This is a genomic window from Nocardioides sp. NPDC058538 (assembly GCF_042719275.1).
GTDB lineage: Bacteria > Actinomycetota > Actinomycetes > Propionibacteriales > Nocardioidaceae > Nocardioides.
Genome location: NZ_JBHXNY010000001.1, coordinates 322,037 through 378,243, shown reverse-complemented (window position 1 = coordinate 378,243; position 56,207 = coordinate 322,037). Strand labels below are relative to the sequence as shown.

Genomic DNA, 56,207 nt, shown 5'->3' with positions numbered 1-56,207 from the left:
CCGGTCCGGGATGTAGTTCATGTCCCGGTTGAACTCGTTGCCGGGCTGTACGTAGGTCGCCTGCTCCTGCATGGGCTCACTCTAACGTTGTGGTTGAATCCTGAAGCGAATCAGAGGTACGTCCAGGCGAGACCCGCCGCCTCCAGGATCACCCAGAACCGCAGCGCACGGGAGACGAGCACCGTGAGCGTGAAGATCGGCAGGTTGAACCGCAGGGCGCCGAAGAGCACCGCCATCACCGCGAGCGGCGGAAAGCCGGAGAAGCCTGACGCGGCCAGGAGTGCGGCGGCCAGAACCGGGCGGCCTGAGGTCCGGGCGTACCAGCGGTCATAGGAGCCCTGCCACCTGGGCGACTCGAGCTTCTTCCTGATCCAGGGGATCTGGGTTGATCCGCGACCGGCGTAGTACCAGACCACCTTGCCGCCGGTCTGGCCGAGCCCGGCGACGAGCCCGAGCAACGGTGGCCACCAACCGGAGTTCTGGGCGACGACGGAAAGGTACGCCTCGGCGTTCATCACCGGGATGAGCGCAGAGCCGAGACAGAAGAGCAGCGTGCCGATCAGAAGTCTCATCGAGGGACGGGCAAGCCGATCCTGAGGAGCCGTCCCAGCGAGACGCACTTCATGACCAGCAGGGCCGTGGCGATAGCCAGACCCACCCACATCCAGCCGGTGACCAGCAGCAGGATCGCGAAGAGCCCCGAGTTGAGCGCCTTGCCCGGGTGGGACCAGTTCCACCGCCACAGCGTCCGGTCGATGACGTAGAAGTAGTTCGGGCTCTTGATCGGCCAGGCCAGGTAGGCGATCGAGAGGAAGCAGTCGATCACCATGAACTCCGCCAGGTAGACGAAGATCGCCGGCGACAGGTCCGGCTGCAGGAACGCCAGCCCGACGTAGAACGCCGCCGCGCAGAGACGGTCGGAGAAGATGTCGAGCACCCCGCCGATCCGCGTCTCCTCATCGCGCCATCGGGCGACCGCCCCGTCGAGGCTGTCCCCGACCCAGTAGACGATCAGCGCGATGACCAGGAGCGTCAGGCTGCCCTGAGACGCGGCGCTCGCCGACAGCACCACCGACGCGATGGTGCGTACGAACGTGATCACCGTCGCCGACGTCCACAGCCGTTCCGACTCGGGGTGGGCACGCTCCTTGGCGTCGATGATGACAGCGGTGTCGGTCATGGTCCGGAGCATAGAGTGCCGATAGTCGTCGTCCGGGTCGAATCTCCCCGCCGCTCAGCCCGCGTCGCGCACCAGGACCGCGGGCGAGACAACGAAGGGGTAGAGGTCGACGCGATGCCCTCGATCCGAGCCAGCCTGTGCAACTGAGTCGTCACTTGTACTGTTCAGAGACCGCGCGAATACACTCCCGCAGTTCCTCAGGCGGTACGTCCGGCGCGGAGAATCCCCCGCGGGGGTCGAGCGTGGCGGTGAATCCTCGCTCACCGAGGCGCTCGACGACCTCGCCATCAAGCCTGTCGAAGAACTTTTGAACGCGCCGTTGCACCGCTTCGGAGATCAGCTCCTTGCATGCTGGGTCGAAATATGCCTCTTGACCTGAATTCAGGTCGCCCCGCAATTCGAAGGACCCACTTTCCCGCGAGATCCTCACACCATGTCGCGCAAAGCCGAGGTTCGCTCTGACTTCATCGGAGCGAAGGTCGCGATCATCATGCTCAGGCGACGTCTTGCTCGAGCGTTTCGATTCCATTGTGGCTCGATCCCTTCACCCGCCGACCTGTCCACAGCCGCTCATCCTCCACATTGGCGTACTCCTGGCATCCGTGATCGCGGCCGTGACGGACATGTTGGGAGTTTAGATTGCCGATGAGCACCGCCGGTACGGAATGAGTGGAGGGTCAGCCCGCGTCGCGCACCAGGGAGGAGACGAAGTCGAGCTTGTCCAGCACTGCCGGCGGGATGACGAAGGGGTACAGATCGTCGTGGCCCATGGACCGGCTGATGACGTTCAGCGCGGCCGAGAGGGGCACCCAGATGTCGGTGACGACCTGCCGGAACGGCATCTCGGCGGGCACCGGGTCGGCGAGCCCGTACGCCGCCGCGGAGCCGAGCGTGTCGCGGATGTGCAGGTAGTGGGCCCAGGTCTCGGCGAAGTCCTCGAAGGGGTGCATGGTCGCGTAGGTCGAGATGTAGTTCTCGGTCCAGCCCGCGGGCGGTCCTTCGGAGTAGTGGCGCTGGAGCGACTCCTCATAGGAGACCGACTCGTCGCCGAAGACCTCGGTGCAGCGCTTCATCAGCTCGGGCCCCCGGACCAGCTGCCACTCGTAGTAGTGGCCGACCTCGTGCCGGAAGTGGCCGAGCAGGGTGCGGTAGGGCTCGTCGAGCGTCGCCCGGACGTGCTCACGGTAGGCGTCGTCGGACTCGGCCAGGTCGATCGTGATCACGCCGCCGTCGTGACCGATGACCACGTCGGGGGTGGACGCGACGCCGTCGCTGGCCAGCAGGTCGAAGGTGAGCCCCTCGGCAGGGTCCTCGGCCTTGGTGCGGATCTCCAGACCGAGGTTGTCGAGCTCGACGACGAGGTGGCGTTTCGCCTGTTCGGCAAGGGAGTACTGCTGCTGGACGAACTCGGGCGCGGCGTCGTTGGGCCGGGTCCGGGTCAGCTCGCAGGCGAAGCAGATGCCGCCTTCGATGCGGGCCAGCCAGGTGCATCCGGTCTCGAGCGTGTTGGCGCAGACCCACCAGATGTAGCCGTCGCTGTCGACGTACCTGCCCTCGGGCGAGACCGGGACGATCGCGCGCTCCTCGCGGGCGTAGGCGAGCCGGGTGCCGCACGAGACGCACGCCGAGTTCTCGAAGTAGAGACGGTTGCCGCACTCCCGACAGGTGAACGCTTCCATGCCCTCATCATCGGCCCCTTCAGGCCGTCCCCCAGCTCTCGACGCGCCACTCGCCGTCCTCGCGGACGAGGACCACGACCATCGACTCGTCCGGTACGGGGCCGTCCTCGGCGGTGTAGGAGACCCTGACGGTGACCTGCGCGGTGTCGCCGTACATCTCGGGCTCGCCGAAGGCCATGTCCCGGTTCACCGCGCGCGGGTTGGGGTCGGCATAGGTCCGCCTCCCCTCGGCCGCGTCGATCATCGCGCGGGCGCCGCCACCGTCGAGGAGCTCGTCGCCCTCGTCGGAGGCCAGCTCGTAGAGGGTGGTGACCGAGGTGGTCTCCATGAACTCGCGGGTGACCTCGGCCGGGGTCGAGCCGCGCGCCAGCAGCCAGAGGGTGAGCGCGGTGAGAGCCGCGGCGAGCACCAGCACTCCGGAGATGCGAACTCCGCGACGCCAGCGGCTGCCGCGGGTCACGATGCTCGCCCGCTGCGGGTGGCCCCGTGGATCAGATACAGGCACGAGCAACACCGTAACTTCACTCCTGCTGGTCGGGGGCCACATCGACAGAGACGGTCAAGGTCGAGGTGGTGGCTTCGGTGTAGATGACCCCCTTCACAGGAGGCACATCGGCATAGTCACGTCCCCAGGCGACACTCACGTAGCGATCGTCGGCCCTGGTGTCGTTCGTCGGGTCGAGGGCGAGCCACTGGCCCGTCCCCGCGCCGCTGAGGTCTGCCCCGTAGTGGGGCACCCACACCTCCACCCAGGCATGAGAGGCATCGGCTCCGACGAGCCGCGGCTCCCCCGGCGGAGGGGTGGTGGCGAGGTAGCCGGAAACATAGCGGGCCGCGAGCCCGTGCGCTCGAAAACAGGCCAACATCAGGTGAGCGAAATCCTGGCAGACCCCACCCTCGGCCTCGAAGATCTCCGGGATCGTCGAGGTGACGGTCGTAGCCGTGTCGTCGTAGTCGAACCCGGAGTGGATCCGGTGCATCAGATCCTCCGCCGCCTCCGCGATCCCGCGGCCCTCCGTCAGCGAGACGGCACCGAAGTCGTACGCCTCCTGGGTGTGCTCCACGAGCGGCGAGGCCACCGCCAGGTCGGTCGCCCGCCAGGCGCCCGGAAGAGTCGGGTCCACCAGCGGCCGCGCCCGCTCCCACGGCTGGTCGAAGCTCGTCTCTTCATAGACCGGGGTGCTGACGTCGACCTCAGAGACCGCCGTGATCTCGAGCAGCCGATGCGGCTCGAGGACCTGGAAGTACGTCACCGTGTTGCCGTAGAAGTCGACGTCGCTCGACTGGTCCGCGGGCGCCGGCGTGATCCGCACCTCGGCCCTCTCGACGTGCTGGTGCGGCAGCTCGCGCGGAGTGACGTTGGCGATCCCGAACGAGTTCGTCACGTCCTCGTCGTAGGAGTAGGTCGTGGTGTGGGTGACCGTGTATCTCATCGCCCTTCGACCACCTTCCGCGCTCGCACGGCAGAACCCTAGCGTCCGACCGGCTCAGGCTGACTTATCGAAGGTGGCGTTGAAGATCGCGTCGGGGAGCACCGCTTGAAACCCTCGTTGTCGCTGAGCTGCCGGAAGAGTTCAGTCCAGCGCATAAGCTGTCTCGAAGCCGCTCGCCGTGCCCTCCCGCCAACCGTCCTCGACCATCTGCCGGACGATCAGCGTCTCCAAAGCCTCTTCGGTCAACTGCACAGCAAGACCGTAGCGCCGACGGCCGACAATGTCGGCGCTTCGGACGAGAGCACCCCTACTTCAGGGAATCGAGTTGCGAAAATCGCAACTCCGGGTACCGTTGCAGTCGTGCCGACCAACCAGGAGATCGCAGCGCGCGTCAAGGAGACGCTCGCAAAGCGTGGCGTGCGCCAGGGTGATCTCGCCGCGCAGATAGGCCTTAGTCCGGATCAGATTTCGCGAGCGCTCAGTGGTCAGCGCGGCTTCTCCTCGGTCGAGCTCGCGGCCGCCGCGAAGATCCTGGCAGTCGACGTCAACTGGCTGATCACCGGCGAAGAAGACCCTCTGCGCATTCGAGTCGCGGCGCGTCACGCCTTCGACGCCGTGACCGGGACGAGGAGCGTTCCGGGGCGCGCTGCCGACGAGGGCACTCTGGAGTCGATTGCCCTGGCCTACCGCCAGGCCTACCCTCTTGCGGAGCGTCCAAGTGCCGCATTTCCCCCGACCGCGGGCGCCACGCGGGATGTGCTTGGGGACGACTTCGTCCGTGCGTTCGCCGACCGAGTCGAAGGCTGCCTCGATGTCGACGTGGTCCGCGTCCAGGACCTGTCGACCGCATATTCGTTCACTGTTGGAGGACGCCACGTCGTGGTGCTTCCCAGCACGCCGAATTGGTTCTGGTCCAATTTTGCACTCGCGCACGAGCTCGCCCATTTGGCCCTGGGGCATCACGATGTCACCGGCGAGGATGAGACGAACGAAGCGCCCGCCAACGCATTTGCCGCTGATTTGCTGCTTCCCGCCAGCGTGGTCCGAAGCATCGCCTGGGCCGACGCAAGCGGGCCGAATCTGGCCCGATTTCTATGGCAGACCGGGGTGTCGACCACCACTTTGGCGAATCGTTTGAGCTCGCTACGAATCGGGGTCGCCGACGAGGTTCGATCGCTTCTCGGCCAGAACACCGTGCGGGTCCTTCGACGGCACGAGGCGGCGATCGACGAGCAGTCTGTCCAGCCGCGCAAGTTCGCGCGACCCGTGGACCCCATCTCAAGCCGGATGCAGGCATCCTCTGGCCGACGCTTCCCCGCCACACTGGTCGCGGCGCAGCGAGCGGCAGTCGAGGAAGGACGCATCGCGCCAGCCACGCTCGCTTGGATGTTGGAGAGCCCGGTCGAGGATCTCCTCGACGTTCGCCCACCCGAGATGTCCGGTTCGATCGACGACCTGTTGGCCGACTTCGCCGAGTGACGTCGCCTTGACCCAGTTCTTCTTCCCGGACAACACAGCGCTTATCAACTTCCACATCCTCCGCCGTTGGGACATTTTGAAGCACTTGGTCACAGGCAAGGCCGCATGGGTGGGATCGGTGGCGAGCGAGTGCTCGCAATCCCAGAACCACGGGCACATGGGAATGTACGACCAGGCGCACTCGATCTTCGGCGAGCCGATCCAGCCAGACGGCGCTGAATATGTCGACATCTGCATCCTTCGTGACCAGATGGCTGGGCCGGGAGACGGGCTGACTCAGCATCTCGGCGAGGCCGAGACGATCACCGTGGTCAGCAGCCGGTTCCACGGATCTCGATTCATCACTGATGACGCCGGCGCCCACCGCTTTGCGACGGCAGCGGGCATCACCTGCTACGGAACACGAGACCTCCTTACCGTCGCCGTACGCCGGAATTTGATCCCGGCTGCGCAGAAGGTTGCCTTCGAGAAGGTCCTCTCCGACAACAACCGCACGATCCGCAATTGGTTCGGTTGATCATTCCTCGTACGTCAGAGCGGCGACTGCCTCATCCACCTGCCTGTCGATGTCGATGTAGCCCAGCCTGCCCAAGCTGTCGGTGAGCAAGGCCGCCTGCTCGGCCAGCGTGGTGTCTCCGACAGCCTTCGCTCGCGCGATCACTGCCGGCGCATGTCGCACGAGGTCGTACCGCGCCCAAGACTCCTCTGTGCTTTCAATGAGCCGGCGGAGGACGTCAAGGGCGCGCCGAGGATCATGCCGTGCAGCATCAGCAAGCGTCTCCCCCAGAACCACACGTCCTTCGACATCGATCATGTCGAGGACCGAGCCAAGGCGCGGAAGCCACCATTCGACAGGAAAGGCACCAGACTCCACCCAGGCGGAGAAGGATGCCAGCTTGGACGAATCGCCGGATGCGACTGCCGAAGCGAGCTGCGCATCCCAGAGAGCTTGCGCCCTCTCGCGAATCGCCTCAGGCATGTTCTTCGTTTGGCGGAGCATGTAGCCGATCTCCTGAAGCACTTCACGCATCACCTTCGACCCGACCATGTCGACGAACTGATTGACCAGGAGGTCGCTTCGCTCACGGTCGCCTTCGATGACTCCCACGAGGAGTTCCACCCCCACGCGGACGAGTGGTGAGTCACGATCACTTCCACCGCCGACATCCTCGCCGCCTGCGGCGCGGTCGAACCACTCGGCCAACTTCGTGCTCATGACGTCGAGGAACCCCCGTGCGCGGCTGTGCCACCGCAGCGCGACTTCCACCACGGTGTCGCCATAAGCGTCCGCTGACAGCACCCGGTCTACACAAGCACATAGCCAATCGTTTGCCGCGTCGTACAATAGTCCGAAAGCCATGCCGAACGCTGCTGCAATTGCAGGGTCCTCGACTCGAACCGGATCGAAGAGAAGGTCGTACGCTGTGGTGACCTGCGGACGCACCTTGTCCAACCCGGCGTAAGTGCGATGGTGGGCAAAGTGCAGCAACCATGCACTCGTCGTAACTGCAGCAGGCACCACCGTGTTGAGCGCCGCCTGTATCGAAGTCTCGACGTCGATCTCGCTCTCGACGCTTTGCTCAACATGTGTGCTCGGCATCAGCCGTATCAGCGCGAGCGTGAAGGCCAGCGCCGTCTCGATGTCGGCCACCGCGAAGCCCGACGTCTCCCTGCGCAACCCTGCCTCGATCAGGTGCAGAGCCGAAACCGTGCCGTGCCTTGCGTCTTGCCCGTCGTCATGTGTTTCCGCGTCGATGGTCTGGGCATTCGCGCTCTCCTCAGCACTCGACGCGCGAATGTGCAGAGTCGCGACAACCACATCCCAGTCCAGCGATTCGCCCGCGTCGACACTCTGTCGCAGTCCGTCGATGATGCGGTTGAAGTACGTTGGGCGAAGGTTTGCCACCTGATCACTGAGCGCTAGGAACTCCGCGGGGCGGTTCGCCACAGCGGTAGCCAGATTTTGACCCATATCAAACGACTGAGGTTTCCACGGGTCGTGCTCGTCGTGCTGGTGATCGATCACATAGTCCAAGACGGCTGAGGCGTCGACGCCTGAAAAGTCAGGACCAGCGTCGCTATCGTCTCCGGCCGCCCGGACCACGAACGACGCAGAGCCCATCGCTCGAGGCTCACCCCATCGCTCCACCAGACGCTGGAGCAGTGCTTGCGACTCACCATGAAGCTGGGCGTGGCCAACGTTGCCGAGACGGTCAAGCTGCCAACGCTCGACATACGCGGTCCATGCCTCGTCTTCGCTCTCGCCCGGTTGGAGATGCTCCCGCAGTCGCGCTCGCACCTTCATGACATCGGGCGGCCCGGCAAGGACCATCCGCTCCCACCGGACATATTGAGACTCGCTCAGGAATGGCAGCAGCGCCTTGGCCAACTCGACCCACTCGGTGGCGCACCCCTGAGCGTCGACGGAGTCACGATCGATCAGTCGGTCGGTGGCTGCTGCCCGCACCCCCTCGACGTCAAGCGCGACGGTCGCGAGTGATTGCCAAGCGATGCGCCGGAGGAGGGGATGAGGCGACCGCTCACCGACTGCCAGCACCTCTTCTGCATCGCGTCCTGACCGGAGTGCCTCCACGGTCACATCTCGAACGACATCGATCAAATCGTCGATGATCCGATCACCGAGTAAGCCGTCTCCTGCCGTTCTGATGCTGGGTCGGTGGATCGAGCTCAGGTCGTGCCCTCCGTCAGTGGTGAGCCCCTCGATCGTCGCTGCGGTGTCGAGCCAGGCGACGAGAGTGTTGAGAAGTCTTGGGTCACTCCTGCACCCCCGTGCGAAACAGTCGAGTGCCTCGCGGTACCAGTGGGTCTCGATCCCAGCCACAACCGACGAGCGATAGTGACCCTTCTGCTCGCGCGGGGCCAACAACGGATTGACGAGTGCACGGGCCTTCTTGTTGAATCCAGCCTCCCCAAGCCGCTCAGCCAGCTTGGCCATGGCCGTGCCCACGTTCGGGTCATACGACGGGAGCTTCGCGGCTGATAAGGGCTTGGCCAACCTCGCAGCAACCTCATCGGGCATCTCCTCGATCGCTTTCAGGCAGATCGCGATAACCTCGCGGCGTGCGGGAGACGTAGACGTGAGGAGTTTGACAAGCACCGAACAGACCGCATCCGGCGCAACGGTGGCCACCCGGACAAGGTACGGGCCCGGCGCATAGGGAGGCCATATGTCCAGTTCGTCCGTCTGTGGAGGTAGCGCGAAGGCCCCAAGAGAATCGAGTGCCTCAATCCACTTCGGGTTCCTCAGTCCGTCGTAAAAGACCCGACGATGCTGGTGATCGCCGAGATATGCGAAAGCACGCTCGAAGAGCGCCTTGTCCGGGGCATCGAAGTCGCCAGTCTCGGCATCCCGCTGGTTCGCCTCCGCAAGGACCGCTTGTAGCCGATGTGCGATGTCGAAGAAGCTGCCAATCCTGCCCTCGATCGCCGACTCGATGATCTCAAGATCAGACCGCAACGCTTCGAAGTTCGACGGCCATCCAGACGTGTTACCACCCGGGTGGCGGAACCTCTCGAACGCATCGATCGCTTTCTTCAGGCGCTTGACGGTTGGGTTGTCACCCTCACCGTGATGCCCCACGGCGAGGATGCTACGGCGCCCCATGCTCCGCATGGTTCTCGCGTGTTCTGATCGCACCAGCTCACTACCAGCCTGCAAAGCTGTCTCGGCCGTGTCCGGGTCAACCTCAATCGAGCTGCTGGTCCCCGCCGCAGCCGCCGCAACCGCCGTAGAGAGAGCGACGCGGCCGACCGTCCAAGCGGAGACGAAGCCCTTAAGCGCATCGTTGTTCACATCAGTGGCCTGCTGCGGATCGGTGTCGATCAGTCTGGATATCCTGTTGACCAGCTCGCGTAGGCAATGGCCTCCGACCACCAGGGCACTCACCTCGAGCGGGTCTTCGGAGAATGTGTCGATCGCTCGTCTATAAAGGCTGGCGCAAGTCGGATCGAAACCTTCGAGCACCTGATGAAGGGCCCGCCGACCAGGACTCCACAGCGTCGAAGGCGGCACGATCGGTTCGCCTGCAGCGAGACTCAGCCCGTCCCCCACCATCAATCATCGACCTCAACGCTATCGACGGCCGCGACCTGAGCTGCTGCGTCAGCCATTTCGCCCTCCAGCAGCGACGCCGCGATGTCCTGTACGTCGACCTGCCCGGTCACCACGTCGGCGATGAAGCGCGTGCGGAACTCTCTCAACAGATGGACCTCGTGCTCGGTCCTTGCGATGGTCGTGTCGAGCCGCGCCGTGGACTCAGGTCCCGCAGGACGTCGTCTGCGATTGCCCAGATCAGAGCGACAATCTTGCTGTGGCTGACGCTGTTCAAGCTAGGTGACTCCTGGAGCCGTCTTGGGTGGGCCGCATGCCCTCCCGATGGACTCGCACCTTAGAGGATTGCACCGACATGTTTGCGGTGGACGAAGTCGATGGATCCGCCCAGCCGAAGAGGCCGTCTATTCCCGGACAAGCGTGAAGTCGTACTCACCTTCGTAGTGTTCACCGCTGTCGAGGTCGGCGGTCAACTGGACCCGGTAGTCCCCAGGCCCCAGCGGTCGGGTGAAACCCGGGTAGATCCAGCGACCGTTGCACCCCTCCTTGCGGTCTTGCTCCAGCACCGTGCTGTAGTCCGGCGCCGCCACCAAGTTCCACCTCAAGTTGCAGTCGAGACCAAAAGGGCCATCCGGACCGCTCACACTGACGTTCAGGCCGACGCATGACTTCGGTCTGTCACAGGCCAACGCGGTGTCCTTCTCCACGGTTGAGGAAGACGCCATGAACACCGTGAAGATCGGTGTCGAGGCCGACGGCGTCGACGATGGTCCTCCGGTCGAAGGTGTGGCCGACGGGCTCACCGCGGGAGAAGCCGACCCGCTTGTTGGAGGTGACACGGGATCATCCTCAGGAGTTCCCCCTGAACTTCTACTGATAAGGCCGAAGACACCAGTCACAGTTGCGACGGCGATCGCGCCGACAGCTGTGATGATGGCGACCACAATCGTTGCCTTGTGCTCTTGCGCCCAGCTCATCGAGTCCTCCCGACTCTTACTCGACGGCCAACATAGGGCGCACCGACGCAGCGCATGCAGCGACGCGGACGCGCGGCTGCTGCTTTGCCCGAATTGGGGTACGGCGAAGGGTTAAGCCGGACCGCCCATGATTGCGGCGGTGGGAAGCGCGTTGAGGGGCTGGGGGGCGGGGCCGGTGGCGAAGTGGACGTCGGTGATGGCGTCGGCGAGACGTACGAGCTGGGCGTGGACCTGGTCGAGGAAGGACTCCAGGTTGGGGCGGCCGACGCCGCCGATGGCGACGAGGCCGGCGACCCCGATGCCGTCGAGGCTCTGCTCGATCTGGGCGATGATGTCGTCGAGGAGCCGCTCGGGGCGCGACGAGCCGGTCGAGCCCGGGAGCTCGGTGAGGTGGAGGCGCAGCTCGTTCAGGCAGAAGGCCAGCGAGCGTGGGTTGTCGCGGTCCATGATGAGCAGGTCGAGCACTCCCCCGGTGCGTACGTAGCCTCGGTAGCGGCGGCGGTGGGTGACCGCGGACTCGGCGGAGGCGAGGACCGCGTTGAGCACGGCCCGGTCGACCTCGAGACCGCGCCGGACGGTCGTGGTGGCGCGCAGGAGCTGGCAGATCTGCATCGCGCGCTCCAGGAACCGGCCCAGCCGGATCGAGTGGTAGCCCTCGTCGCGGATCATGCTCGCCACGATCCCCTGCATCGCCAGGATCCCGTGCAGCATCTCGGCCCCCGACTCGGCGATCTGCAGGGAGTGCGGGTTGACCCGGAGCTCCTCGGCCGCGCGGTCGGTCGAGGAGAAGATCCGCCACATGTCGGGGCTGAGCTGGTCGCGTACGCCGCTGAAGGCCTGCCGCATGCCGGCCAGCGACTGCGCGGCCGACCCCGGCCGGTCGGCGTCCAGCAGCATGGACCGGAACTCGGCGTCGATATCGGCATCCGCGTGGCCGTGCCCGCCCAGCCGGTCGAGTGCACTCAGCATGACCTCGAGGCTGATGCCGCCGGACGTACGCGGCCTGGTCCTGAAGTCCTCGGCCAGCACGTGCGTCGCCAGGATGAGCCGGATGAGGTCCTCGGCGCGCTCCGCGTAGCGGCCCGACCAGTGCATGTCCTCGAGGGCTCGCGGGACGAGCACGGTGACCGAGCGGGTGTGGGTCATCGGGAGCACGTCGGCCAGACCCTGGTCGGCGTCCTGCGGCGACTCCTTGAGCACCCAGACGTCCTTGCTGCACGGCGGCAACCCGCTCTCGTCGGCCCGGATCGAGGCCAGGCCGCCGACCAGCGGGCGGTAGGCGGAGCCGTATCTCAGGGAGAAGGTGCGCAGCGTCAGCGGCCGGCCGACCGCGCCGCGCCCCTCGGCCCAGGTCGGGGCATGGGAGAGCGTGATCCTCTCCTGCCCGACGTGGCGGTGGGGATCGGCCGCGATCCGGGCGGCCAGCTCCTCGGGCGTTCCGTCGACGATCGTCCCTTCCAGCGTCCGCACGACCAGGTCGTCCGCGGCCAGGCGCCGCTCGACCTCCGCGCGCTGGGCCGGGTCACCGCACCACCAGGTGCCGAGCGACGCCAGCCGCAACGGCTCGCCGAGCAGGGCCTCGCAGGCGGCGGGGAGATAGGGAACGAGCCCCGGGTTCTCGAGTACGCCGGCCCCGAACCCGTTGACCACGCGCACATTGCCGCGGCGTGCGGCCTCGATCAGGCCGGCCACGCCGAGCTGGCTGTCGCCGCGGAGCTCGAGGGGGTCGGACCAGGTCGCGTCGACACGACGCAGGATCACGTCGACCCGCTCCAGCCGGTCGCCGTGGCCACGCATGAGGACCTCACCGTTGCGTACGGTCAGGTCGGCGCCCTGGACCAGCGGGAAACCGAGCGTCGAGGCGAGAAACGCCTGGTCGTAGGCGGTCTCGGAGTGGGTCCCCGGGGAGAGGACGACGACCCGGGGGTCGGCCTGGTCGCCGGGCGCCGACTCCAGCAGTGCGCTGCGGAGAGCCGCGAAGTAGGGCTCCATCCGGTGCAGCCCGGCGTCGCGGTGCAGCTCGGGCAGCACCCGGCTGATCACCCGGCGGTTCTCCATCGCGTAGCCGATCCCGCTCGGCGCCTGGGTCCGGTCGGCGAGCACGCGCCACTCACCGTCTGGGGTCCGGCCCAGGTCGGTGGCGGCCAGGACGAGCGGGCGCGGGTCGTGGTTGCTGGCGCGGGCGGCGACGCGATGGAATCCGTGATGGCCGAAGACCACTGCCGCCGGGACGATCCCGTCCTGGAGGAGACGCTGCGGGCCGTAGAGATCGACGAGGATCGCGTTGAGCAGCTCGGCGCGCTGGGCCAGTCCGACCTCGAGGATGCGCCACTGCGCCGGATCGATGACGAGCGGCACCGGGTCGAGCCGCCAGGGCTCGGGCTTGGCGCCGGGACGCAGGTAGGTGACCCCGTCGTCAGCGAGGAACCGCTCCACGTCGTGGCCGATCCGGCTCAGCGTCGCCGGCGTGATCGAGACGGCCGTCTCGGCCATCGGCTTCCACGCGGGACGCAGGGTGCCGTCGGGCCCGACGACCTCGTCGTAGGGCTGGTCGGTCGCGTCGAGGAGGCCGAGGGCGTCGGCGTACTCGCGAAGGACGGTCACCGCACCACCCGTCGGAGATCCAGGGTGTGCGGGTTGTCGGGGGTGGTGCCGCGGGCGGCGCGCTCGCGCATCTCCGCGACGTCCAGGCGGCCGGACGTGTGGCCGCGCGCCTCGAACCTGCTCGCGCGGCGCGCCTCGGCCTCGTTGGCGTTGACCGGCGGGTGGTCGTAGCTGCGGCCGCCCGGGTGCACGACGTGGTAGGTCGCACCACCGAGGCTGGTCTCGGAGGCGATGTCGACGACGTCGAAGCGCAGCGGCGCCTGGACGTCGATGCTCGGGTGGAGGCTCGACCACGGGCTCCAGGCCTTGAACCGGATGCCGGCATAGAACACATCAGCGGTCGAGGTGGGGGTCAGCGGCACCGGAACACCCTGACACGTCACCAGCTGCCGGTCGAGGTCGATCCCTCTCGCCGAGATCTGGACCCGCTCGACCGACGAGTCGACGTAGCGCGCCGTCCCCGACTCGGTGGCCTCCTCGCCGAGGACGTTCCACGGCTCGATCGCCTGCCGCAGCTCCAGCTCGATGTCACCAACCCGCGCGAGCCCGATCCGCGGAAAGCGGAACTCGGCGTACGCAGCCAGCCATTGCGACTCGAACGGGATCCCGTGGCGGCGCAGGTCGGCCACGACCTCCTCGATGTCGCGCAGGCACCCCTGCGGGAGCAGGAAGTCCTCGTGGAGGGCGCTTCCATGGCGGACCAGGGGCGCCTCGTACGGCTCCTCCCAGAACCACGCGACCAGGCTCCTGACCAGGAGCGACTGGAGAAGGGCCATCTGCGGGTGCGGGGGCATCTCGAAGCCACGGAGCTCGAGGAGGCCGAGGCGTCCTCGGGAGGAGTCCGGGGAGTAGAGCTTGTCGATGCAGAACTCGGCGCGGTGGGTGTTGCCGGTCAGGTCGGTGAGCAGGTGGCGCAGCGCGCGGTCGATCATCCACGGGCGGGGTTCGGGGTGTTCACGGGTGATCCGGGCGACCTCCTGGAGGGCGATCTCCATCTCGTAGACCGCCTCCGGACGGCCCTCGTCGAACCTCGGCGCCTGACTGGTCGGGCCGATGAAGCGGCCGGAGAAGAGGTAGGAGAGGGACGGGTGCCGCTGCCAGTAGCGGATCAGGCTGGCCAGCAGGTCGGGGCGCCGGAGCAGGGGGCTGCGCTCGGGGCTCCGTCCGCCGAGGGTGAGGTGGTTGCCGCCGCCGGTGCCGGTGTGGAGCCCGTCGAGATCGAACTTCTCGGTGGACAGGCGGGCCTGCCGCGCCTGCTCGTAGAGCGTCGTGATCAGCTCCCGCTGCTCGACCCAGGTGGCGGTCGGCTGCACGTTGACCTCGATCACGCCGGGGTCCGGGGTGACCGTCAGCCGCGCGAGGCGGGCGTCCGGCGGCGGACCGTAGCCCTCGAGCACGACCTGCGTACTCTTCTCATCGCCTCGGGCTCCGCTTCGGCCAGCCTCGGTGACAGCCTGCTCGATCACCCGAAGCAGCGCCACGTAGTCCTCCAGCCGGTCGGTCGGCGGCAGGAAGACATGGACCAGCCCGTCGCGCTCCTCGACCGCGAGCGCGGTGGTCGGCGCCTCATCGGGGTCGGTGACGGTGACCTGCGGGATCTCGGGGTCCAGTGGCTCGCCTGCGGTCAGGTACGACGGCTCGCCCGGGAACTCCGGGTCGTGCCACGAGATCGAGTCGAGCGGCAGCCGCAGCCCGACCGCCGAGGTGCCCGGCGCCAGCACCAGCCGCCCGCGCCGGAACCGCCACTGCGGGCTCGTCCACTCCCCGTCGTCGGTGTTGATCGGGATCACCCAGCCGACCGGCTCGGTGACCTCCTTGTCGAGCTCGGTGACGTTCAGATCGCCCCGGTTCGCGGCGTCGTCCGGCTCGGGGCCGTCGGGGCGGCGTACGTCCTGGGCGATCTTCGCCAGCGGGTCCTCGTACGCAGCGAACACCTGCTCCGCGGGGAGCCCAAGGATCTCGGCGATTCTCCGCGCGACAGCGACTGTGTTGGTCTCGGCACGCTCGCTGGCGCTCACGGCTCGACCAGCGTTGCCGGCCGCCCAGGGGTCGGCGAAGAGGGTCTGGTCGCTCCACAGCGGCCGGCCGTCGGTGCGCCACTGCAGGTCGATGTTCCAGCGCGGGAGCGTCTCACCGGGGTACCACTTGCCCTGGCCGCGGTGGACGATCCCGCCCTTGCCGTAGACCTTGCGCAGGCGTTCGGCCAGATCAGTGGCGAGCTCGCGCTTGTGCGGACCGTCTGCGTCCGTGTTCCACTGCGCCGAAGTCTGGTCGTCCAGCGACACGAAGGTCGGCTCGCCGCCCATGGTCAGCTCGACGCCGGCTGCCTGGAGACGCTGGTCGACCGCCTCACCCAGGGCGTCGATCCGGTCCCACTCCTGGCCGGTGTAGGGCAGCGTCACCCTGGGGTCCTCGTGGATCCGGGTGACCTCGTTGGCGAAGGAGAAGGTGACCTCGACCGGGTCGGTGGCGCCCTCGATCGGGGCGGCGGAGGATGGGTGCGGCGTCGCCGAGAGTGGGATGTGCCCCTCCCCCGCGAACAGTGCCGAGGTCGGGTCGAGCCCGATCCAGCCGGCTCCCGGGACGAACACCTCGCACCACGCATGCAGGTCGGTGAAGTCCTCGGTCGGCCCGGAGGGGCCGTCGAGGGACTCCTGATCGGCGGCCAGCTGCACCAGGTAGCCGGAGACGAACCGCGCCGCGAGGCCGTACTGGCGCAGCAGGGACACCAGCAGCCACGCCGAGTCGCGGCACGAGCCGATGCCCAGCCGCAGGGTCTCGTCGGGAGTCTGTACGCCTGGCTCCATCCGCACCGAGTAGGCGACGTCCGAGTTGACCGCCTGATTGACGCTCGCCAGGAAGTCGACGGTACGGAGGCCGTCCGCGGGCAGGGTCGGCAGCCGCTGCCGCCAGGCATCGGCGGCCGTCGCCGACTCCACGTCGCGGAGGTAGGGCGCCAGATCGGCTTTCAGCTGCGGCTCGTAGTCGAAGGGGAAGGTCTCGGCGTACTCCTCAATGAAGAAGTCGAACGGGTTGATCACCACCATGTCGGCGACCAGCCCCACGGTGACCTCGAGCTTGTCGGTCTTCTCCGGGAAGACCAGCCGGGCGAGCCAGTTCCCGAAGGGATCCTGCTGCCAGTTGATGAAGTGCGCCGACGGCGTCACCGACAGCGAGTAGGCCTCGATCGGGGTCCGGGTGTGCGGCGCCGGGCGCAGGCGTACGACGTGCGGGCCGACCCCCACCGGCTGCGCGAACTCGTAGGTGGTCCGATGTTCGAGCGCAACCTTGATCGACATGGGGTCAAGACTGACCGATCGAGGTTGCACCGGGGTAACGAACCGCCGCATTCACGCCGCGGTACCGGCCCGGCCCACCGAGAACCCTGGCCGATGGCCTCAGCGCGAGGCGCCTCGAATCGGGTCGCCGGCTAACACAGCATTCGTACGAAAGGCACCGAATACATCGACTGGTAAATGCATTCCATCTTGGGCATTTCCCACGGTTTCGACGGGGCCCGACCTGAATATCAACATTGTAATTCACATCACGACTGCTCCTCCCAGAGCTGCCCAATCCAAAGAGAGCACCGAGCCGATCACGCCCTCGAGATCGTCGCTCCGGACGAGCGTCTCGGTGTCACCGGGCGTCCACCCGAGGACCCAGGCCAACCGGGTCCGACCAGGGGAAACGAGCGCCGCCCGCGGCGAGCCATCTCGCGTTTCATCTCCGGTGAATTCGACATGTTCACCAGAAACGAACCCCGGACTTTAGTCCCAAGAGGAATGGGATTTCGCCGATGATTCTAGAACACGCAAGCATTCGCGTGCATAGAAACCAATAGATTCAAGAAAGTCCTTGACTTGATGATTCCGTACGTTTCAGGATGCATCTTGTAGGTCCCACCAGCAAACCAAGGAGATCTCGTGAATTCTCGGGCTCGAATCGCCGCTGCCTTCGCTGGGCTGGCGCTGGCCACGGTCGCCGCACCAGTCATGGCCAGTCCCGTTCCACCTCCCATACCCGACCCTCCGGTCCCCGGCACCCCAGGCCCTCCGATCCCGGATCCCCCGGACGTGCCTGACACCCCGGACGTTCCCGAGGTTCCGGACACCCCGGAGACTCCCGACGTTCCCGAGGTTCCCGACACCCCGGACACTCCCGACGTTCCGGACACCCCGGAGACTCCCGACGTTCCCGAGGTTCCTGAAACCCCGGACGTTCCCGAGGTTCCGGACACCCCGATTCCGGACAACCCCGTCCCGGACGTCCCTGACGTTCCGGAGGGTCCCGGGATTCCTGAGGTTCCGGACGCTCCGACCGCGGACACTCCCGCCGCGGACGTCCCGGTCCCGGATGCCCCGGTCCCGGACATCCCGATCCCGGACGTCCCCGTCCCGGACCTGCCGGACGTTCCGATCCCGGACATCCCTGTCCCTGAGCTCCCCGGCGTCACCGACAGCCTGCTGGGCATCGTCAACAGCCTGCCGGTCGTCGGCCCGATCCTGACCGACCTCCTCAGCTCGATCCTCGGGAAGCTTCCGGTCCCGCTTCCGTAGAGCCGTACACCGTCACCCAATCAGCAGAGGTCCAGCAGCATCAGTGCTGTTGGACCTCTGCTATTTGGCCGGGCAACGCCGGCTCTCAGCCCTTCGGGAATGACCCCGCGAGCTCGATGAGACGGGTGTTGGCCTCGGCCTCGCCGATCGAGACGCGTACGCCCTCGGGCGGGTAGGGGCGGACCATCAGGCCGACCTCGTCGGCAGCCGCGGCGAACTCGGCGCAGCGCTCGGGAGAGCCGAAGGCGAACCAGACGAAGTTGCCCTGCGCGTCGGGGACGTCCCAGCCGGCGGCTCGGACGCCCTCGACCACTCGGGCCCGCTCGGTCACCACGTCGTCGACGCGCGCCAGCAGCTCGGTCTGCCGCTCGAGCGAGGCGACGCCGGCGGCCTGGGCGACCACGTTGACGCCGAACGGCAGCGCCATCGCCCGCAGGGTGGCGGCGATCGGGGCAGGCGCGAAGGCGTAGCCGACCCGGAAGCCGGCCAGCCCGTAGGCCTTGGAGAACGTACGCAGCACGACCACGTTGGCCCGCGCGCGATAGGTCGCGACCCCGTCGATGGCGTCGTCCATGCGGACGAACTCGGCGTAGGCCTCGTCGACCACGACCAGCACGTGCTCGGGCACCTTCGCAAGGAAGGCGTCGAGCTCGGCCTGGGTGACCGAGGTGCCGGTGGGGTTGTTGGGCGTGCAGACGAAGACGACCTTCGTACGCTCCGTGATGGCCGCCGCCATCGCGTCGAGGTCGTGGTGGCCGTCGTCAGTGACCGGCACCTTCACCGCGGTCGCGCCGGCCGCGAGCACCGCGATCGGGTAGGCCTCGAAGCTGCGCCAGGCGAAGACGACCTCGTCCTCGGGACCGCAGTAGGCCGAGACCAGCTGGAAGATCAGCGCCACGGCGCCGGTCGAGAGAGCGAGCTCCTCGGCCGGCACCTTGTAGGCCGTCGCGAGCGCCTCGTAGAGCTCGGTGCTGCCTGCGTCCGGGTAGCGGTTGACCCGCCCCGCCGCCTCGGCGGCGACCTCCACCACACCGTCCAGCGGCGGATAGGGGTTCTCGTTGGACGAGAGCTTGTAGGTCACCAGACCGGGCCGCTCCACCGGCGGCTTGCCCGCGACGTACGCAGGCATCGCGGCGACACTGGGACGGGGCTGTGGGGTGCTCATATCGTGAGATCCTAGGCTGTGCCCCTACGTGGGGATGACCTCGCCGCCGTAAACCACGGGGACGTCACGGCCGACCACGATGTCGAGCGGGTTGGTGACGCAGCGCACGGATCCGCCACCGAGGTGGAGCTCGCTCATCTCGACGATCCGGATCGTGAAGCCCCAGCCCTCGAGGACGGTGCGGATGCGGTCCGGGCAGGACGGCATCACGATGGTGCGGCCGATCACGATCGAGTTGGCGGCGAAGGTGGTGAGCGCCTCCTCCTCGGTGATGACCAGCGGCTCCGGGACGAGGTCGAGGAGCGCCTGCGCCGACTCGGGAGCGAGCGCGTCCGGGCAGATGATCGCGCGGCGCTCGTCGAGCGGGCAGAACGCCAGGTCGAGGTGGTACATCCCCGAGTGGGTCGTCCGTACGCCCAGGACGCGCACGTTCATCTCGGTCGCCAGCGTCTTCAGCGCCATCTCGTCGGTACGCGGCCCGGTGCCGGCGACCAGGTAGCCGGCGTACGGGAAGACGTCACCCGCCTCGAAGGTCGGCCCGACCCCGTCCTTGCCGACGTACGCCGTGCTCCAGTCGTTCGCGGCGAACCACTCGACCGCGGAGTTCGTCTCGTTGCGGCGCTCGGGGAAGCGCATGTGGGAGAGGAGCACGTGGCGTCGGCCGTCCCCGAGGGAGGCCGCGAAGCCGAGGTTCATCGCGTAGACCATGTCGGGGCTGTCCTCGCGTGGCGCGATGACGTCGACTCGCCCGCCCAGCTCCTCGATGGTTGCCCTCAGGGTGTCCCACTGCGCGCGAGCACGGACCGGATCCGGCTGGATCTCGGTGTCCATGAACGGGTTGATGGCGTAGTCGATGCGGTAGTGCGTCGGCTCGGTCATCAGGTAGTGACGGCCCCAGCTCAGCGATGTGCTCACTCGTACCCCTCTCAGGTCTGATCGATTTCAGATCGTCAGACTGCCTGATTGACTGATTGTCAGACAATCCCGTGTCGATAGGTTAGAGCACGAACGGTCATCACCGGAAGACGGCGCAGGTAGGACAATGGAGCCCATGTTCGAGTCGCTCACCCTGGACGAACCCGCATCGACGGTCGACCGCGTCGCCGACGAGCTCCGCCGGGCGGTGTTCGAGGGCGAGCTGGAGTCGGGCACCCCGCTGCGCGAACACGGTCTCGCCGAGTCGCTGGGCGTCGGCCGCTCCACGGTCCGCGAGGCGCTGACCATCCTGGTCGCCGAGGGCCTGGCCACCCGCGCACCCAACAAGGGCGTCGCCGTCGCCACCCCCGAGGCCGCCTCGGTACGTGACGTCTGCGCCGCCCGCTGGGTGCTCGAAGGGGCCGGGGTGCGCAACTGGGGGAGCGCCTCCGCCGAGACGCGCCGGGCCGTGCACGAGTCGCTCGATGCGTACATCTCGGCGGTTCACTCGGAGCGCTCGACCTACCGCGAGCTCAACGAGCGCCACCTCGCCTTCCATCTCTCGCTGGTGGCCCTCACCGGGTCACCGCGGCTGGTGGCGATGCAGGAGCATCTGGTCCTCGAGCTCAAGCTCTCGCTCGCCCAGGTCGACCGCATCCGCCGCAACGCCCACGACCAGGCCGAGGACCACGCCGCCCTCGTCCGCCTCCTCGACGCCGACCGCATCGACGACGCCGAGCAGTTCCTGGAGAAGCACCTCTCCGACGCCGCCCACGCCATCTGCAAGGCGCTCGGCCTGGAGGGGTGAGCCGGGGTAACACAGTCGCCACACCTCGCGCGCGCCCCTTACGCACGTCCTGCGGAGACTGACACACTCACGAACATGCGCATCGTGACCTGGCTCATCACCAACGCCATCGCTCTGGCCGTGGCAACCTGGCTCGTCGGCGGGATCTACTTCGACGGCCCGACCAGCGGCATGGACGAGATCAAGCAGAAGCTGCTCCCGCTGCTGATCGTCGCCCTCGTGCTCGGCCTCGTGTCGTCCTTCGTCAAGCCGATCGTGACCTTCTTCGCGTTCCCGTTCATCCTGCTCACCCTGGGCCTGCTCCTGCTGGTGATCAACGCGGCGATGCTCGGCCTGACCGCGTGGCTCCTCGGCCCGACCGGGGTGGGCTTCCACGTCGACGGCTTCTGGGCGGCGGTCCTCGGCGGCATCATCATCTCGATCGTCGGCTGGGGCCTCGACCGCGTCTGGCCGGAGAGCGACGAGTGAGATTTCACATCCGCCACGCGTTCTTGGCCGAAATGTAAAACTCGGACCATGAAGATCGCGGTCGTCTGCCTGGGCAACATCTGCCGTTCTCCGATGGCGGAGGTGGTGCTGCGGGACCGTCTCGACGGTGCCGGGCTCGACGACGTGGAGCTCGTCTCGGCCGGCACCGGTGGCTGGCACGCTGGCGAGAAGATGGACCGCAGGGCGGCTGCGACGCTGCTCGAGGCGGGCTATGACCCCGAGCGGCATCGGGCCCAGCAGTGGCCGGTCGGCGACCCCGAGACGTACGACCTCGTGCTCGCGATGGATGCCGACAACCTGGCCGATCTGGCTGGTCAGGCGCCGGAGGGCGGGCTGCGGATGTTCCGTGATCTCGATCCCGAAGGCCCCGGGGACGTGCCCGATCCCTATTACGGTGGTGCCGAGGGATTCCGGGAGGTGCTGGCGATGGTGGAGCGTACGAGTGATGCGATCGTTGCATCCGTGGCCTCGGCGAGGCCCGGTTCGTGACCCGTCAGCCCGCGGTCGCCCGTCGTGCCGAGCTGCTGCTCGGGGCGGCGGTGGTGAGCACATCTCCGGTCGCGGGCGGTGACATCTCGACCGCCACCAAGATCCGTCTCAGTGACGGCTCGCTGGTGCTGATGAAGGCTCTCTCCCCGCCGCGTGACGACTTCGTCGCCGCCGAGGCCCGCGGGCTCCGCTGGCTGGAGGAGTCGGGGGCCGTGAAGGTCCCCGAGGTCCTCGCCGCCGAGCCCGACTGCCTGGTCCTGCGCTGGATCGAGCCCGGCCGGCCCAACGCCGAGACCGCCGAGGAGCTCGGCCGCGCGCTCGCGCGCCTGCACAGCACCCCGGTCCCGGGTTTCGGTGCCGACAGGGACGGGTTCATCGGCCGGCTGCCGATGCCCAACAAGCCCGCGGACACCTGGGCCGAGTTCTATGCCGTACGCCGCCTCCTCCCCTATCTCAGGGCCGCGCGTGATCGCGGCGCCATCAGCGCTGCCGGCGCCGAGCGCGTCGAGCAGGTCGTCGGGAAGCTGCCCTCGCTGATCCCGGAGGAGCCGCCGGCACTGCTCCACGGCGATCTCTGGAACGGCAACGTGCTCTGGGACCGGAGCAGCGAGGCCTGGCTCATCGACCCCGCGGCGTACGCGGGTCACCGTGAGGTCGACCTCGCCATGCTCGCGCTCTTCGGCCTGCCCCACCTGGAGCGCATGATGTCCGCCTACGAGGACGCGGCGCCCCTCGCCGAGGGCTGGGAGGACCGCCAGGGTCTCCACCAGCTCTTCCCGCTGCTCGTCCACGCGGCCATGTTCGGCGGCGGCTACGGCGCCCGCGCCGCCACGGTGGCCGCTCGCTACCTCTGATTCCCCGAGAAACCAGAAAACCCCTGGTTACCCAGGGGTTTTCGGATGGCGGTGACGGTGGGATTTGAACCCACGGTAGGTCTCCCTACACAACATTTCGAGTGTTGCACCATCGGCCGCTCGGACACGTCACCGCCGAATAAGTTACAACCTCGGGGGGTCTTCGCCGAAATCGGGGCCGCTTCGCTGGGATCCGAAGAAGTCCTCCAGCAGCGCGCGCTGCTCCTCGGCCATCAGCCCGGCGACGACCTCGGGCCGGTGGTTGAGCCGGCGGTCGCGTACGACGTCCCACAGCGAGCCGACCGCACCGGCCTTGTCGTCGAAGGCGCCGAAGACGATCCGCTCGACCCTGGCCAGGACCGCGGCGCCGGCGCACATCGTGCACGGCTCCAGCGTCACCACGAGCGTGCAGCCCTCCAGGCGCCACTCGCCACGTGCCTTGGCCGCCTCGCGCAGCGCGACCACCTCGGCATGTCCGGTGGGGTCGGCCTCGGCCTCGCGTACGTTGCGACCCTTCCCGATCACCACGCCGGACGGGTCGACGACGACCGCGCCGATCGGCACGTCACCGGTCGCCAGCGCAGCACGACCCTCATCGAGAGCGGCCCGCATCGGGGCCTCCCAGCGGTTGGCTGGGGTCACGCCGGCATGAGGCCGACGGCGTCGTCGAAGGCCTCGCCGCAGCCGATCGCCCGGGCGATCTCGGAGAGCGTCTCGTCGGGGTAGAGGTCGTCCTCGAACATGTCGTCGAGCAGCATGCCCATCTCGACCGCGCTCATCCCGAAGTCGGCGAGGATGCCGAGGTCACCGGCGGGGTCGGGCTCCTCCTCGTCCTCGACCTCCTCGGGCAGCGGAAGGCCGAGCACGTCGAGAGCCGACGCAGCCAGCTCCCACTCGTCGGCGGCGGTCACGTCGGAGAGCAGCACCTTGGTCGCTGCCCCGTGGACCCGGACGATCACGAAGAAGTCCTCGTCGATCGCCGCCATCGCGATCGCACCGCCATCGCCTGGGAAACGGTGGAGCGCGTGCGTCAGAGTCTCGACATCGGTCAGGAGGTCGTGAGCGAGTTCGCGCACGACCCAGGCGCCGTCCTCGCGATACATCGCGACGGCGAAGTCAACACCCTCGATCTGCTCCAGCTGATCAGACACACGACCAGAGTGACACCGAAACCGCCGTGGGTCTAGGGGGAATTGATGACCTTAGGACGAAGCGATCGTAGGGTTCAGCCCATGGAGACCCTCGTTGTGGACCACCCGCTCGTCGCCCACAAGCTCACCACCCTGCGCAACAAAGAGACCGACTCATCGACGTTCCGTCGTCTCGCCGACGAGCTCGTCACGCTGCTCGCCTACGAGGCGACCCGTGGGGTGAGGGTCGCCCCGGTCGACATCGTCACCCCGGTCGCGCCGACCCAGGGCGTACGCCTCACCGACCCGCAGCCGCTGATCGTCCCCATCCTCCGGGCCGGCCTCGGGATGCTCGACGGGATGATCCGGCTGCTGCCCACCGCGGAGGTCGGCTTCCTCGGCATGGTCCGCAACGAGGAGACCCTCGAGGCGACGACGTACGCCGAGCGTCTCCCCGCCGACCTCTCCGGCCGCCAGTGCTACGTGGTCGACCCGATGCTCGCCACCGGTGGCACTCTCGCCGCCGCGATCGACTTCCTGGTCTCGCGCGGCGCCGACGACATCACCGCCGTCGTACTTCTCGCCGCCCCGGAGGGTGTCGCCGCCCTGGAGAAGGGTCTCGAAGGCATCGATGCCCCCGTCCGCGTCGTCACCGCCGCGATGGACGAGAAGCTCAACGAGAAGGGCTACATCGTCCCCGGCCTCGGTGACGCCGGCGACCGGCTCTACGGCGTCGCGGGCTGAGCTGCCAAGACCGCCGCTGGTCGAGCCGCGAGGCCTCAGGCCTTGATCGTGACCTTCTCCTCGACGTACGGCTCGGCCTCGGCGGTCTCGGCCACCTCGTCCTTCGCCGCCTTGCGCTTGGCGGCACGGGCCTTGAAGGGCCAGGTGAGGAGCTGGTCGAGGGTGAACCGGCCGGGGGCGACCAGGCCGAGCACGAGGGCGGCGGCACCGAGCGCTGCGGCGAGCTCCCAGCCGCCCTGGTCGACGAAGACCTCGGTGGTGCGGTGGGCGTACCAGACGGCTCCGGCCATCTGACCGGCCAGCAGCACCCCGACGATCGGGGCGAACAGGCCGAGCATCAGCAGCGCGCCGCCGACGAGCTCGACGTAGGTCGCCAGCTGTGCCGCGATCGCGGGCTCGGGGACGCCGAGGCCGCCCAGGAACTGCTCGGTGCCGGCGAAGCCCTGGTCGTACTTCTGCCAGCCGTGCGCGACGAAGATCCCACCGACCACCACACGGGCGGCGAGCAGCACGACGTCGTTGAAAAGTCCGGTGTAGGCGTTGCGCCCCACTCGACGACTCATGTCCGGTTCTCCTCTGGTCAGGTCGGAAACAGGGCGCACACGGTAGCGATGTGGCGCGCCGACCGGTACCGCCCGGGGCTTCCTCAGCCGAACGGGAACTCTGCTACGACCTCGTAGGCCGGTCGCTTCCTCGGCCCCTCGCCCAGCCGTGAGTGCACCAGCGCGAAGGAGGAGACGGTCCAGGTCGGGCCACGGTACGCATCGAGCAGCCGCACCCAGTTGCTGAGCTCCATCGGGGTCCCGGTCCGGGCGACCGTCAGGTGCGGCCGGAAGCGGCCGCCGTCGACCTCGATCCCGGCCTTGACCAGCGCGTTCCGGGTCCCGGCGGCGACCCGGTCGAGCTCCTCGGCGGCATCGGTCTCGACGCCCGCATAGAGGACCTTGCCCTCGGTCACGTTCGGGAAGGCGCCGCCTCCGGTGACGGTCAGCTCGAAGGGAGTACGCCGCCCCGCGGCCGTCTCCAGCCGCTCGATCGCGTCATCGAGGGACCTGTCGGGGACGTGCTCGGCGAAGGCGAGCGTCAGATGGAGCTGGTCGAGCGTCGACCAGCGGAAGGCGGCCGCGTCGCGGCGTACGGACAAGAACTCGTCGAGATCCGCAGATACCGACTCCGGCGGGATCACCGCCACGAACATTCGATTCATCGATGTCCATTGTGCCCGGCGGCAGGGCCCGGGTCACCTGAGTTGTGTGCCGAGGAGGTCTCCGACGAGATAGGTGACCAGCATCGCGAGCAGGCCGCCGGCCACGTTGCGCAGCGCCGCGCGGACGGGTGGCGCGTAGCCGAGGCGCGCGCTGGTCCAGCCGGTGACGGCGAGCGCGGCGGTGACGGTGAGGACTGTCCCCCAGATGCGGGCGCTGTCCGGGAGGAGCATGATCGACAGCAGGGGTAGCAGCGCACCGAGGGTGAACGACAGCATCGACGCCCAGGCCGCGGACCACGGCGAGGTGAGATCGTCGACGTCGATACCGAGCTCGAGGACGGCGTGGGCGCGCAGCGCGTCGCGATCGGTGAGCTGCTCCGCGACCTCGGCGGCGGTCTCGGGCTCCAGCCCCCGCTCGCGCAGGAACCCCTCCAGCTCGCGCAGCTCCTCCTCGGGCATCTCCCGCAGCTCGCGGCGCTCCTTGGCGATCAGCGACTCCTCGGTGTCGCGCTGGGTCGAGACGGAGACGTACTCCCCCGCCGCCATGCTGATCGCGCCCGCCACCAGAGCGGCGACGCCGGCGATGAGGATCGAGGCGTCGTCGGTGGTCGCGCCGGCGACACCCATCACCACACCGGCGGTGGAGACGATGCCGTCGTTGGCTCCGAGGACGCCCGCACGCAGCCAGTTGAGACGATTCTTCAGGCCCTCGGCCCGCTCCTCGGCGTCCCCGTGGCCAGCGTGGGCACCCTCACTGGGGAGCGTCACTGCTCGCCTCGCCGGGGACGGGCTCCTGTGGGTTCTCGCAGAAGCTGACCGGGCCGCTCTCGCCGCCGTGATACTCGTAGGTCTTCCCTGCGGCCTCGAGCACCACACGTACGCCGTCGGTCAGGACCATCGTGTACATCTTCCCGGGCTCGGGACAGCCGAGGCTGCCGTCGCGCCAGGTCACCTTGTCGTTGGACACGACGGTGATCTCTTCGCTCTTCACCCCCTGACGCTTGGCCAGGTCGGCGATCGCGGCTGCAACCTTCGGGTCCTCGGCGGGCGTCGGGCTGGACGATGTGGGCACGTCAGACACGTTAGCGCCTGGGTCGGTCGCCTCGGAGCCACATCCGGCCAACGCCGGTGCCAGCGTCAGCGCCAGAACGGGCAGCAGGTACGCCGCGGGGCGGATCATGCGCTTGCTCTTGTCGGTGCTGATCTTGGTGGGGGTCATACCCATGGGTACGTCAGCGGTTCGAGGTTCGTTGCGCACCGTCAGATCCCGAACCGCGCTCACGCTTCCTCGTGCCACGTCGGTGCCCACCGCCGTGTTCACGCCGTCCTCGGTCAGGACGGTGCCGTTCTCGATCGGCTCGGCCGAGACCGGGACCACGTACGCATGGGTGATGGCGACAAAGGAACGCTGGGTCATGGCCGTCATCATGCCGGGCTCGGGTGGCCAACGCGCCGGAAGAGGGATGCGTAGGTGCGGGCGGCGGTCACCAGGTCCCTGACCTCGACACTCTCGTCCGGTCGGTGGGCCTGCCCGGCGACGGAGCAGGGGCCGAGCACGACGATCGGGATGCCCGTGCTCGCGACGAAGCCGCCGACGCAGGCGGCGGTCCAGCCGCTCGGGACGGGTGCTATGCGACTTCCGTCGGCGAAGCATGGCTCTTCACCGCACGAAGGATGCCGACGATGTCGTCCACCTGAACGTCCGGGAAGAAGACGTCCGGCCCCGTGGGCGCATGATCGGTGTAAGGCGGCTCGAAGAGCCTCCCCGGCTCCATCACCCCATTGGCCGTGAGCTCGTCGATGATCAGCTCGATGAAGCGGATCTGATCGACTGTGAACTTCGAACCATCGAGGTAACCCCCGAAGGCCTCGGTGGCCGCGGCGCGGTCGAGGCCGACGAGTGACCGAATGAAGAGCCCGAGACCGTTCGACTCCTCGGCCACCCACTGAATGTCGACCCGCTGACCCGCGCCAGATGCCAGCAGCATCTCCTCGAGCGATTCGAGATCCTCGGACGTCAGCTGCTTGTTGCGTCGGAGCCGCTGAAGTGCGACGTGGTCCTCATGTTCCCTGAGGTACGCAGCGGCCTTGGCGCGAAAGCGTTCGAAGTTGGTCCCCGGCGTGACGACTGGCAGCACGATCTCGGTCGCTTCGCCGAACTGGTCCTCGAAGTCGGTGTAGACGGGCTGTCGCTTGGCCTTGTCGACGAAGCGCACCAGTCCCCGGATCCGCAGCCGGGCGAGCTCGAGCATCGGCAAGGTGACGTCGACCCACCACTCGTCGCCAGCAACCGAATCCAACAGCTCTGCCTGTTCGGCGACGGATGGGATCGTCTTCTTCGTCAGCAGCGCATCGGCAATCGCCTGAGCGGTCTCTCGACACTTCTCGGCCATCACGAGGTCGCCTTCGAGCTGAGCGAGCTGACGTCGCAGGATCAGCAGATCGAACCGCTTCGCATCGACGTCGGCGTCCTTGACCGAGGTATCCGAAGGCAGGCCGGCCAATCCGAGAGCGATCCCTGCGTCCTCCTTCGTCAGCTTGCCCCACGCCTTCGACTCCGCAAAGTGCTCGACCGCCCTGCGGTGCGGGCGCACCAGGACATTGTCGAGCGTCATCCCGGCGACGAACTCGTGGAGCAACTTCGCAGTCTCGGCCCGCAAGCCTGGCTCAGAATCTGCCGCGTCCAAGCCAGCGACTAGCCCCAGTCGGGCTTCAAAGATCCGCTCGGTGAGCGACTTCTGGTTCGAACCTTCGACTCCGGGGAGGTCCTCGCTGAAGTACTCCAGGTTGCCGCAGAAGTCGAAGACATAGAAATCCTTCTTGTCCTCCCCTGGCCCGAAGAGGTCAGGGCGGAGTCGAGTGCCTCGACCGATCATCTGCCAGAACTTCGTCTTCGAGTGGATCGTCTTGAAGAAGACCAGGTTCACCACATCCGGCACGTCGATTCCGGTGTCGAGCATGTCGACACTGATCGCTATGTGCGGCGCCTTGCCGGTCTGGCCGAAGTCGTCGATGAGCTTCTGTGCATAGGGCGTCCCGTGCGTGATGATTCGTGCGAAATGCCCAGCATGCTCCGGCCAACCGATGTCGAACCGAGCCTGGATGAACTCGGCGTGTGCCTGGTTCTTCGCGAAGACGATCGTCTTTCCAAGCCGGTCGCCGCTGTCGACCTTGTAGCCCCGGGTCATGACCGCGGAAAGGACCTTGTCCACGGTGTCCTCGTTGAAGAGGAACTTGTTGAGCTCTTCCGCGCCGATCTCGTCAGGCGGCCCGTCCTCACCCCAGTCGAGGGTGTCCCACTCGTCCTTCTCCTCCTCGGTCAGGTCGTCGTACTTGATCCCCTGCCTCAGGAACTTCGTGCCGAGAGAGATCGACTTCGGCGGGACCAGGAACCCATCCTTGACGGCGTCACTGATCTCGTACGCGTCCGTCGGCACACCGTCCTCGAGGTGAAAGAGCCGGTACGTGTTGTGGTCGACCTCGTTCTTCGGCGTGGCAGTGAGCCCGACAAGCATGGCGTCGAAGTAGTCGAAGATGGCGCCGTACTTCGCGTAGACGGATCGGTGGGCTTCGTCGATCACGATCAGGTCGAAGTAACCAGGCCCGAACCGGCGGCCAGCGTCGTCGACCTCATTGATCAGGTTCATCATCGTCGGGTAGGTGGAGGCGTAGACCCGTCCGTCTGTCGCCTTCTCGGTCACCAGGTTGATGGTGGTGGCTGACGGCAGATGCGTCTTGAAGGCGTTCACCGCCTGGTTGACCAACGCCGTCCGGTCGGCCAGGAAGAGCACACGCTTGACCCAGTTGGCCTTCATCATTTGATCGGAAAGCGCGATGACGGTGCGCGTCTTGCCTGCCCCCGTGGCCATCACCAGCAGGGCTTCGCGCTGCAGGCTGTCGAAGGCTGCGTCGATGGCTTTGATGGCCTTGGCTTGGTAAGGCCGCCCGGCGATATCGCTGTTGACCTCAGCCGGCCCAAGGGGAAGACGCGTCTGGCGCCGCTGGACCATCAGCTCCAGCTCGTCACGCGTGCAGAAACCCTGGACTTCGCGGGGCGGGTAGCCGGCCGCGTCGTCCCAGATCCAGTGCTCGTAGCCGTTGGTGTAGAAGATGACCGGCCGACGTCCGAACCTGGCTTCGAGGCAGGTGGCATACAGCTCGGCTTGGTTCTGTCCCACTTGGACGCTCTTGGTGGTCCGCTTCGCTTCGACCACCGCGAGCGGAAGCCCGTCCGCACCCCACAGCACGTAGTCGACGAAGCCCTTGCCCTCTGCGTTCGGCATGCCGGTGACTTCGTACTCGCGGTCCCGCGCGTCCGACAGCAGCCATCCGGCTTCCCGAAGCAGCACGTCGATGAAGAGGTCGCGGGTCTCGGCCTCGGAGTAGTCGTGGTCGTCCTGCTTCGCGTTGGCTGCTTGGGCCTCGGCCAACTGCTTCCGCAGGTTCTCGAGCTCGGCGTCCTTCGCAGCCGCGAGCTCGTCCTTCTCGGCCAGCGTCTTCGTGTATGCCTCGTCCTGTGCCTTGAATTTCGCGGCAAGCTTCACGACGTCGGCGTGAGAGAGCGGGCTCGCCTTAGTCGCCAACGCGGGGTCGAACAGCGACTGGGTCGGCACGGCTGACGGATTCTTCGAGTATCGGAATGCAGCCCAGACCACGACGTGGTGCAGTTCGCGGAGCACCGCCAGCGCCACGTCAGGACGGATCGGCTTGGTGTCATGAACCGCCGTGTTACCGATCTTGCGGATCAGGTTCAGCTTCTGGGAGATCCCGACGCCGACCTTCGCCTTGAAGCTGGCGTCATTGACTCGCGCGGACAGGTCGTCCTGATACGGCAACGACAGTGCCATGACGTCATAAAGGTGCGCCACCAGCACCTCCGCCGCCCGTCGGCTGTAGAAGCATGCGGACCTGGGGTCGGCCGAGAGATAGGACTCCGCGCGTGCGCAGTCGGCATGGATCGCCGGCCATTCGGCCTTGATGAAGGCGAAGTTGCTCATTCAGCTCCCATGTCAGGTCGTCCCTTCATACTGCCCGAGACCACCGACAGCCGCAGCGCAACAGCAGCGTTTGCCCCTGATGGAGAAAGTGGCGCAGCCCCGCGATCGGATCTTGATCGAGTGTGCTTCTGGATCTTGCTTGACGCCTGCGCTATACGATGGACAGGTGAAGGCACCGAAGCGTAAGCGCCCACTTCCGCGGAAGCCCGCCGTTGACGTGCCGTCGCAACACCTCGAACGATGCGCTACAGAGGTCTCCTACGTCGGGTCACCCGAGCACAAGTCCATGCCTTCGTTCGCTGGGCCTCCGAAACTGAGGTCCGATGCCAGCCGATGCCCGACAGATCTGAAGGATGCCAGCGAGATCACACGGTGGCTTTCCGAGGCCATCACCTTGGGCTTGGTGAGCGAAGACCCCGGAGCGGACGGATACCCAAGGTACGTGTGGGTCTTCAAGCGAGACACTTGGTTTGAGGGACGCCTCGTCAATGCCGGCCAAGGCACCTACAAGGGCTATCCGCTGGCGCGTGATGAGGTAGCCCCAGCCCTTCGTGCCCGAGAAGACGACCTCCGCAAGCGGAATGAGACAAGATGACCCTTCGATTCCATTGGGAGTGGGAGCCGGCTCCAGAGGTCCGCATCCCCGAGTTAGCCGCTACATGGTCGCGCCTAGGCATCGACGTCGATCACACGCCAGCGACGCTGGTCGAACGACGGGACGGTTCGGGTGGTATTCGCCGACGCCTGGACGTGCCGACCTATCCGCTCGCTGAGTGGCTGGCCATCAATTGGTGGCGAATCAGTGCACCCTCTCACCTGGCCCGCGACGAAGGAGTGCGCCTGACTGGGGCCGGTGGCGGATTCCCCTGGCCAGACCTGACCCTCCGTAGCGATCGAGGCCTCATGTGGGCAAAACTTCGCCAGCGGAACAAAACTCCAGAGCACGTACGCTTCCTCACCCAGACAGAGACAGTTCTGAATGCCGACTCAGTCCTCATCGAGGTAGCACACTTCATCGACGAGACCGTCCGCCGACTTGATGACGAAGGCATCAGCGGCACGTTGCTCCAAGACGAGTGGAGAGCCATTCAGGAAGCCGATCGCGAGGAAATCGAATACTGCCTGGTCGCCGCAGCCTGGGGTCAGGACCCGTACGACACATCAGCCGAGGTCGAGCAAGTCCTCCTGAGTGCCGGGACAGCGATCGATGCTGCACTACTCGCCGATCTGTCTCGTGCAGTTCCGATAAACCAAGTCAACGAGGCGGTCACTTGGCTGGTGGAGGCGACCACGAGTCTCGTACCTCGACCAGTCCATCTGCCATCGCTGGGGCCGCTCGATTATCCATCGTCAGCAGGGATGGCCGCCTGGAAGATCGGCTATGACCGAGCGCGTAAACTCCGGCTTCTCTTGGACGTCGCACCTCGTGATCGAGCGCCGATCAGCACGTTGCTGCCTGTGCACCATTCCAGTTCAATCGCGCCCAGCAACGTCGACGGACTGATGTCCTCCGAGGATTCGAAAATCGCGGTGGTCGTCGGAGCCGGAACGCACCCGAGGTCGGCGCGCTTCGCGTCCGCTCGCGCCGTCGCCCGGCAGAGCCTTTCGCCCGTTCACGGCCGGTCTCTCATCACTCGCGCCTCGCGCTATACCGACCGAGCAGAGCGCGCCTTCGCGGCCGAACTACTGGCTCCGGCCGAAGGGATCGAACAGGTCCTAGACGGCGACCTTTCCGATGAGGCAATCCGGCGTGCAGCCGATCATTTCGATGTCAGCACGCTCCTCATTCAGCACCAGATCGACAACCAGGTAGCCGCCTGAACGGCCGTACCGAATCCATCAAGGTCTAGGGCGGCAGCGGGTCGAACCGGTGAGCATCCCACCGATCCACTCGCGGTCGACCCACTCCTGGTTGAGGCCGCGTCTCCAAGCGGACTCGTTCAACAGACGGGTCGTGTATCCCGCCGCAACGAGTCGCTCGTATGCCGCCATCGTGCCCGCGTCGACCTCCTGCGGGGCCGCGAATCCCCTATCCGCATACGCCCACAACCGCTGAGTGTCTCCGACCAGCATGTTGATCACGCGCGCCTCGTCGCCGATCGTGGCCACGTAGTCGGCGAAGTCCAACGACCGCGCCGAGCAGACGATCTCGATCTCCGGCCAGACCTGCTGTGCTGTGGCGTACGCACGGCGCTGCTGATAGGGCCGGCTGATCAGGGTCGCACTCGTGACCGGGATGCCGCGATCCTCTAGCAACGCCCGGGTGAACTCGAGGTTCTGGCCTGTGTTTGTTGCACGCGGTTCGACCAAGATTGCCTGGCGAGGAACATCAAGCTCCTCTGCACGTTCGGCGAACTCCACCGCCTCGCCGCGGGGGAAGTCCTTCACCGTCGTGGGCGCGTTCGCACCCGTGAAGACGATCAATTTGAACCGCCCCTGGTGAAACAGCTTGGCCGTGTGCTCCGCAACACCGATGTCGTGGCTTCCCAATCCGATGCCGACATCTGTCATCCGCCCCTCGTCGCGGATCTGGTGGAAGTCCCACAGGGTGCGCGCGTCGTCGAGGACAGCAGTCAGCATCGCCATAGTGTGTCACGCCGCCGGACACCGATCGCGCCTAAGAGGTAGGGCCGGCCACAGAGGTTGATTGCACATCCTGAACGGACGCCGGTCGCTTGGTTAGAAGTAGCGCAGCCAACATCGGCAGGCCGGCGCCCAGGGTGATCAGGTTTGCCACGATGGCCCCGACGAGCAACACCGGCGCCGCGAGGCACACCGCGACAACTTCAGCCGCTGCCCGCCCGGAGGTCGATGAGCTGGGCTTTGACTTCACAACCCACAACAGCAGGCCTGGCAAGAGCAGCACCGTCGGCAAGGTGACGAACCAGTGGAACGTCCAGTCGGGGATTCGGCCCTCAACCTGGCTGTGCGCCCAATCAGACACGGGTAACGACACGAACCAGGCGAACAGCGCCGAGATCGCGATCGCCATTTCGAACTCAACAAGCGCCGGTCGCCGCCGGCCGTCAGGAGCTGCCGTAGCGGTCGGTCATCGAATTCGCGTACGGTCTGTGCACGAGGCGCGCGAAGCGTTCCGCGTTTGCGGCACGAGCGGCGGCTCGCCGGGAGGCCCGGTTATACGCCTCCATCGCGTCGTGCATAGCAGCCTGGCCGGCTGGCCAGGCGACCGAGATTGCCATACAGGGGTGCAGCGGCCAAGGCGGCCCAAGAGCATCGAAGTAGGCGCACCCACCACGCCGGTTTCGGATGAACCAGACCGGAGCCCCACAAAGTGGGCACTTCGAGTTCGGCTGGCGTGGTACCCGCCACCACAGAACGGGCGGCGGCACTGCTGGTGGCGTCAAAGGCGCTGGCCGAAATGCCGGAGTTCGGCGTATTGAAACGTGCGTAGATGCGGGCGGCCTGCTCCAACTAGCCCTCGTCCCGCGTGTAACAGTGTGTGACGAAACCCAGTGTTGACCACCGTTGGGGCTTCGTCGCCAGTGGCCTCGCCGCTCGTACCTGCTCACGCAGACCAGTGTGGGAAGGAACCGGATGCTGTGGAGCCAATTCAGCGGAAGCCCGAGAATTGGTGAACTTGGGCGCTATTCGAAGAAGTCTTCGTCGATCTCGACGATGTGGACGGTGCGCTTGACCTGGACCCCGACGCCGTAGCGGATCATCAGGCGGGCGAGGCGGGCGCCGTCAATGAGAACGACACGAGTGGCGACAGAGTCGGCGTACGCCTTCGCGCCGACGCTGAAGCGACCCGTCGTGATGAAGACGCCCTGGTTGGCCTGGGCTCCATGAAGGGCACCGACGAAGCCCTGGATGTCGGGGCGGCCGACGCTCGCGTCGAGTGCGTAGCGTTTGGCCTGGATGTAGACGCGGCTCAGGCCCAGGGCATCCTGGTCGACGATGCCGTCGATGCCGTTGTCGTTGGAGAGCTGGGTACGCGTCGCAGTGCCGTCGGCGCCGCCGTAGCCCATCGCCACGATCAGGTCCAGGACTGCCTGCTCGAAGAACGCGGGGGCGTTGGCGTGCAGACGTTCAAGCAAATGTGCCGACACGTCCTTCTCGATCGTTGCAACGCCCTGCGCTACCTGCTCCTCTGGGCCAAGCTCGGTCTCGATCGCCTCGGAAGTCGGTTCAGCGCTACTGGCGGAGCCTTTCGTCACCCACCACTCGTCACCATCGCGGGCAAGCGGGCGGAGATCCTTCTCGGTCAACCCGGCGGGATGCTTCGCGAGGAGGGATGTTCCGAGATCCGTGACCCGGTACTGACCGCGGGATGGGCGCTCGAGCGCACCCACGCGGTCGAGGTACGAAATCGCCCACCCGATCCGGTTCATGTAGCGCAGTTCGCCGCTCGCGAACTGGTCGGCACGCTGTTCTGGGGTCAGCGCAAGTTCATCCGCGGCCAACTCGAACACATCCCTACGCCTTCGGACGATGCCATCGTCGAGCACGCGTAGCACTGGTTTCATGCACTCGCTCCACGACGGCATGGGATAGGCCATTACAACTCTCCTTTGAACGCGTGAAACTGTAGGGAGGCGAAGAGTTCGTCGTCGGCTACTAGAGCACGTTGCACAGCGCTTCGTCGCCGGTCCACTGCCGACTTCTGCGTGGCGAAGTGACGTTGCGACTCAAGTGAAGCGACGGGCACCGCCAGCGCTCGAAGGTCTTTCACATTGAGATGCTGCGCGGTCGATCCAACCATGACATGGGCGATGCGCGCTGGGTCCAGCGCCGTCAGCAGAAACTCCAGTAGGTATTCCGGATGGACCACACCTAGATCCGGCCGGACTTGCACCAATCTTTGCCCCATGCATACGCGCATTCCCGACTCGACAACTGCCGCGATGCCAACGGTCCCCTCTCTGCTGAGGATGATATCCCCAGGCTCGGCTCCACCGCCCTTCGAACGCTTGGCAAACTGCACCTCGTCTACATAGCGAGTGTCATCCCAGTTCCATCCGCCACGGATCAGGTTGGGAGTCCGCAAGCAGATCTCACCGTCCTCCGACCACTTCGGGGTGGAGTGCGGGCAGTCCCAGATCTCAGCAATGTCAGCGAGTGGCGCCGATTCGGCTCCTGCTTTGCCGAACATGTCGTGAAAGATCGACTGGGTGAGGGTGTCGAGGTGGGTGAGGATCTGGCGGCGCTTGATGCGGATCGCGTCGGCTTGGTCGAGGATCATGGCAATTCGACGTTGTTCATGGACGGATGGTAGTTCCAGGTCCAATTCCCCGATGTCCCGTCGGTTCACTTGGAGAAAGGTCGCACCGCGGCCTTTTGCCGCAAGAGTCGGCTCAGCATGGGCAAGCCAGTGCCAGAGGTAGTTAGAGTCGAGCTCAGTCTTCGGACGGAGGCCAGCGACACCTCGGCCAAGGCAGTACTCGCCGTCCGCCCACACCTTTGCGCCGATCGACGCGCGGATGCTCAGGACGATGTCACCGGCAGCCGAGATCTTCCCGGGCGCCGTCGTGAACTTCTTGGGAGAGATCCGCAAGCCATCGAAGTCACCCGCGCCCGCGATAAGTGGAAGGCCTTCTCCCCGGTCATTGTACGAATCCCCAACTGGCGCTTGCCCCATCGTGATCGTGCAGACCTCAGAGAGTGTGGTCTTCACGAGAGCATGCCCTTCAGGTCCGCGATCCCCTTGGCGATCTCCTCGTCGAGAGCCTCGATGTCGGCGATGATATCGAGCGGGGCGCGGTGGTCGATCTCCTCGTGCTCGATCTCCTTGTAGCGGTTCAGGGAGAGGTCGTAGCCCTGGGCGACGAGGTCGGACTTGGGGACGAGGAAGGACTGTTCGGTCCTCGCACGGGACTGTTCGTCATTCTGTGGTCTCGATAGGCTCGACCACCGGGTGCGCAGGTCGGGGAGGTCGTTGTCCTTGATCTCGTTGCGCTTGTCGTCGAGGGAGAAGCCGTCGGCGCGTACGTCGTAGAACCACACCGAATCCGTGCCGCCGGAGTTGGTCTTGGTGAAGAAGAGGATGGCGGTGGAGACCCCGGCGTAGGGCTTGAAGACGCCGCTGGGGAGCTTCACGACGGCGTCCAGCTTCTGGTCCTCGACCAACGTCTTGCGGAGGTCCTTGTGGGCCTTGGAAGAGCCGAAGAGGACGCCGTCGGGGACGATGACGGCGGCGCGGCCGCCGGGCTTCAACAGCTTGAGGAAGAGGGCGAGGAACAGCAGCTCGGTCTTCTTCGTCTTGACCACGCGCTGGAGGTCCTTGCTCGTCTCCTCGTAGTCGAGCGAGCCGGCGAAAGGCGGGTTGGCCAGGATGAGCGTGTATTTCTCGGCGTCGCCTTCGGCCCCGGTCGACAGAGAGTCGCGATAGCGGATGTCGGGGGCCTCGATGCCGTGGAGGAGCATGTTCATCGAGCCGATGCGGAGCATCACGTTGTCGAAGTCGTAGCCGTGGAACATCGAGCGGTGGAAGTGCTCGCGCTGCTTGGCATCGGTGAGCGTGGACGGATGGGTGCTACGTACGTATTCGCTGGCCGCGACGAGGAAGCCGGCGGTGCCGCAGGCCGGGTCACAGATCTCGTCGTCCGGCTGCGGCGCGGTCATATCGACCATCAGCTGGATAATGTGGCGCGGCGTACGGAACTGACCGTTCTGGCCGGCCGAGGCGATCTTGCCGAGCATGTACTCGTAGAGGTCGCCGCTGGTGTCCCGGTTGTCCATCGGGATGGTATCGAGCATGTCGACGACCTTGGAGAGCAGCGCCGGGGTGGGGATGGTGAACCGGGCGTCCTTCATGTGGTCGGAGTAGGTCGTGTCGTCGCCGCCGACCTGCTCGCCGTACTTCTGCAGGAACGGGAAGACCTGGGTGGAGACGGTCTGGTACATGACGCCCGGCTCCTCGTTCTTGAACCTGCTCCAGCGGAGGTGCTCCTGGCCCGGGAGAAACTTGGGGTCCTCGATCGCGCCGCCGCCAACCCTCCGGGCCTTGTTTTCGGCGAGCGTCTGTAGGTCGTCCAGACGGCGCAGGAAGAGCAGGTAGGTGATCTGCTCGATCACCTCCAGCGGGTTGGAGATGCCGCCTGACCAGAAGGCGTCCCAGACTCGATCGATCTTGCTCTTCAGCTCACCGGTGATCACCGGCACAGCCTAGTGAGTGCAGCCGCGATTCTGGGTATGAACGCCGAGGGCGGCCCCTTCTCGGGACCGCCCTCGGCGCGTACGAAATGGTTGAAGCTCAGAAGCCGAGGTCGCGGCCGATGAGCTCCTTCATGATCTCGTTGGAGCCGGCCCAGATCTTGGTGACGCGGGCGTCGCGCCAGGCGCGAGCGACGCGGTACTCGTTCATGAAGCCGTAGCCGCCGTGGATCTGGACGCAGTGGTCGAGCACCTCGGACTGCGCCTGCGAGGACCACCACTTGGCCTTGGACGCCTCGACCGGGGTGAGCTCACCACGGGCGTGGGCGGCGACGCACTTGTCGACGTAAGCCTCGGCGACCTCGATCTGGGTGACCAGCTCGGCGAGCAGGAACTTGTTGTGCTGGAAGGCGCCGATGGACTGGCCGAAGGCCTTGCGGTCCTTGGCGTACTGCACGGTCTCGAGCAGGATCTGCTTGGCCTGCGCGACGTTGGCGACCGCGCACGAGACGCGCTCCTGCGGGAGCTCCTCCATCATGTGGATGAAGCCGCGGTTGAGCTCGCCGATGACCTCGGCGTCGGTGACGCGTACGTTCTCGAAGAAGAGCTCGGCGGTGTCGGACTCCTCCATGCCGACCTTGTCGAGCTTGCGTCCACGCGAGAAGCCCTCCTTGTTCGCCTCGATCGCGAAGAGGGTGATGCCCTTGGCGCCCTTCTCCGGGTCGGTGCGGACCGCGGTGATGACCAGGTCGCAGGAGTAGCCGTTGGTGATGAAGGTCTTGGAGCCGTTGATGACCCACTCGTCGCCGTCGCGGACCGCGGTGGTCTTCAGCGCGGCCAGGTCGGAGCCGCCGGACGGCTCGGTCATGCCGATGGCGAGCAGGATCTCACCGGAGGCCACGCCCGGGAGCCAGCGCTGCTTCTGCTCCTCGGTGCCGAGGCGGACCAGGTAGGGGGCGGTGATGTCGGAGTGGATGCCGACGCAGGTCGGGTAGGCCGCGCCGATCTTGGCGAGCTCCTCGGCGAGGACCGCGTTGAAGCGGAAGTCGTCGGCACCGGCGCCGCCGTACTCCTCCGGGATCGCGAGACCGAGGAAGCCGTTCTCACCGGCTTCGAGCCAGAACTCGCGGGGCAGCGCCTTGTCGGCGATGTGCTTGTCGGTGTGGGGCTTGACCGAACGCTCCAGCCACTGCTGGACGGAGGCTCGGAAGTCCTCGTGGTCTTCCTCATAGTGGTCGCGCTTCAGCATGCGTCGGAGTCTACGCCGAGTGGTTACTCGGTGGTAACCACCGTTTCAAAATGGCAGAGCCAAAATGGGCAGAGTCATCTGGTGATCCGGACCGGCGTACGCCAGGCCACGACCAGCAGCGGAATCGAGACGACCAGGCCGACGACGAAGACGACGTGCAGCGCCGGCGCGAGGACATCGGCAGGCAGGGCCTCGAGCGGGGGCACCTCTCCCCCGGCGTACTCACGCCTGACCAGCCCGTTCGCGACCGCCCCGAAGAGCGCGACGCCCAGCGCCGAGCCGACGGAGCGGGCAAACATGTTGGACCCGGTCGCCACCCCGCGCACCTCCCAGTCGACCGCCGACCCGGCGGCGACGACGCCCGGGTTGACCGACCAGCCGAAGCCGAGGCCGAGCACGAAGCACGGGATCGCCAGGTGCCAGATCGACGAGTTCTCGCCGACCGTGATCAGCACCAGCCCGCCGGCGATGACCAGCAGCGAGCCGAGCGCGACCGCGGTCCGGAACCCCTTCGAGAGGTAGATCCGGCCGGCCGTGGCGGCGGCGATCGGCCAGCCGATGCTCATCCCGGCGAGCGCGAACCCGGCCACCAGCGCCGAGTGACCGAGCACGCTCTGGGCATAGAGCGGGACGTACGTCGTCAGCCCGAGCATCACCACGCCGACGATCAGGCTGGCGGCGTTGGCCGGCGCGAGGACGCGGTGGCTGAGGACCCACGGAGGCAGCACCGGGTCGGCTGCACGGCGCTCGACGAACCCGAAGGCGACCAGGGCCGCGATGCCGACCGCGAAGATCAGGAAGGACGGCCACGACGCCCACGCCCAGGCATGCCCGCCCTCGAGCAGGCCGAGCAGCAGCGCGATCCCGCCGACCGTCAGCAGTCCCGCACCAGTCCAGTCGATCGCCTGATCGTCGGCCGGCCGGCGGTCCTCACGGAAGTGCCGCAGCAGCCACAGCGCGACCGCGCCGAGCGGCAGGTTGATCAGGAAGATCAGCCGCCAGTCGAGGTAGTCGGCGAAGAGGCCGCCGAGCGTCGGTCCGACGATGGCGGCGGTGGCCCAGACCGAGGCGACGTACGACGTGGCTACCGCGCGCTCCTCCAGCGTGTAGATGTCGGAGACGATCGTCATCGCCATCGGCTGGATCGCCCCGGCGCCGATCCCCTGGATCGCCCGGAAGACGATCAGCGCGGTCAGCGACCACGCCAGACCGCACAGCAGCGACCCGACCAGGAACGCCACGATCCCGGCGATCATCACCGGCTTGCGCCCGAGCCGGTCGGCGACCTTGGCGTAGAGCGGCGTGGTCACCGCGGTGGCGAGCACGTAGATCGAGAAGAGCCACGGGAACTGCTCGAAGCCGCCGAGGTCCTTCACCACGCTCGGCACCGCCGTCGCCAGGATCGTCATGTCGATCGCGACCAGACTGAGCGACACCATCACGGCGAGCAGGATCGGCCCGCGTTCGCTACGAAGTCCTACCGAGCTGCGCGTGGGTCTGGTCGAGGTGGGCACATTGGTTAGCAAGCCTCACGACCGCCCATTCATTCCTGGAGAGTCATTCCTCGCGCGCGGGCCGCTGCGTACGCGTTGCTCTCACCTTTCTATGAAAAGTGAGAATAGGTGCAGAGCTGTTCTCACTTCTCCAGCTCGGCGAGGTCGAAGACCTCGTCAGCGGCGGGCTCCTCGACCTGGAACTCCTTGTCGAAGTCGGAGAAGGTGAGCTCGCCGGAGCTGCCTTGGGTCCACTTCACGATCCGGTGGGGCTCGGAGGCCCGGACGTACGTCCGGCTCTCGGTCTCGCCGTGGGTGACGTCGAGGCGGACGGCGGGGCCGTCGGCGGCCATCGCCGGGCCGATCGCCTGGGCCTCGGCCTCGGGCGGAACCATCTGGTCGGTGAGGCTGTCGATGCTGCAGAAGGCGCGGAGGCTGGCCAGCTCGCCCTCGAGCTTCACCCACTTCTCACCGACTCGCTTGGCGATGCGCTCACCCTCACCCTTGGCCGGCGCGATCGACTTCCAGAACTCCTCGTCGCCCTGGTACCAGGCCGAGCCGTCGATGGAGCGCAGCGAGATCTGGCCGTCGCCGATGCTGACCTTGCCGACGCAGGCGTCGTCGGCTGAGACGTCGAGGTCGACGGTGATCTTGGTGCTCTCCGAGTCGAGTACGTCACCCTCGACATGCACGGTCTTGATGTCGTGCATCGCGGCGCGGGCGTCCTCGGCGATCTGGTTGCCGGGCTCCTTCGCGTAGTCGCGCGCCTGGGACAGCGATCCCTCCTCGTCACCACAGCCGGCGAGAGCGCTGGTCAGCGCGACGATGAGGGCGGTCGTGAGCACGGCATGGCGAAGCACGCGGCCTATCGTGACAGAGTTTACGAAGGGGTCAACGCGCGAGGGTCTGTACGTCGGCGACCCACTCGGGCACCAGCTTGCCGGCCGGCCCCTGGCGGGCGTCGTCGAAGAGGTGCGAGGTCTCCGACGAGTCCAGGTTGAGCTCGAGCGTCTTGGCCCCGGCGCGGGCGGCCATGCGCACGAGACCGGCGGCCGGGTAGACCGCGCCGCTGGTGCCGATGGCGACGAAGAGGTCGGCCCGGGCGAGCGCCTGCTCGATCAGGTCGAGGTCGTAGGGCATCTCGCCGAACCACACCACGTCGGGCCTCAGCGTGTCGTTCCCACAGCCCGGGCAGGCGGGGGCGTCGGCGAGGTCGTCGTCCCACGCGAACCGGCCCTGACAGGAGTCACAGAGGGCCGAGAGCAGCTCGCCGTGCATGTGCACCACCCGGCGGGAGCCGGCGCGTTCGTGCAGGTCATCGACGTTCTGCGTGACCACCAGCAACTCGTCGCCGAGGACCTGCTCGAGCCTGGCCAGCGCGATATGGGCCGGGTTGGGCGCCACTGCGCGCAGCTCCCGGCGGCGGTCATCGTAGAACCGATGGACCGTCGCGGGATCACGATGGAACGCCTCGGGTGTCGCCACGTTGTCGACGTGGTGACCCTGCCAGAGCCCATCGGCATCCCGGAAGGTCGCGAGACCACTCTCGGCGGAGATCCCGGCTCCGGTGAGCACGACAACTTTCACAAGCATTCAGGCTAGCGACGTTGACGAGACATCCGCTGCCCCCGGACCGCCATTTTGGTCACTTGATCGGTGTTTGTGATCGAACCGACGCCGTCCCGACGCCTCTCCGCGAAGGTATGGACTTTTACTGTAAAGGACCCTTACTGTAATTCGGGTTCCTACAGTTCCCCACTCGGGAGGTCCCATGCTGACCAGACGATCTGTACTCGCCGCCACCTCTGCCGCCTTCGCCGTGCCGCTCCTCGGCGGAACCAGCTGGCAGGCCGCGCAAGCCATGCGCCCGCAACGAATCGGAGCCCAGGCCACCATCCAGCTCCGCTTCGCCAACCGGACCGGCGCGTACGACAACGCCTCCATCCACTTCTACATCGTCGGCACCAACCTGGCGACGGGCGAGCAGTCCCGGGTCACGCCCGAGGGCACGCTCGTGCCCGTCTCGCTCGCCGACAACGGCGCCGACGGCTATGCCGACTACGCGATCCCGTTCTCGAGCAGCGGTGACACGCTCTCCCAGATCCCCGCCGACATGTCCGGCCGGATCTACTTCTCGCTCGGCGACAAGCTGAAGTTCAAGGTCAACGAGGGCAACGCGCTCGCCTATCCGGCGGCGTGGGTCGAGTCCGACCCCAGCTACGGCGTGCTTCACGACTGCGTCGAGTTCACCTACAAGAGCGGCCGGATCTACTGCAACACGACCATGGTGGACATGTTCAGCGTCCCGCTCTCGATCGCGCTGACCGGCGAGGAGTCGCCGACCACCGGAACCCTCGTCGAGGGTGGCCGCGCGAAGATCTTCTCCGCCGTCTCGGCATCGCCCGACTTCGGCTCCCTCGTCGTCGACGACCGTCGCATCATCGCGCCGGGACACGGGCTGGACGCGGGGCGGTTCTCCACCACCTACTTCGACTCCTACATCGACCAGGTGTGGTCGAAGTACGCCGCGGAGTCGCTCGTCGTGAGGGCCAACAACACCACCTTCACCGGGCGAGTCAGCGGCGACCTGTTCGCCTTCGACGGCGGGGTCAAGGCGTTCAGCCGGCCCTCGACCCGGGACGTGCTCTTCTGCGACGGCGCGCTGGCGGCTCCCAACGACGGCATCACCGGCCCGGTCGCGGCCGTGCTCGGCGCCGGCTTCAACCGGACCACTCTCCTGGCCTCCGCCGACCAGCCCACGAGCGACCCTGGCGGCTTCTACCAGGGCGATCCGGTCCATGCGTACTGCAAGGCGATGCACGACAACACGGTCGACGGGAAGGCCTACGGGTTCGCCTTCGACGACGTCGGCGGCTTCGCCTCGTACGTCGAGGACAACGCCTCCGAGATGGCGGTGACGCTGACCCCGTTCTGAGGGTCCGGGCGGCGATCCCCTCTATCGGGGATCGCCGGCTCGACTCGTCCACCGCGCCACGAGGGCCCGTACGGTCGCACCATGTCGTACGTCGTCCTCGTGGCGTGGCTCGTCCAGGCAGCGGTCGGAGTCCTGCTGCTGACGGGCTGGTTCCGGCACGGTCGCGTCCGGTCACCGGTGGTGCTCACCCACGTCGGCCTCTCCGTCCTGGGCGTCGCCTGCTGGACGACGTACGTCCTGGTCGACCAGGTCCTCTGGGCGTGGGCCGCGCTCCTGCTCATCACCGTCGGCAACGGCTTCGGCGACAACATGCTGCTGTGGCGTACGCGCCGGATGGGCGGCAGCCACCTCTCGACGATCAACGCCTACAAGGTCGCTCTCCGCTCGATCTTCAAACGCAGACTGCCGCTCCGGGTCGGGTTCCACGCCCTGTTCGCAGGCGTCGTCTACTTCTCCACCCTGGCCGTCTGCGTCGTCGCGACCGTCTCCTGACCGGTTCGGCCGCACGGGGCACCGCGCGGCCGGGATACTGGGGCCATGGGTGCGGGTGGGGCGGTTCTGATCATCGTCGTCGGGGCGATCCTGCTGTTCTTCGTGGCGGTCGGGGTGATCCTGCTCGTGGCCGCCGGAGTGGTCCGGTTGTCAGGGAAGAATCCCAAGCCGCTGGCCTGGTCCGGGGTCGGCGTGCTCGCGGTGCCGGTGCTCTTCATCGCAACGCTGGTCGTGTTCTCCCAGCTCACCCGCGACCCCGACACCATCGAGCTCGACCTGCGCGAGCCGATCCAGCTCTCCAGCCTGCCCGAGGACAACGAGGAGTTCCCGGGGATGCGCGACTACAACAGCGACCGGATCGACCTGGTGCTGCCCGACGGCGAGCACTTCGAGGCCGAGGTCGACGGGGTGCTGATCTGGTCCGAGGGCGGGTACGTCACCCGGGTCACCTTCGACCGGCGAGCCCGCGAGGCTGGCGAGACCGAGTCCCTCACCCGGGACTGGGAGAGGCAGCTCGGTGGCGCGGGCACCGTGGAGGCTGATGCGGGCTACTCCGATCACGGGCGGGTCCGGGCAGCGGTGCTCACCGATCCGACCTCGTAGAGCACGCCGTCTCTCGATTGGACGGTAGGCGCTTCAGGGCGGTTCAAGAGCCGGTCGGCGTGTCCGCTCCGGACCGGGACTCGTCGCGAGGCTGCGACCTGCCCAACAGCACTGTCGCAAGCATGGGCAGCAAGAGCACGGTGGTGGCACCGGCACCCACGAGCACCGAGGCGCTCTCGGTCGACATCTCACCCGATGACACCGAGACCGAGGTCACCGCAACGATGATGGGCAGCCCGGTGGCGGCGAAGAGCGCCACCGCCGCACCGTCGCGAGTGTCGAAGCGGTCCTGGGGTGGCCCGAGAAAGCGGCTGGCCATGAACACGGGAAGGGCGCGGGCGATCAGGATGAGCGCGAGCACGGCCGCGAAGGCGCCGGGGTTGCGCCCGATGGCTCGTGGATCGATGGCCATTCCCGAGGTCACGAAGAACACGGGCACGAGCAGTCCGAAGGCGATGCCCTCGAGCCGCGCCTCGAACCTCTCGTCGCCGTCCGGGAGGGCCAGCCGGAGGATGAAGCCGGCTGCGAACGCAGCGAGCACGATGTCCAGATCGAGTTCGTGCGCGACGAAGCTGAGCGTGACCAGCAGCAGGAGAGTCAGCCGAAGAGGGGTCTGACTGGTCGACTCCGCCCCATGACGAATGTGCACGAGCAACCACGAGCTGCCACCGCGCAGCCGAAGCGACGGGATCGTCAGCAGGAGAGCCACCGCGGCGAAGACCAGCAGGATCAGGAGCGATGTCGTCGCGCCGCGGGTGCCCAGAAGCAGTGCCATGGCCACGACGGGCCCGAGCTCGCCGTACGCACCGTGGCGCAGGACCGACTCGCCCACCCGTCCTGTGGTCATGCCGGAGTCCTTGAGGATCGGCAGCAGGGTTCCCAGGGCGGTCGACGTCAGGGCGATGGCCAGGGCCACTTCTCCATCAACCACCCCCGCTGCAGCCAGCAAGGCGGTGAGGGCGAACGCCAGGCCGAGACACGTCACCCAGGTCAGACCCGCGCGTCGCCCGGCCCGCCCGATCAGCTCCGCAGGTTTGATCTCGAAGCCGGCCAGGAGGAACAGCATGCCCAGCCCGAGCTCGCTCAGCAGCTCGATGGGCGGGCCTTCGACGGCCAGCGTGAGCCCGAACGGCCCGATCAGCATTCCGAGTCCGAGGAGAAGGACGACCTCCGGGACCAGGCGGCGTGGGATCAAGCCAGCGACGATGGGGGCCACGACGGCGACGATCGAGATCCAGAGCAGTGACTCGGCAACGGAAGGCATGCGATTCCTCTCCCCGGGACTCGGCCCTGGACTCCGTCAGCACGGTAGTTGGACGCCAGGCCCGCACCCTCACCCACGATGGGCGATGTCCGGCCCTACGGTCAGCCTGTCCTGTTGGTCACGACGAACGGGCAGGCGAAGGGGTCGCGGTCGCCGAGGCCAACGCGGTTGAGGTGGCGGACGACGATGGCGTACGACTCCAGGAGACCGGCCTCGGTGTAGGGGACACCCTGCTCGGCGCAGTAGGCGCGGACGAGGGGCTGGGCGCGGCGGAGGCTGCTGCTCGGCATGCTCGGGAAGAGGTGGTGCTCGATCTGCAGGTTCAGGCCGCCCATGAGCCAGTCGACCCAGCGCCCGCCGCGGATGTTGCGGGAGGTCAGGACCTGGCGGGAGAGGAAGTCGATCTTGGTGTCGCGCGGGACCAGCGGCATGCCCTTGTGGTTCGGGGCGAAGCTGGCGCCCATGTAGACCCCGAAGACGGCCAGCTGCACGCCCAGGAACGCCGCGCCGAGGCCGAGGCCCAGGACCGAGCAGACCAGCACCGGCCAGCCGATCAGCCGCAGCGCGAGGAACGCTGCCTCCGTACGCCGATGCTTGAGGTCTCGCTCGCCGATCACGGTGCGGACGGCACCGACGTGGAGGTTGATGCCTTCGAGGGTCAGCAGCGGGAAGAACAGCCATCCCTGGCGGGCGGTGAGCCACCGCTTGATCCCTGTACGTCGCTCGACGTCCTCGGGTGTGAACAGCAGGACCGAGGGGCGGATGTCCTCGTCGGCGTCGACCTTGTTCGGGTTGGCGTGGTGGCGGGTGTGCTTGCGCATCCACCAGCCGTAGCTCAGCCCGACGACGAGGTTGCCGAGGATGCGCGAGGCCCATTCGTTCTTCGGGCCCGAGGCGAAGATCTGCCGGTGGGCGCCGTCGTGGGAGAGGAACGCCGTCTGGGTGAACAGGACCCCGAAGGCCGCCGCGACCAGCAGCTGCCACCAGGTCTGGCCGAGGGCGAGCATCGCGAACAGCGCGAGCGCGAAGCCGGTGCCGAGGAGGGCCGCACGCCGGACGTACGTCCTCGGCGACCGCGCCAGCAGACCCTCCTGTCTGACCCGACTCATCAGCTCTGTGTAGCCGTTGACCTGACGGTGCGCCTGGCCCGGGAGCGTGGTCATCGTGGTCACCGCCCCAGTCGGCGCAACCGCGCCATGGCCAGCGGCAGGCACACCGCGATGATGGCGACCGGCCAGAGGACGGCCATGGTCAGCGCGTGCTCACCGACCCACGTGGTGGCTGGGGCGGCCATGTTGCCGAAGAGCTCGCGAGTGGCGATGACGGTGGAGGAGAGCGGGTTCCACTCGGCGGGGAGGGCGAGCCAGCCCGGCATCAGGTCGGTCGGCACGATCGTGTCGGCGACCATGGCGAGCGGGAAGACGAGCGCGAAGTACTTCATCGCCGCCTCGGGACCGCTGACCAGCAGGCCGAGCAGGATGCCGACCCAGGAGAAGGCCATCCTGAGGAGGACCAGGAGCCCGAGTGCGGCGACCACCGCGCCGAGCCCGAGATGGGCCTGCCAGCCGAACAGCGTCCCCAGCGCCAGCAGGATGGTCAGCTCGACAACCGCCAGGATCACGTCGGCCAGGGCACGCCCGGCCAGCACCGCCACCGGCGACATCGGAAGGGATCGCATCCGGTCCAGCACCCCGCCGCGTACGTCCTCGGCGACCGAGATCGTCGTGTTGCCGATGCCGAACGCCATGGTGAGCGCGAAGAGGCCGGGGAGCAGGAACTCGCGGTACTCCGCGCCCGGTACGTCCATCGCGACCCCGAAGGCCTCGCCGAAGACGAAGCCGAACATGGCCACGGCCATCACCGGGATCATCAGGGTGCCGAGGAGCTCGTCGGGGCGGCGTACGAGGTGGAGGAGGTGACGCTTGGCCACCACCCAGGTGTCGACCGTCGCCCACGTGATGCGTGATCCGTGAGCATTGACAGCCTCGATGGGTCGATCGGGGACATCGATGGACACAGTCATCTCAGGCCCCCTCGGTGATGAGCAGGAACGCCTCGTCGAGGTCGCGGCCGCCGACGCTGGACTTCAGCTCGGCGGGCGACCCCTCGGCGACGACACGACCGCGGTCGACCATCGTGATGCGTGAACACAACCGGTCGGCCTCCTCCAGGTACTGGGTGGTCAGCAGCACGGTCGTGCCGGAGTCGGCCAGCTCGCGGACCGCGTCCCAGACCTCGAGCCGGCTGCGCGGGTCGAGGCCGGTGGTGGGCTCGTCGAGGAAGAGCACCCGCGGGCTGCGGATGAGGCTGACCGCGAGGTCGAGCCGCCTGCGCATGCCTCCGGAGTAACCCTTCACCGGGCGGCCGGCGGCCTCGACGAGGTCGAAACGCTCGAGCAGCTCGTCCGCGCGGGCTCGTGCTTCCCGGGCTCGCATCCGGTACAGACGGGCGAACATCTCCAGGTTCTGACGGCCGGTCAGGACACCGTCGACCGCCGCGTACTGGCCGGCGATTCCGATGCGCGCCCGCACGCCGGCCCGGTCGCGGGCGACGTTGCGGCCGGCGACCCAGGCCTGGCCCGAGTCGAACGAGGCGAGGGTGGCCAGGATGCGTACGGTCGTGGTCTTGCCGGCCCCGTTGGGGCCGAGCAGGCCGTGGACGGTGCCGGCGGGGACGGCGAGGTCGATGCCGTCCAGGGCGGCGCCGCGGCCGGGGTAGCTCTTGCGGAGTGCCTGGGTCCAGATGGCTGGTTCGTCGGTGATCATGCTGCTGCCTCCATGGCTGCGATGGATCGTGCGGGTCGGGGTGTGCGCGCGGTGGTGACGCCGGCCGGGGTCACCACGTCGTAGCGGCCCAGAGCGATCCGGGCGATGTTGAGCAGCGACTCGCTGCCCTCGGCGTAGTAGCCGCAGTGGCCGGGGATGTCGCCGGTGCCGAACCGGGTCGCCCCGAGCTCGAGCGGGCCGCGACCGAGACCGAGAGGCCCGACCCGCACCCGTGGGACCAGCCGGATCCGGTCGGTCTCGCCGTACGCGGCCCAGAGCCGGGTGCCGGCGCCCAGCTCGGAGCGCCGCACCGCACCCATCCCGGCGCTGCCCAGCGCCACACAGTCCTCGGCGCGCGCGGAGGCGAGAGCGAGACCGGCGACCGTCGAGCCGTAGCTGTGCCCGATGAGGGTGAGGTGCGCGGCGCGCGGCAGGTAGTGGGTCAGGTTCGCCAGGTCCGGCGCCCCGGCGTAGGCGGGGCCGTTGGTGATCGCGTTGTACCACTCCGGCGGCGAGTGATAGCCCAGCCAGACCACGACGGCCGACCGGCTCTCGGGCGCGATCTGGTGCATCGTACGCAACAGCAGCTGCCCGCGGGAGCGCGGACTGTGAGCCTCGGTGCTGGTGAAGTAGTTGCCGAGGTGGTGGCCGTTGCCGGGCACGACCACGGCGATGTGGTCGGCGGTGGCGGCGTCCCCGAAAGCCTCGACGACCCGTGCCCCTCCGGGAGGGTCGCAGGCGAGGAGGTCGGGTCCGATGCTTGCATCGGCCTCGTTGAGGCCGTATCTGAGCGGCGTCACAACTGTCATGGCCGTGACGGTAGGAATCAGGTGTCGATCCGCGCGTCACTCCCGGGAGCCATTCGACCCCCTACCGGGGTAGTGCGGGATGTCCCTGAGGGCTCGAACAGGCTAGACGTGGGGCGCGACCAGGCCGCTCTCGTAGGCGAAGACGACGGCCTGGGCGCGATCGCGCAGGCCGAGCTTTCCGAGGATGCGGCTGACGTGGGTCTTCACAGTCTGCTCGGCGAGGAAGAGCTCGGCGGCGATCTCGCTGTTGGAGCTGCCGCGAGCGATGTGCTCGAGCACCTCGCGCTCGCGCTCGGTGAGCTGCTTGAGGCGCGGGTCGGCCCGCCTCTTCCTGGGCGCGCGGGCGAACTGCGCGATCACCTGCCGGGTCACCGACGGCGAGAGCAGCGCCTCGCCGGCATGGACGACCCGGATGGCGGAGGCGAGCTCGTCGGGCGAGGCGTCCTTGAGCAGGAACCCGCTGGCGCCGAGACGCAGCGACTCGTGGACGTACTCATCGGCGTCGAAGGTGGTCAGCATGACCACCTTCGTCTGTGCGGTGGCCGGGTTCTCGGAGAGCTGCCGGAGCGCCTCGATCCCGTCCATCACCGGCATCCGGACGTCCATCAGCACCACGTCAGGATGCGTACGCCGCACCACCTGCAACGCCTCGGAGCCGTCGGCGGCGGTGCCGACCACCTCGATGTCCGGCTGGGTGCTGAGCAGCGCCACGAAGCCGGAGCGCACCATCTCCTGGTCGTCGACGACCACGATCTTCACCGTCACGGGGTCTTCCTACCGCGTTTGGCGGGTGTGCGCACCGCGGTTTGCGCTGGGAGCAACGCCTCGACGACGAACTCGTCGCCGGCGGTGGCCCCAGCGGTGACGCTCCCGCCGACCGCGTTGGCACGCTCCCGCATCCCGATGAGGCCATGCCCTCCGCCTGCGGCCTCCTTGTCAGAGGCCGGGGTGGCGCCATCGAGAGCATTGGCGACCCGGATCTCGAGGTCCGTCTCCCCCATCGTCAGATCGACGCCGACCGACTCGCTGGGAGCGTGGCGGCGGGCGTTGCTGAGTGCCTCCTGCACGATCCGGTAGGCCGCGGTGCCCACCTCCGGGGCCACGTCGGTGAGCTCCGGAAGCTCACCCCGCACCTCGACCCGCTGGCCAGTTCCGCGGGCAGACTCGAAGAGATCGGCCAGCCCGTCGATGCCCGGCACCGGGACCCGGCCCGACTGACCCTCTTCGGTACGCAGCACGTCGAGCACCCCGCGCATCTGCCGCAGCGCCGACGCCGCCAGGTCGGCGATCTCGGCGAACTCCGCCTCCGCCGCCGGGCTGACGTCGTCGACCCGGTGCGGAGCCGACCTGGCCTGCACGGTGATCAGCGACATGTTGTGGGCGATCACGTCGTGCAGCTCGCGGGCGATGCGCGCCTTCTCCTCGACGACCGAGCGACGCTCATGCTCCTCCTGCAAGGCGCTGCGGCTCTCGGCGAGCCGTCGGGCGACGGTGGCGAGCGCGCCGATCAGCAGCGCGAGCGAGGCGAAGTTGGCCACCGCCACGAGCGAGTCGACGAGGTCGTTCCAGGCCATCCCGACCACGGCCAGCACCACGCCGACGGCAACCTGGATGCCCAGGGTGACAGCGGCCAGCCGCCACCCGGCGACCAGGGTCAGCACCACCAGCACCAGCAGCTGGGTCAACGTCGGCGGCGGCACCATCCATGGCCATCCGCCCGCGCCGACCCTCGCAATCGCCAGCGCGGCCACGGTCACAGCGACCAGGGAGAGCCCCGCAGCCTCCACGGGGCGCCGGAGCGCCAACGGGATCGCGGCGGCATGGGTGAACCCGAGCAGCAGCGCGACCCCGCCCGCGACCTCGAGGGGATCGGTGGTCAGGACCGCTGCCTCCACGATCCCGAGCACGAGCGCGGCGACGTACAACGCCAGACGACCGCGGCCGGGCCAGGTCTTCAGCATGGTTCAGTAATACCAGGGCAACGGTGCCCCCTCAGGTCAGCGCTACCGGCCGACGGCGGCCTTGTCCTCATTCTGGGTTCGGATGGTGCCCTCGCCGGACTCGATCCGGCCCTTGAGGCTGACGGTGATGTAGTGGGTCCAGGCGTCGTAGCAGACGTCGAAGCACTCGTCGCCGCGCGCGAGGCCCTCGTGGGTGAAGGTCACGCGGGTCTGTCCGCCGTCGCGGACGATGTCGAACCGTCCGGTCGTGCCGACCCACTCCTTCTTGTCCGCGATGAAGTCGAGATAGCCGTCGGTGAACTCCCACACCACGCGCTCCCCCGGGACCAGCTCCTTGACGAGCTGCTTGGAGTAGTGGATGTCCGGCACCAGGTAGTACCACTCGGCACCGACCTGGTCGGTGGGCCCGGCGATGTGGTGCCCCCACCAGGAACGTACGTCGTTGATGGCTTCGTACGCCTCCGCAGGTGTGGCGTCGACGGTGAAGGTTGCGGTCAGGTCGCTCATGGCTGTCCCCTTGGAATCGGTTGTGACTTGCATCATGCAACCACCACCGTAGACACAGGCACTTTCATCATGCAAGTGATTTGCTAGAGTCGCCCTGTGCTCGGAAAGACGTACGACGACCAGATCTGCTCCATCGCCCGCTCCCTGGAGATCGTGGGCGAGCGCTGGACCCTGCTGATCCTGCGGGACGCGATCTTCGCCGGCGTCACGCGGTACGGCGACTTCCAGCACAACCTCGGCATCTCCACGAACATCCTGAAGACGCGCCTCGCGACGCTCGTCGAGGCCGGCCTGATGACGCGCGACGACGCAGGGGACTACCGACCGACCGCGATGGCCCAGGGCCTGCGGCCGGCGCTCATCGCTCTCACCGAGTGGGGAGACACGTGGTTCGCCCCCGACGGCCGGCCCATCGACTACCTGCACGCCGACTGCGGCGAGCCCGTCCATGTCGAGACGCGGTGCGCGGAGCACGGCGACGTACCGCCGGACCAGGTCGTGGTGCGGCCCGGACCGGGCATGCCGGCGGACTACCTGGCGGCTCGCCGGCCGGTTCGGGACCGATGACACAGCCGGATGACACAGCAGTGCCCGCCGCGACGCACGCGGCGGGCACCGTGAGGGTCAGGCGTCGACGAGCTCCCGATCACTGGTCTCGCCGAGCCGGATCAGGGAGAACACGCTCAGCAGGCAGAACGCCGCGATGACCGTGGAGAGCACGACAGTGCTGGCGCCGGCCTTCTGCAGGGAGGCGAAGAGGAGCGGCGAGAGGCCCGCGCCCATGCCGGCGAGCTGGTAGCCGAGCGAGGCACCCGTGTAGCGCGACGAGGTCTTGAAGACCTCGCTCATCAGCGCGGCGAGCGGGCCGTAGAAGGCGGCATGGATGACCGACTGACCCAGGACCACCGCGAGCACCAGCAGCGCGACACTGCCGCTGTCGAGCATCGGGAAGAGCAGGTACGCGAAGACCGCGGTCGCGACGGCGGCGGCGAGGACCACCGGCCGGCGGCCGACCCGGTCGGTGAGCGCCGACCAGCCGAGGATGCCGATGACCGCGCCGGCCGAGGAGACCGTCAACGCGTTGAGCACCGTCGGGCGCTCGAAGCCGGCGCCGATGGCGTAGCTGATCAGGAAGGTGGTCAGCGTCCCCTGCACGACGAAGGCACCGAGCCCGACACCGACGGCGAGCAGGAGCGTGCGCGGGTGGTTGCGGAGGACATCGAGCAGCGGCGTACGTGCCTCTGCCTTCTTCTCCTTCATCGCCTCGAAGGCGGGCGATTCGGTCACGCTGAGACGGATCCACAGGCCGACCGCGAGCAGGACGATGCTCAGCAGGAACGGCACCCGCCAGCCCCATGCGGTGAACTGCTCGGGCGTGGTGACCGAGGCCATCACCGCCATCACCGCGGTCGAGAGGACCATGCCGGCCGGGGCTCCGGCGTTGGTGAACGAGGCCCACAGGCCGCGCCGGGACGTGGCGTGCTCGGCCGTGATCAGCACCGCGCCGCCCCACTCACCACCGATCGCGACACCCTGGACGACCCGGAGCAGGACGAGGAGAACCGGCGCGGCCGCACCGATCTGGCCGTACGTCGGCAGGCAGCCGATCAGGAAGCTGACCACACCCATGATCAGCATGGTCAGGACCAGCATCTTCTTCCGGCCGAGCCGGTCGCCGAAGTGTCCGAAGATCACGCCGCCGAGCGGGCGCGCCAGGTAACCGGCGGCGAACGTGCCGAAGGACGCGATCGTGCCGGTCATCGGGTCGAGGTTGGAGAAGAAGACCTCGTTGAAGACCACGGCCGAGGCGGTGGAGTAGAGCAGGAAGTCGTAGTACTCGATCAAGCTGCCCGTGAAGCTGCTGGCGACGATCCGGCCCATCTTCGTACGTGGACCGGTCGTGCTACCACCGGAGGTGAGGGTCATGTGGGGGCTCCATTCAGGATTCCTGTTTATCAGGATTCCTGGCAATTGTGAGTGACGCGCATCACGCCCGTCAACCCACTGCGGAGTCAGACCCGATGCGGACCCCCGGATCTAGGCGCCCTCAGCGCTCGCCGCGCGCTGGCCGGCGCGCAGCCGAACCGCTTCCCGCTCGGTGTCCTCGTCTCCGAAGTAGCCACCCGCCAACACCTCGGCCGCATGGTGGAGCGAGGAGAGCAGCAGACCCCGCTCGGCAGCCGGCATCCCCGCGTAGATGCGGTCCTCGACGGCGATCATCTCGGCCAGGCAGGCGTTGAGCTTCGCGAGCCCGTCGTCGGTGAGGCGCGCGAGCCTGATCCGCCGGTTGTCGGGGTGAGGGGTCCGCTCGACGAGCCCACGGGAGACCAGGTCGGACAGCACGAGATGAGCAGCCTGGGAGGAGACGAACATCAGCCGCGCGAGATCGGCGTTCGACCTCGGCACGTGGTCGCTCAGGATCAAGAGCATGCGGTATTCCGAGACCGAGATCGACTGCCTCGCCGCGATCAGCTCGGTCGCCCGCTGGAGTGCGCGCGCGAGCCGCTGGGAGACGTACTCGATCCGCGAGAACGCCGCCGTGGGAAGCCGCTCCGGTCCGACGGGCGCCGCCGGGCGCGGCGTGGCCGCTGGCTCTTCAGACATCGGGTGAACCACTTTCACATCAGGGCGAGGGCGGGATCAGAGTCTCCCATGAGGCTGTTCCGGGCAGCGGGGTTCAGGACACGACCACCGCCCTCCCATCATCGGCCCAGCAGAAGCCGGTCTTCAGCCCCGCTGTCCGGGAGATGCCCTCGATGTAGGCGACCACGGAGTCACCCTCGCCCTGCGCCAGCGGCGTCGGTCGCGCCTGCTCATCGATCCAGCACGGGATGAAGGAGGGACGTACGCGATTCTCCTCGTCGACGTCGATCACCGCGATCGCCGTGTTGCGGCTCTCCGGATGGAACGGGTACGCCGGCATGGTGGGGTCAGGCTCGAAGCCGTAGAGCTCCCGGCGTCGCTTCGCCCAGGCGCGCAGCTCCTCGGAGTCGTTGTCGGCATCCGGGGTCAACGCGTCGGTGACCGTGACGAAGTTGCCGAGGCCGTGGAAGATCGGGGCGCCGCGGTAGACCTCGATGCCGCGCATGATGTGGGCGTGGTGGCCGACCACCATGTCGGCGCCGGCGTCGACGGCCGCCCTGGCGACCTCGAACTCGTAGTCGGCGATCACCGCCGGGGTGTGCCCGATCCCCTTGTGGAGGGCCACCACCACGACGTCGACCCGCTCGGCCAGCGCGGCGACCTGGTCGGTCATCGCGCGCAGGGAGGTCTTGTCGCAGAACGTGTAGACGGTCGGCGGATTGCCCGGGTTGGCGTCGTCGAGCTCGTAGTGGGTGATCACCTTGACGTACGCCGCACCGGCCTTGAGGCTCGTCGCCCACGACTCCCGCGGGCCCACGCAGTTGTAGCTGAGCACGCCCACGGTGCGACCCCGGACGGACGTCACCACCGGGGTGGCCGCGGCGCCGACGTTCGCGCCGGTGCCCGTCGTCGCGATCCCGTGGGCAGCGGCCGCCTCGATCGTGTCGATGACCCCCTTCGTACCGAGGTCGAACGCATGGTTGCCCGCGGTCGTGCCGACGGTGAACCCGGCCTGCGCCATCGCGCGGAGCGCCTCCGGCTCGGCCGGCGGCGACGGGACGGTGATGCCGGTCGTCTCGGTCGAGGTCGTGTGCGGCACCTCGATCTGACCGATGGCGACATCGGCCGCACGCAGGATCGCCGAGCTGGGCTCGAAGAGCTTCTCCGTCTCGGGCTGCTGCAGCACGATGTCGCCGACTGCGGCGATGCGTACGGTCATGACGACACCTTCTCGAGGTCGACCGGAGAGCGACGCTCGCCGGAGTAGCGGGACAGGAATGTGCGGAGCCGCTCGGTGCGAGGTTCGGAGAAGAACCGGTCCGAGGGACCCTCTTCGACGACCTTGCCGTCGGCCATGAAGACACAGCGGTCGGCGACGTCGCGGGCGAACTCCATCTCGTGGGTGACCACGACCATCGTCATCCCGGTCTCGGCGAGGTCCTTCATGACCTGGAGCACCTCCCCGACCAGCTCCGGGTCGAGCGCGCTGGTCGGCTCGTCGAACAGCACGACCCGGGGCCGGGTGGCGACCGCTCGCGCGATGGCCACCCGTTGCTGCTGACCACCGGACAGGTGACGCGGGTGCGCGTCGGCCTTGTCGGACAGGCCGACCCGGTCGAGGAGGTGGCGAGCACGCTCCTCCGCCTGCCGTC

Annotated in this window: 55 protein-coding genes and 1 tRNA gene (2 of these 56 running past the window's edge); 13 read left to right on the top strand and 43 right to left on the bottom strand. The window is 67.4% G+C overall.

Annotated elements, in window-relative coordinates:
* The 7 genes from ACFWQC_RS01815 to ACFWQC_RS01785 all read right to left on the bottom strand — a co-directional run.
* Positions 1 to 72: the start of a glutathione S-transferase family protein gene (locus ACFWQC_RS01815; protein ID WP_378672193.1), read on the bottom strand. Its footprint begins 903 nt before the window's first position; 72 of the gene's 975 nt are visible here — the first part of the coding sequence; its start codon is at positions 70 to 72; its stop codon lies off the left edge, out of view.
* Between the two features lie 38 nt (positions 73 to 110).
* Positions 111 to 572 (bottom strand): hypothetical protein, encoded by a 462-nt coding sequence (locus ACFWQC_RS01810; protein WP_378672190.1) that lies wholly within the window; start codon positions 570 to 572, stop codon positions 111 to 113.
* Entirely contained in the window at positions 569 to 1,180 is a 612-nt protein-coding gene (locus ACFWQC_RS01805) for a CDP-alcohol phosphatidyltransferase family protein (RefSeq protein WP_378672187.1), read from the bottom strand. The genes ACFWQC_RS01810 and ACFWQC_RS01805 overlap by 4 nt, the downstream gene beginning before the upstream one ends.
* Positions 1,181 to 1,331: 151 nt before the next feature.
* Entirely contained in the window at positions 1,332 to 1,709 is a 378-nt protein-coding gene (locus ACFWQC_RS01800) for a hypothetical protein (protein ID WP_378672184.1), read from the bottom strand.
* A gap of 148 nt (positions 1,710 to 1,857) precedes the next feature.
* Positions 1,858 to 2,859 (bottom strand): putative zinc-binding metallopeptidase, encoded by a 1,002-nt coding sequence (locus tag ACFWQC_RS01795; protein WP_378672181.1) that lies wholly within the window; start codon positions 2,857 to 2,859, stop codon positions 1,858 to 1,860.
* A gap of 19 nt (positions 2,860 to 2,878) precedes the next feature.
* Positions 2,879 to 3,364: a hypothetical protein gene (locus ACFWQC_RS01790; protein ID WP_378672178.1), complete on the bottom strand. Its 486-nt coding sequence runs from the start codon at positions 3,362 to 3,364 to the stop codon at positions 2,879 to 2,881.
* Positions 3,365 to 3,380: 16 nt separating this feature from the next.
* Positions 3,381 to 4,292 carry a transglutaminase N-terminal domain-containing protein gene (locus ACFWQC_RS01785; protein ID WP_378672175.1) on the bottom strand — a complete coding sequence of 304 codons (912 nt, stop codon included), beginning with the start codon at positions 4,290 to 4,292 and terminating at the stop codon, positions 3,381 to 3,383.
* A gap of 360 nt (positions 4,293 to 4,652) precedes the next feature.
* Between ACFWQC_RS01785 and ACFWQC_RS01780 the strand changes: the two genes are divergently transcribed.
* Both ACFWQC_RS01780 and ACFWQC_RS01775 read left to right on the top strand, forming a co-directional pair.
* Positions 4,653 to 5,771 (top strand): helix-turn-helix domain-containing protein, encoded by a 1,119-nt coding sequence (locus tag ACFWQC_RS01780; protein WP_378672172.1) that lies wholly within the window; start codon positions 4,653 to 4,655, stop codon positions 5,769 to 5,771.
* Between the two features lie 7 nt (positions 5,772 to 5,778).
* Complete coding sequence (locus tag ACFWQC_RS01775; protein ID WP_378672169.1) at positions 5,779 to 6,288, top strand: hypothetical protein; 510 nt, start codon at positions 5,779 to 5,781, stop codon at positions 6,286 to 6,288.
* On the opposite strand, the gene ACFWQC_RS01770 is transcribed toward ACFWQC_RS01775, so the two are convergent.
* From ACFWQC_RS01770 to ACFWQC_RS01750, 5 genes are all read right to left on the bottom strand, one after another.
* Positions 6,289 to 9,756: a hypothetical protein gene (locus ACFWQC_RS01770; protein WP_378672167.1), complete on the bottom strand. Its 3,468-nt coding sequence runs from the start codon at positions 9,754 to 9,756 to the stop codon at positions 6,289 to 6,291. It abuts the gene before it with no gap.
* Between the two features lie 89 nt (positions 9,757 to 9,845).
* A complete protein-coding gene (locus tag ACFWQC_RS01765; RefSeq protein WP_378672164.1) occupies positions 9,846 to 9,992 on the bottom strand; it encodes a hypothetical protein in 147 nt (48 codons plus the stop codon).
* A gap of 255 nt (positions 9,993 to 10,247) precedes the next feature.
* Positions 10,248 to 10,820 carry a hypothetical protein gene (locus tag ACFWQC_RS01760; RefSeq protein WP_378672161.1) on the bottom strand — a complete coding sequence of 191 codons (573 nt, stop codon included), beginning with the start codon at positions 10,818 to 10,820 and terminating at the stop codon, positions 10,248 to 10,250.
* Positions 10,821 to 10,931: 111 nt separating this feature from the next.
* On the bottom strand, positions 10,932 to 13,424 hold the full coding sequence (locus ACFWQC_RS01755; protein WP_378672158.1) for a circularly permuted type 2 ATP-grasp protein: 2,493 nt from the start codon (positions 13,422 to 13,424) through the stop codon (positions 10,932 to 10,934).
* Entirely contained in the window at positions 13,421 to 16,723 is a 3,303-nt protein-coding gene (locus ACFWQC_RS01750) for a DUF2126 domain-containing protein (RefSeq protein ID WP_378672156.1), read from the bottom strand. The genes ACFWQC_RS01755 and ACFWQC_RS01750 overlap by 4 nt, the downstream gene beginning before the upstream one ends.
* Before the next feature lie 777 nt (positions 16,724 to 17,500).
* On the opposite strand from ACFWQC_RS01750, the gene ACFWQC_RS01745 reads away from it, so the two are divergent.
* Positions 17,501 to 17,983 carry a hypothetical protein gene (locus ACFWQC_RS01745; RefSeq protein ID WP_378672153.1) on the top strand — a complete coding sequence of 161 codons (483 nt, stop codon included), beginning with the start codon at positions 17,501 to 17,503 and terminating at the stop codon, positions 17,981 to 17,983.
* Positions 17,984 to 18,068: 85 nt separating this feature from the next.
* Here the strand turns inward: ACFWQC_RS01745 and hisC are convergent, their stop codons facing one another.
* Complete coding sequence (hisC, locus tag ACFWQC_RS01740) at positions 18,069 to 19,148, bottom strand: histidinol-phosphate transaminase (RefSeq protein ID WP_378672150.1); 1,080 nt, start codon at positions 19,146 to 19,148, stop codon at positions 18,069 to 18,071.
* 24 nt (positions 19,149 to 19,172) lie between these two features.
* The gene (locus ACFWQC_RS01735) at positions 19,173 to 20,063 is read right to left on the bottom strand and encodes a dimethylarginine dimethylaminohydrolase family protein (RefSeq protein ID WP_378672147.1); all 891 of its coding nucleotides are present in this window, start codon (positions 20,061 to 20,063) and stop codon (positions 19,173 to 19,175) included.
* A gap of 136 nt (positions 20,064 to 20,199) precedes the next feature.
* Here ACFWQC_RS01735 and ACFWQC_RS01730 point away from each other — a divergent pair, with 136 nt between their 5' ends.
* The 4 genes from ACFWQC_RS01730 (at position 20,200) to ACFWQC_RS01715 (ending at position 22,703) form a co-directional block, all read left to right on the top strand.
* Positions 20,200 to 20,871 (top strand): GntR family transcriptional regulator, encoded by a 672-nt coding sequence (locus ACFWQC_RS01730; protein ID WP_378672144.1) that lies wholly within the window; start codon positions 20,200 to 20,202, stop codon positions 20,869 to 20,871.
* A 75-nt stretch (positions 20,872 to 20,946) separates the two neighbouring features.
* Entirely contained in the window at positions 20,947 to 21,339 is a 393-nt protein-coding gene (locus tag ACFWQC_RS01725) for a phage holin family protein (protein WP_378672141.1), read from the top strand.
* Between the two features lie 48 nt (positions 21,340 to 21,387).
* Complete coding sequence (locus ACFWQC_RS01720; protein WP_378672138.1) at positions 21,388 to 21,849, top strand: low molecular weight protein-tyrosine-phosphatase; 462 nt, start codon at positions 21,388 to 21,390, stop codon at positions 21,847 to 21,849.
* Positions 21,846 to 22,703: a fructosamine kinase family protein gene (locus ACFWQC_RS01715; RefSeq protein ID WP_378672135.1), complete on the top strand. Its 858-nt coding sequence runs from the start codon at positions 21,846 to 21,848 to the stop codon at positions 22,701 to 22,703. The genes ACFWQC_RS01720 and ACFWQC_RS01715 overlap by 4 nt, the downstream gene beginning before the upstream one ends.
* Before the next feature lie 46 nt (positions 22,704 to 22,749).
* Here ACFWQC_RS01715 and ACFWQC_RS01710 read toward each other — a convergent pair.
* From ACFWQC_RS01710 to ACFWQC_RS01700, 3 genes are all read right to left on the bottom strand, one after another.
* Positions 22,750 to 22,837, bottom strand: a tRNA-Ser gene (locus ACFWQC_RS01710).
* A gap of 10 nt (positions 22,838 to 22,847) precedes the next feature.
* Entirely contained in the window at positions 22,848 to 23,315 is a 468-nt protein-coding gene (locus ACFWQC_RS01705) for a nucleoside deaminase (RefSeq protein WP_378672295.1), read from the bottom strand.
* Positions 23,316 to 23,341: 26 nt separating this feature from the next.
* Entirely contained in the window at positions 23,342 to 23,854 is a 513-nt protein-coding gene (locus tag ACFWQC_RS01700) for a tRNA adenosine deaminase-associated protein (RefSeq protein ID WP_160026513.1), read from the bottom strand.
* Positions 23,855 to 23,935: 81 nt separating this feature from the next.
* Here ACFWQC_RS01700 and upp point away from each other — a divergent pair, with 81 nt between their 5' ends.
* Positions 23,936 to 24,577, top strand: a complete 642-nt coding sequence (gene upp / locus ACFWQC_RS01695; protein WP_355017600.1) for a uracil phosphoribosyltransferase — start codon at positions 23,936 to 23,938, stop codon at positions 24,575 to 24,577.
* A gap of 35 nt (positions 24,578 to 24,612) precedes the next feature.
* On the opposite strand, the gene ACFWQC_RS01690 is transcribed toward upp, so the two are convergent.
* From ACFWQC_RS01690 to ACFWQC_RS01670, 5 genes are all read right to left on the bottom strand, one after another.
* Positions 24,613 to 25,140: a DoxX family protein gene (locus ACFWQC_RS01690; protein WP_378672131.1), complete on the bottom strand. Its 528-nt coding sequence runs from the start codon at positions 25,138 to 25,140 to the stop codon at positions 24,613 to 24,615.
* Positions 25,141 to 25,223: 83 nt separating this feature from the next.
* Positions 25,224 to 25,784: an RNA 2',3'-cyclic phosphodiesterase gene (gene thpR, locus ACFWQC_RS01685; protein ID WP_378672128.1), complete on the bottom strand. Its 561-nt coding sequence runs from the start codon at positions 25,782 to 25,784 to the stop codon at positions 25,224 to 25,226.
* A gap of 33 nt (positions 25,785 to 25,817) precedes the next feature.
* Positions 25,818 to 26,552 carry a VIT family protein gene (locus ACFWQC_RS01680; RefSeq protein WP_378672125.1) on the bottom strand — a complete coding sequence of 245 codons (735 nt, stop codon included), beginning with the start codon at positions 26,550 to 26,552 and terminating at the stop codon, positions 25,818 to 25,820.
* Positions 26,536 to 27,201: a hypothetical protein gene (locus ACFWQC_RS01675; RefSeq protein ID WP_378672122.1), complete on the bottom strand. Its 666-nt coding sequence runs from the start codon at positions 27,199 to 27,201 to the stop codon at positions 26,536 to 26,538. The genes ACFWQC_RS01680 and ACFWQC_RS01675 overlap by 17 nt, the downstream gene beginning before the upstream one ends.
* A 211-nt stretch (positions 27,202 to 27,412) precedes the next feature.
* Positions 27,413 to 30,781: a DEAD/DEAH box helicase family protein gene (locus ACFWQC_RS01670; RefSeq protein ID WP_378672119.1), complete on the bottom strand. Its 3,369-nt coding sequence runs from the start codon at positions 30,779 to 30,781 to the stop codon at positions 27,413 to 27,415.
* Positions 30,782 to 31,372: 591 nt separating this feature from the next.
* Between ACFWQC_RS01670 and ACFWQC_RS01665 the strand changes: the two genes are divergently transcribed.
* Positions 31,373 to 32,602, top strand: a complete 1,230-nt coding sequence (locus ACFWQC_RS01665) for a hypothetical protein (RefSeq protein ID WP_378672116.1) — start codon at positions 31,373 to 31,375, stop codon at positions 32,600 to 32,602.
* 18 nt (positions 32,603 to 32,620) lie between these two features.
* Here ACFWQC_RS01665 and ACFWQC_RS01660 read toward each other — a convergent pair whose 3' ends face one another.
* From ACFWQC_RS01660 to ACFWQC_RS01620, 9 genes are all read right to left on the bottom strand, one after another.
* On the bottom strand, positions 32,621 to 33,361 hold the full coding sequence (locus ACFWQC_RS01660; RefSeq protein ID WP_378672114.1) for a YdcF family protein: 741 nt from the start codon (positions 33,359 to 33,361) through the stop codon (positions 32,621 to 32,623).
* 37 nt (positions 33,362 to 33,398) lie between these two features.
* On the bottom strand, positions 33,399 to 33,773 hold the full coding sequence (locus ACFWQC_RS01655; protein ID WP_378672112.1) for a hypothetical protein: 375 nt from the start codon (positions 33,771 to 33,773) through the stop codon (positions 33,399 to 33,401).
* Between the two features lie 613 nt (positions 33,774 to 34,386).
* Positions 34,387 to 35,301 (bottom strand): restriction endonuclease, encoded by a 915-nt coding sequence (locus ACFWQC_RS01650; protein ID WP_378672110.1) that lies wholly within the window; start codon positions 35,299 to 35,301, stop codon positions 34,387 to 34,389.
* Positions 35,301 to 36,416: a restriction endonuclease subunit S gene (locus ACFWQC_RS01645; RefSeq protein ID WP_378672107.1), complete on the bottom strand. Its 1,116-nt coding sequence runs from the start codon at positions 36,414 to 36,416 to the stop codon at positions 35,301 to 35,303. Before ACFWQC_RS01645 ends, ACFWQC_RS01650 begins: the two co-directional genes overlap by 1 nt.
* The gene (locus ACFWQC_RS01640) at positions 36,413 to 37,897 is read right to left on the bottom strand and encodes an N-6 DNA methylase (protein ID WP_378672105.1); all 1,485 of its coding nucleotides are present in this window, start codon (positions 37,895 to 37,897) and stop codon (positions 36,413 to 36,415) included. Before ACFWQC_RS01640 ends, ACFWQC_RS01645 begins: the two co-directional genes overlap by 4 nt.
* Positions 37,898 to 37,994: 97 nt before the next feature.
* A complete protein-coding gene (locus tag ACFWQC_RS01635) occupies positions 37,995 to 39,143 on the bottom strand; it encodes an acyl-CoA dehydrogenase family protein (RefSeq protein ID WP_378672103.1) in 1,149 nt (382 codons plus the stop codon).
* 74 nt (positions 39,144 to 39,217) lie between these two features.
* Positions 39,218 to 40,582 (bottom strand): MDR family MFS transporter, encoded by a 1,365-nt coding sequence (locus ACFWQC_RS01630; RefSeq protein WP_378672100.1) that lies wholly within the window; start codon positions 40,580 to 40,582, stop codon positions 39,218 to 39,220.
* 197 nt (positions 40,583 to 40,779) lie between these two features.
* Positions 40,780 to 41,496 (bottom strand): hypothetical protein, encoded by a 717-nt coding sequence (locus ACFWQC_RS01625; protein WP_378672097.1) that lies wholly within the window; start codon positions 41,494 to 41,496, stop codon positions 40,780 to 40,782.
* 31 nt (positions 41,497 to 41,527) lie between these two features.
* Positions 41,528 to 42,229 carry an NAD-dependent deacylase gene (locus ACFWQC_RS01620; protein ID WP_378672094.1) on the bottom strand — a complete coding sequence of 234 codons (702 nt, stop codon included), beginning with the start codon at positions 42,227 to 42,229 and terminating at the stop codon, positions 41,528 to 41,530.
* 178 nt (positions 42,230 to 42,407) lie between these two features.
* Here ACFWQC_RS01620 and ACFWQC_RS01615 point away from each other — a divergent pair, with 178 nt between their 5' ends.
* From ACFWQC_RS01615 to ACFWQC_RS01605, 3 genes are all read left to right on the top strand, one after another.
* Positions 42,408 to 43,571, top strand: coding sequence for a beta-1,3-glucanase family protein (locus tag ACFWQC_RS01615; RefSeq protein ID WP_378672091.1), 1,164 nt, complete (start codon positions 42,408 to 42,410; stop codon positions 43,569 to 43,571).
* Between the two features lie 81 nt (positions 43,572 to 43,652).
* Positions 43,653 to 44,063, top strand: a complete 411-nt coding sequence (locus ACFWQC_RS01610; RefSeq protein WP_378672087.1) for a hypothetical protein — start codon at positions 43,653 to 43,655, stop codon at positions 44,061 to 44,063.
* 45 nt (positions 44,064 to 44,108) lie between these two features.
* Positions 44,109 to 44,666, top strand: a complete 558-nt coding sequence (locus tag ACFWQC_RS01605; RefSeq protein ID WP_378672084.1) for a hypothetical protein — start codon at positions 44,109 to 44,111, stop codon at positions 44,664 to 44,666.
* Between the two features lie 43 nt (positions 44,667 to 44,709).
* On the opposite strand, the gene ACFWQC_RS01600 is transcribed toward ACFWQC_RS01605, so the two are convergent.
* The 8 genes from ACFWQC_RS01600 to ACFWQC_RS01565 form a co-directional block, all read right to left on the bottom strand.
* The gene (locus ACFWQC_RS01600; protein WP_378672081.1) at positions 44,710 to 45,930 is read right to left on the bottom strand and encodes a cation:proton antiporter; all 1,221 of its coding nucleotides are present in this window, start codon (positions 45,928 to 45,930) and stop codon (positions 44,710 to 44,712) included.
* Positions 45,931 to 46,031: 101 nt separating this feature from the next.
* Positions 46,032 to 47,093, bottom strand: coding sequence for a fatty acid desaturase family protein (locus tag ACFWQC_RS01595; protein WP_378672078.1), 1,062 nt, complete (start codon positions 47,091 to 47,093; stop codon positions 46,032 to 46,034).
* Positions 47,094 to 47,098: 5 nt separating this feature from the next.
* Complete coding sequence (locus ACFWQC_RS01590; protein WP_378672075.1) at positions 47,099 to 47,953, bottom strand: ABC transporter permease; 855 nt, start codon at positions 47,951 to 47,953, stop codon at positions 47,099 to 47,101.
* A gap of 1 nt (position 47,954) precedes the next feature.
* Positions 47,955 to 48,695, bottom strand: a complete 741-nt coding sequence (locus ACFWQC_RS01585) for an ABC transporter ATP-binding protein (RefSeq protein ID WP_378672072.1) — start codon at positions 48,693 to 48,695, stop codon at positions 47,955 to 47,957.
* Complete coding sequence (locus tag ACFWQC_RS01580; protein ID WP_378672069.1) at positions 48,692 to 49,504, bottom strand: alpha/beta hydrolase; 813 nt, start codon at positions 49,502 to 49,504, stop codon at positions 48,692 to 48,694. Before ACFWQC_RS01580 ends, ACFWQC_RS01585 begins: the two co-directional genes overlap by 4 nt.
* A gap of 102 nt (positions 49,505 to 49,606) precedes the next feature.
* Positions 49,607 to 50,269 (bottom strand): response regulator, encoded by a 663-nt coding sequence (locus ACFWQC_RS01575; protein ID WP_378672067.1) that lies wholly within the window; start codon positions 50,267 to 50,269, stop codon positions 49,607 to 49,609.
* Positions 50,266 to 51,465 (bottom strand): sensor histidine kinase, encoded by a 1,200-nt coding sequence (locus ACFWQC_RS01570; RefSeq protein ID WP_378672064.1) that lies wholly within the window; start codon positions 51,463 to 51,465, stop codon positions 50,266 to 50,268. The genes ACFWQC_RS01575 and ACFWQC_RS01570 overlap by 4 nt, the downstream gene beginning before the upstream one ends.
* A 42-nt stretch (positions 51,466 to 51,507) precedes the next feature.
* Positions 51,508 to 51,972, bottom strand: coding sequence for an SRPBCC domain-containing protein (locus ACFWQC_RS01565; RefSeq protein ID WP_378672061.1), 465 nt, complete (start codon positions 51,970 to 51,972; stop codon positions 51,508 to 51,510).
* A gap of 96 nt (positions 51,973 to 52,068) precedes the next feature.
* On the opposite strand from ACFWQC_RS01565, the gene ACFWQC_RS01560 reads away from it, so the two are divergent.
* Positions 52,069 to 52,539: a winged helix-turn-helix transcriptional regulator gene (locus tag ACFWQC_RS01560; RefSeq protein ID WP_378672059.1), complete on the top strand. Its 471-nt coding sequence runs from the start codon at positions 52,069 to 52,071 to the stop codon at positions 52,537 to 52,539.
* A 57-nt stretch (positions 52,540 to 52,596) separates the two neighbouring features.
* On the opposite strand, the gene ACFWQC_RS01555 is transcribed toward ACFWQC_RS01560, so the two are convergent.
* The 4 genes from ACFWQC_RS01555 to ACFWQC_RS01540 all read right to left on the bottom strand — a co-directional run.
* Positions 52,597 to 53,898 (bottom strand): MFS transporter, encoded by a 1,302-nt coding sequence (locus ACFWQC_RS01555; RefSeq protein ID WP_378672057.1) that lies wholly within the window; start codon positions 53,896 to 53,898, stop codon positions 52,597 to 52,599.
* A gap of 111 nt (positions 53,899 to 54,009) precedes the next feature.
* Positions 54,010 to 54,576, bottom strand: a complete 567-nt coding sequence (locus tag ACFWQC_RS01550) for a MarR family winged helix-turn-helix transcriptional regulator (RefSeq protein WP_378672054.1) — start codon at positions 54,574 to 54,576, stop codon at positions 54,010 to 54,012.
* 73 nt (positions 54,577 to 54,649) lie between these two features.
* Complete coding sequence (locus ACFWQC_RS01545) at positions 54,650 to 55,774, bottom strand: CapA family protein (RefSeq protein WP_378672051.1); 1,125 nt, start codon at positions 55,772 to 55,774, stop codon at positions 54,650 to 54,652.
* A protein-coding gene (locus ACFWQC_RS01540; protein ID WP_378672048.1) for an amino acid ABC transporter ATP-binding protein crosses the window boundary here: on the bottom strand, positions 55,771 to 56,207 show its 3' portion. Its footprint extends 382 nt past the window's final position; only the last 437 of its 819 coding nucleotides appear in the window; its start codon lies beyond the right edge, outside the window; the stop codon is at positions 55,771 to 55,773. The genes ACFWQC_RS01545 and ACFWQC_RS01540 overlap by 4 nt, the downstream gene beginning before the upstream one ends.

Excerpts from the sequence above, each read along its gene's own strand:
- ACFWQC_RS01785 (WP_378672175.1), bottom strand. The coding sequence starts at position 4,292 with ATGAGATACACGGTCACCCACACCACGACCTACTCCTACGACGAGGAC.
- ACFWQC_RS01550 (WP_378672054.1), bottom strand. The coding sequence starts at position 54,576 with ATGTCTGAAGAGCCAGCGGCCACGCCGCGCCCGGCGGCGCCCGTCGGA.
- ACFWQC_RS01805 (WP_378672187.1), bottom strand. The coding sequence starts at position 1,180 with ATGACCGACACCGCTGTCATCATCGACGCCAAGGAGCGTGCCCACCCC.
- ACFWQC_RS01670 (WP_378672119.1), bottom strand. The coding sequence starts at position 30,781 with ATGAGCAACTTCGCCTTCATCAAGGCCGAATGGCCGGCGATCCATGCC.
- ACFWQC_RS01610 (WP_378672087.1), top strand. The coding sequence starts at position 43,653 with ATGTCGTACGTCGTCCTCGTGGCGTGGCTCGTCCAGGCAGCGGTCGGA.
- ACFWQC_RS01600 (WP_378672081.1), bottom strand. The coding sequence starts at position 45,930 with ATGCCTTCCGTTGCCGAGTCACTGCTCTGGATCTCGATCGTCGCCGTC.
- ACFWQC_RS01565 (WP_378672061.1), bottom strand. The coding sequence starts at position 51,972 with ATGAGCGACCTGACCGCAACCTTCACCGTCGACGCCACACCTGCGGAG.
- hisC (WP_378672150.1), bottom strand. The coding sequence starts at position 19,148 with ATGAGCACCCCACAGCCCCGTCCCAGTGTCGCCGCGATGCCTGCGTAC.
- thpR (WP_378672128.1), bottom strand. The coding sequence starts at position 25,784 with ATGAATCGAATGTTCGTGGCGGTGATCCCGCCGGAGTCGGTATCTGCG.
- ACFWQC_RS01690 (WP_378672131.1), bottom strand. The coding sequence starts at position 25,140 with ATGAGTCGTCGAGTGGGGCGCAACGCCTACACCGGACTTTTCAACGAC.
- ACFWQC_RS01750 (WP_378672156.1), bottom strand. The coding sequence starts at position 16,723 with ATGTCGATCAAGGTTGCGCTCGAACATCGGACCACCTACGAGTTCGCG.
- ACFWQC_RS01580 (WP_378672069.1), bottom strand. The coding sequence starts at position 49,504 with ATGACAGTTGTGACGCCGCTCAGATACGGCCTCAACGAGGCCGATGCA.
- ACFWQC_RS01630 (WP_378672100.1), bottom strand. The coding sequence starts at position 40,582 with ATGGTGTCGCTCAGTCTGGTCGCGATCGACATGACGATCCTGGCGACG.
- ACFWQC_RS01615 (WP_378672091.1), top strand. The coding sequence starts at position 42,408 with ATGCTGACCAGACGATCTGTACTCGCCGCCACCTCTGCCGCCTTCGCC.
- ACFWQC_RS01720 (WP_378672138.1), top strand. The coding sequence starts at position 21,388 with ATGAAGATCGCGGTCGTCTGCCTGGGCAACATCTGCCGTTCTCCGATG.
- ACFWQC_RS01760 (WP_378672161.1), bottom strand. The coding sequence starts at position 10,820 with ATGAGCTGGGCGCAAGAGCACAAGGCAACGATTGTGGTCGCCATCATC.
- ACFWQC_RS01795 (WP_378672181.1), bottom strand. The coding sequence starts at position 2,859 with ATGGAAGCGTTCACCTGTCGGGAGTGCGGCAACCGTCTCTACTTCGAG.
- ACFWQC_RS01650 (WP_378672110.1), bottom strand. The coding sequence starts at position 35,301 with ATGGCCTATCCCATGCCGTCGTGGAGCGAGTGCATGAAACCAGTGCTA.
- ACFWQC_RS01660 (WP_378672114.1), bottom strand. The coding sequence starts at position 33,361 with ATGCTGACTGCTGTCCTCGACGACGCGCGCACCCTGTGGGACTTCCAC.
- ACFWQC_RS01595 (WP_378672078.1), bottom strand. The coding sequence starts at position 47,093 with ATGACCACGCTCCCGGGCCAGGCGCACCGTCAGGTCAACGGCTACACA.
- ACFWQC_RS01585 (WP_378672072.1), bottom strand. The coding sequence starts at position 48,695 with ATGATCACCGACGAACCAGCCATCTGGACCCAGGCACTCCGCAAGAGC.
- ACFWQC_RS01635 (WP_378672103.1), bottom strand. The coding sequence starts at position 39,143 with ATGCTGAAGCGCGACCACTATGAGGAAGACCACGAGGACTTCCGAGCC.
- ACFWQC_RS01810 (WP_378672190.1), bottom strand. The coding sequence starts at position 572 with ATGAGACTTCTGATCGGCACGCTGCTCTTCTGTCTCGGCTCTGCGCTC.
- ACFWQC_RS01705 (WP_378672295.1), bottom strand. The coding sequence starts at position 23,315 with ATGCGGGCCGCTCTCGATGAGGGTCGTGCTGCGCTGGCGACCGGTGAC.
- ACFWQC_RS01545 (WP_378672051.1), bottom strand. The coding sequence starts at position 55,774 with ATGACCGTACGCATCGCCGCAGTCGGCGACATCGTGCTGCAGCAGCCC.
- ACFWQC_RS01675 (WP_378672122.1), bottom strand. The coding sequence starts at position 27,201 with ATGACCCAGCGTTCCTTTGTCGCCATCACCCATGCGTACGTGGTCCCG.
- ACFWQC_RS01655 (WP_378672112.1), bottom strand. The coding sequence starts at position 33,773 with ATGGCGATCGCGATCTCGGCGCTGTTCGCCTGGTTCGTGTCGTTACCC.
- ACFWQC_RS01605 (WP_378672084.1), top strand. The coding sequence starts at position 44,109 with ATGGGTGCGGGTGGGGCGGTTCTGATCATCGTCGTCGGGGCGATCCTG.
- ACFWQC_RS01555 (WP_378672057.1), bottom strand. The coding sequence starts at position 53,898 with ATGACCCTCACCTCCGGTGGTAGCACGACCGGTCCACGTACGAAGATG.
- ACFWQC_RS01665 (WP_378672116.1), top strand. The coding sequence starts at position 31,373 with ATGACCCTTCGATTCCATTGGGAGTGGGAGCCGGCTCCAGAGGTCCGC.
- ACFWQC_RS01570 (WP_378672064.1), bottom strand. The coding sequence starts at position 51,465 with ATGCTGAAGACCTGGCCCGGCCGCGGTCGTCTGGCGTTGTACGTCGCC.
- ACFWQC_RS01730 (WP_378672144.1), top strand. The coding sequence starts at position 20,200 with ATGTTCGAGTCGCTCACCCTGGACGAACCCGCATCGACGGTCGACCGC.
- ACFWQC_RS01590 (WP_378672075.1), bottom strand. The coding sequence starts at position 47,953 with ATGACTGTGTCCATCGATGTCCCCGATCGACCCATCGAGGCTGTCAAT.
- ACFWQC_RS01620 (WP_378672094.1), bottom strand. The coding sequence starts at position 42,229 with ATGCTTGTGAAAGTTGTCGTGCTCACCGGAGCCGGGATCTCCGCCGAG.
- upp (WP_355017600.1), top strand. The coding sequence starts at position 23,936 with ATGGAGACCCTCGTTGTGGACCACCCGCTCGTCGCCCACAAGCTCACC.
- ACFWQC_RS01725 (WP_378672141.1), top strand. The coding sequence starts at position 20,947 with ATGCGCATCGTGACCTGGCTCATCACCAACGCCATCGCTCTGGCCGTG.
- ACFWQC_RS01800 (WP_378672184.1), bottom strand. The coding sequence starts at position 1,709 with ATGGAATCGAAACGCTCGAGCAAGACGTCGCCTGAGCATGATGATCGC.